This is a genomic window from Amycolatopsis sp. WAC 01376 (assembly GCF_003947415.1).
In the GTDB taxonomy this organism is placed as follows: domain Bacteria; phylum Actinomycetota; class Actinomycetes; order Mycobacteriales; family Pseudonocardiaceae; genus Amycolatopsis.
The window spans coordinates 1,528,177-1,574,570 of record NZ_QHKL01000002.1 but is presented as its reverse complement, the minus strand read 5'-3'; the positions used below and the strand labels follow the sequence as shown (position 1 = coordinate 1,574,570).

Sequence of the window (46,394 nt, the reverse complement as noted above, 5' to 3'; positions counted from 1 at the left end):
TCCAACAATGTCTTCGAATTCAATCGAGGCAAATTTTCTTGCTCTCAAAGGAACCTCAAACGAGGTTCAAATACATAAGCTCTACTGGCTTAGTTCACTAGCACACTGTTGAGTTCTCAAGCAACACACCCCGAATCGCACCACTCACGCGGCCTTATCCGAAGCAGTTATTTCTTGGCTTTTGTTCGGAGCACACCCTAACACCTGCTCGAAACTGCCGTTTCAGCGGGGGTAGAGTTACCTCTCCGGTTCGGGACCACCCACTCTACCACCATCCGGTGGGAGCTTGGTTCGTGTTCCCGGCGGCCGCTCGGTTTCCCTGGCGACGAAGAGAACATTACACGGCCCGAAACCGCCGTTTACAGGGGGGTCCCCTTTTTCGCGCCGCGGCTCTGACCTGCGTCGATCGGGCCTTCCCCCGGAACCGGCTCTCCGTGGGTGGCGACCACCGTCAGCACGACGAGGGCGGCGGCGAGCGCGGCGGTGATGTGGATGGGCGCGGGCGTGAACGAAGCGGCGAGCACGAGCACCGCGGTCACCGGGAACCCGATCGCGATCGGACGGCATTCGTTGGTCGGGCCGATGTGCATCAGCCAGACGCTGAGCAGGTAGATCGCGACGGGCACGGTCGTGGCCATGGCGGCGGGCAGCGAGGCGACGTGTCCGGTGTGGGTGTCGTAGTCGACGGCGACTTCGAGGCCGGCGCCGAGCGCGGCCGCCGAAGCGAAGATCAGGTAGTGCCCATAACCCCAGCTCGCGACGGTGAACAGGCTCTTCGCCTTCTCGAGCCGGACGTGGCCCGGCTGGTCGAAGTACAGCCACCAGAGGGAGAAGAGCAGCACGAGCCCCGCGGCGGCGAGCGAGATCAGGCTGCCGGTGTGCTCGCCTTTGTCCAGCCCCTCCTTGACCGCGGTGGTCGCGCCGAGGATGGATTCACCCAGCACGATGATCGTGAACAGGCCGTAGCGCTCGGCGATGTGGTGCGGATGCCAGCCCGTCCAGCGCTTGCGTTCGGCGATCATCGGGACCGCGAGCTCGGCCACCAGGAGCACGAAGAACGACGGCAGCGCCAGCGACTCCGGCAGGCCGAGGCGGACGATCCACAGGATCTGGACGATCGTGATGCCGATGGCGTACCGCATCGCGGCCGGTCGGCAGTGCGGATCGGTCCGCGCGGCGCGCAGCCATTGCACGACCATCGCCAGCCGCATCAGGACGTAACCGGCCACCATGATCGTGAAGTCGCCCTTGAAGGCCGACGAGACACCGGCGGCGACGGTCAGCCCGCCGGCGATCTGCACCAGCGTCACCAGCCGGTACGGGACGTCGTCGGTGTCGAACGAGGACGCGAACCAGCTGAAGTTCAGCCAGCCCCACCAGATCGCGAAGAACACCATCCCGAAGCTGAGCACCCCGTGCCCGATGTGGTTTTCGGCGATCGCGTGGTGCAGACCGGCGGCCGCCTGCGCGACGGCGACCACGAAACACAGGTCGAACAACAGCTCCAGCGGGGTCGCGACCCGGTGCCCTTCACCGGAATCGCGCATCGTCATCGGCCGGTACCAGACCCGCAGCCGACTCCGCCGTACAGAACTCTCCGCCATCACCGCTCCTCCACGCTCGATCTGCGGAAGATCTTCGCAGCCGGGAGCGGTTCACACACTCGGAAGAACGCGCGGCGAGTGGGCCCGGGCCGGGTGCACCTCCCCAGGCGACCCCGCGCGGACCCACCCGCGCGAATGCCTCACCGGGACTCGGCTCGTCAGTGGTGGTGAGCCGGCTGCCGCCGAACGGTCCCCCGCGGACGCCGACGGCCGTCCACCGGCTCGTGACCGTGGGTGTCCATTCCTGAAAACTCCGGACTCACCACGATCGCTTCGCCGATCGATCCATCCCCGATCGATCGACAGAAATACCACTGTCGGTAGCCAAGACACAGCAGTGAAGGCTCCGTTAGGTCTACCCGGTTGCTCTGAGTAGCACCAGAGGATGACGGCGTCAGTCACTCGGATGGAGCATCGGTCTTGCCGAACGTAGTCATCGGCACGCACGGATGACTCAGCCGCGTTGGCTGTCGGCCGCAGCCCGCTCGGCTTCCTCCCGCTCGGTGAGCAAACGCCGCTTCCGGCGGGCACGAAGTTCGATCACGGCGAGTAAAAGCGCCGAACTCGTCAGGACGGCGGCGCACAGCATCGCCGCGGTCAGCGCCGACGGGTAGCCGCCGTTCGCGCCCAATACCGCGTGGAAGACCGAGGCCAGCACGACGGTGCCGATCGCGGTGCCGATCCGCTGTCCGGTCTGCAACGCTCCCCCGGCCACCCCCGCCATCGACGTCGGGACGCATTCCAGGGTCAGCGTGGTGTTGGGCGAGATGACCATGCCACCACCGACGCCCGCGACGAGCAACGGCAGCGCGAACCACCAGCCCGCCGCGGCACCGGGATCCTGCCCGGCGAGGACGGCGACCGTGACCATCCCGGCGATCACCATGACCAGCCCGGTGACGGTGAGCTTGCGGCCCCATTTCGCCACCAGCCGTCCCGCGACCGCCGCCGACACGGCCGAACCGAGGGCGAAAGAGGTGACAGCGAGCCCGGATTGCAGTGGCGTGTAGCCGAGGCCCTGCTGGAAGAAGATGGCGAAGACCAGCCACATCCCGGTGAACCCGCTGAAGTACAGCGCACCGACGGCGGCACCGGTGGCGTAGCCCGGGGTGCCGGTGAACAGCCGGGTGTCGAGCAGCGGCGGACGGCCGCGCCGCACCATCGAGCGTTCCCAGCGCACGAACGCGAAACCGAAGACCACCGCGACCACGAACAGCCACCACAGGCTGCTGAGCCCGCCCTGTTCGGATTCGATCAGCGGGAGCAGGACACCGAGGACGGCGACACCCAGCAGCATGACGCCGACGAAGTCGATCTCGCCCCGCAGGCTTCTCGCCGGTGTCTCCGGTTTCGGGAGCCATCTCAAAGCGAGGACGAACGCCAGGATCCCGATGGGCACGTTCACGTAGAAGACCCAGCGCCAGCCTTCCGGATCGCCGAAGACCGCGAGGATCACGCCGCCGAGCACGGGGCCGACGGCGGTCGAGATCCCGACGGTGGCGCCGAACATGCCGAACGCGCGGCCTCGTTCCGCGCCGCGGAACAGATCCTGGATCATCCCGCTGTTCTGCGGCGTCATCATGCCCGAGGCGAAACCCTGCAGCAGCCGCGCGATGATCAGCGTCGTCTCGTTCGGCGCCGCACCGGCGAACGCGCTGGTCAGCACGAAGGCGGCGAGCGCGAACAGGAACATACGGCGGCGGCCGAGCGCGTCGCCGAGCCTGCCGCCGGACACCAGCACCAGCCCGAAGGCCAGCGCGTAGCCCGACACGACCCACTGGATCCCGCCGCTCGACGCGCCGAGATCCTGCTGGATCGACGGCAGCGCCGTGTTGACGATGCTGACGTCGAGCAGGCCCATGAACCCGGCGGCAAGGGAGACGGCGAGCGCCTTCCAGCGCCGGGGATCGGGTTCGTAGGTGCTCATCAGGTGCTGGCGGCGATCCCGGGGATCCCCTTGAGCTCACCGATCAGCATCGAGGTCACCTTGACCGGATAGTCGTAGAGCGCGAACACGGTCTGGTTCTTGCCGACCAGCTTCAGGTGCACCGGGGTCTCGCCCTTGTGCGCCAGCAACGTCTGCTTCAGTTCGCTGACCACCGACTGGTCGATCTTCTCCGCCGCGGCCAGGAGGACGAGAGGCAGGTCGTCGTCGCCGTTGCCGACCTCGGACAGGTCGAGCGGCACGAGCCCGCCGCCGAAGATGGACATCTTGTCCTCGCGCCAGTTCACCCTGCCCTTGACCAGCACCGCGTTGTCCTCGATGAGATCGGCGGAGAACATCGCGTAGGACTTCGGGAAGTACAGGACCTCGAGCGAGGCGTCCATGTCCTCGATGGTGCAGATCGCCCAGGGCTCGCCCTTCTTGTTGACCCGGCGTTCCAGCGAGGTGATCAGCCCGGAGACGATCAGCTCACCTTCCTTCGGCGGATCGGCGAGGATCGCGGCGATCGGCCGCGGCGCGTGTTTGCGCAGGATGCGTTCGGCGCCGTCCAGCGGATGCGCCGAGACGTAGAGGCCGAGCATCTCCCGTTCGTAGGCCAGGAGCTGCTTGCGCGGATACTCCTCTTCCCCGAACTTCAGATGCGCGAGCGGCGACGAGGACACGGCGTCCCCGCTGTCGTCGTCCCCGCCGAAACCGAAGAGGTCGAACTGCCCCATCGCCTCCTGGCGTTTGAGCGGGACCACGGCTTCGACCGCGTCTTCGTGCACCTGGATCATCGAGAGCCGCGTGTTGCCCAGCGAGTCGAATCCGCCGGCCTTGATCAGCGATTCGATGACGCGCTTGTTGCAGGCCACCAGTTCGGACTTGTCGAGGAAGTCGGTGAAGGAGGAGTACTTCCCCTTCTCCTCGCGGGTCTTGATGATCGACTCGACGACGTTCGCGCCGACGTTGCGGACGGCACCCATACCGAAGCGGATGTCGTCCCCGACGGCCGCGAACCTCAGCGCCGACTCGTTGACGTCCGGCGGGAGCACCTTGATCCCGAGGCGGCGGCACTCCGAGAGGTAGACCGCGGACTTGTCCTTGTTGTCACCCACCGAGGTGAGCAGCGCGGCCATGTACTCCGGCGTGAAGTTCGCCTTGAGGTACGCGGTCCAGTACGAGATCAGGCCGTATGCGGCCGCGTGGCTCTTGTTGAACGCGTAGCCGGCGAAGGGGAGGATCGTGTCCCAGAGCGCTTTGATCGCCTCGGAGGAGAAGCCTCCAGGGAGAAGTTCGCTCGACTTCATCCCCTCTTCGAAGCCGACGAACTCCTTCTCGAGGACTTCCTGCTTCTTCTTACCCATCGCGCGGCGGAGCACGTCCGCGCGGCCCATCGAGTACCCGGCCACTTTCTGGCCGATGTGCATGATCTGCTCCTGATAGACGATCAGGCCGTAGGTGTCGGCCAGGATCTCCTTCAGGGGCTCTTCGAGCTCGGGGTGGATCGGTTTGACCTTTTGCCGCGCGTTCTTGCGGTCGGCGTAGTCGTTGTGCGCGTTCATGCCCATCGGGCCGGGGCGGTACAGCGCGCCCACCGCCACGATGTCGTCGAACACCGTCGGCTGCATCCGGCGCAGCAGGTCACGCATGGGCCCGCCGTCCAGCTGGAACACGCCGAGCGTGTCACCGCGGGAGAGCAGCTTGTACGTCTCCGGGTCTTCGACGCCGAGGGTGTCGAGGTCGATGTCGATCCCGCGGTTGGTCTTGATGTTGTCGATCGCGTCACCGATGACGGTGAGGTTCCGCAGGCCGAGGAAGTCCATCTTCAACAGGCCGATGTTCTCGCACGACGGGTAATCCCAGCCGGTGATGATCGAACCGTCGTCGCGCTGCCACAGCGGGATGGCGTCGGTCAGCGGGTCGCAGGACATGATGACCGCGCAGGCGTGGACGCCGGCGTTGCGGATCAGGCCTTCGAGACCACGGGCGGTCTCGAAGATCGTCTTGCACTCTTCGTCGGTCTCGACGAGCGCGCGGACTTCGGCCGCTTCGCCGTAGCGCTCGTGCTTCGAGTCGACGATGCCCGAGAGCGGGATGTCCTTCGCCATGATCGGCGGCGGCAGCGCCTTCGAGATCCGGTCCGCGATCGCGTAGCCCGGCTGGCCGAAGTGGACCCGGGCGGAGTCCTTGATGGCCGCCTTGGTCTTAATGGTGCCGAAGGTGATGACCTGCGCGACCTTGTCCACGCCGTACTTTTCGGTGGCGTAGCGGATCATCTCGCCGCGGCGACGGTCGTCGAAGTCGATGTCGATATCGGGCATCGAGACGCGCTCGGGGTTCAGGAACCGCTCGAACAGCAGCTTCTGCGGGATCGGGTCCAGGTTGGTGATACCGAGGACGTACGCGACCAGCGAGCCGGCGGCGGAACCACGGCCGGGACCGACGCGGATGCCGACCTTACGGGCGTAGTTGATGAGGTCGGCGACGATCAGGAAGTAGGCGGGGAAGCCCTTCCCGATGATGACGTCGAGCTCGATCTCGATGCGCTCGTTGTAGTACGGGTCCGGGACGCCGTCCGGGTACCGCCACTTGAGGCCGCGCGCGACCTCTTCCCGGAGCCAGGTGCCCTGGTCGTAGCCCTCGGGGACCTCGAAGAACGGCAGCCGGTCCTTGTGCGTGTACACGTCCTTGTAGGACTCGACGCGCTCGGCGATCAGCAGCGTCGAGTCGGCGGCGCCGGGGACCTCCTTGTCCCAGTACTCCCGCATGTCGGCGGCCGACTTCAGGTAGTAGCCGTCGCCGTCGAACTTGAACCGGTTCGGGTCGTTCAGCGTCTTGCCCGCCTGCACGCACAGCAACGCGGAGTGGGTGTCGGCCTGGTCCTTGGTGACGTAGTGCGAGTCGTTGGTGGCCAGCGGCTTGAGGTCGAGCAGCTTGCCGACCTCGAGCAGGCCTTCACGGACCGACCGCTCGATCGGCAGCCCGTGGTCCATCAGCTCGAGGAAGAAGTTGTCGGCGCCGAAGATGTCCTTGTAGTCCGACGCGGCCTGGATCGCCTCGGTGCGCTGCCCCAGGCGCAGCCGCGTCTGCACCTCGCCCGAGGGACAGCCGGTGGTCGCGATGATGCCTTCGTGGTTCTCCGCGATCAGCTCGCGGTCCATCCGGGGCTTGCGGTAGTAACCCTGCATGCTCGCGAGCGAGGAGAGCTTGAACAGGTTGCGCAGGCCGGTGGAGTTCTCGGCGAGCATCGTCATGTGCGTGTACGCGCCGGCGCCGGAGACGTCGCCGCCTTCACCGAGCTCGTCGGCGCCACGCTGGTTCGACTGTCCCCAGAAGACCGGCTTCTTGTGGAAGCGGCTCTCCGGCGCGACGTAGGCCTCGATGCCGATGATCGGCTTGAGGTCGTGTTTGACCGCCTGCTGGTAGAACTCGTCCGCGCCGTACATGTTGCCGTGGTCGGTCATGCCGACCGCGGGCATGCCCAGGCGCGCCGCCTCCTTGAACAAGGGGGCGATCTTCGCCGCACCGTCGAGCATCGAGTACTCGGTGTGCACATGCAGGTGGACGAAGGAATCGTTCGACACCAGCGAAAACCTCCCCTAGGCAGACGGATCCCTGGCTGCTTGACGCGGGCCGGTCCTCCCACCTTATGCGCCGAGGTTCGACGGCGCCCGAGCGGGATGGCACCCCGGCGAGGGCCAGTCTCCCCCTCTGCCCGGCCGCCGCCAAGCACCGACGCGGCGCGGTTCGCGATGACCTCGGTTACCCCCGAACGGGGCGCCGGATCAGCCCAGCCGGGCAAGCCGCTCGTCGACCACCTCCTTGTCGAACCATTCCGGATCGAAGCCGTAGCCGCCGAGCTCTTCGAGCAGTTCCTCGTTCTCTTCGTCGTACGGATCCCGCAGTGCCTCCAGCAACATCTCGTAGCTCTGGTGGTCCTCGCACTCGGCCGGAGGCGCGGCGCGTTCGCCGTCGAGACAGCTCGGTGCTTCGGGGAGGGCGACCAGCTGCTCGATGCGAATCCAGTGCCTCCAGCCCTCCGCCTCGTAGACGAGCCGGTGGCCTGGCGATGTGATGACCTGGCCGAGTGTCACTTCGTCGTCGAAACGGTCGCCTTCACCGCTCTGCGAGTCGACGCTGAAGCCTCCGTACGCGGTCTCGAACCGGTGATACTCCCGTTCGTCACGGTCGAACGCGGCCGCGAGGATCCGGTGCAGTCCGGCGAGGGTGACGTCGGAGCGGACTTCGAGCCGTCGCCAGATCGCGTCGTCCGGCTCGGCCAGCGCGACCGCCAGCCTGAATCCGGTGACCGGCACGGGTGGGGGCAGGACGAGCGGCAACGGATCGGCCGATGACACGCGGGGCAGCGGTTCGTAGGCGGGAAGGCCGAGCCATCGGCGCAGCTGGACCGCGCGCTCGGGCAGCTCGGGCCTCGGATCGGTCCCCAGTTTCAAGAGCTCGGGGACCCTCTCCCGAAACCAGGCGTCGCGGTCCGCTTTGGCGATCAGCGCCGCTTCGACCTGGCTCCGGAACTCCTCGGGTGTCAGCGGTGCCTCGGTGACTTCGAAGCCGTTGCGGAGAACCGCCAGGGCGTCCTCGGGAACGGCGTGGAGTTCGATCACGTCGACCTCGCGATCGTTGACCACCACCTCGACACCGACCGAGCGTTTGCCCGCGGTCAGCTTGGCGGCCAGGACCACGAGGTCCTGATCCACCTGGCCTTGGACCACACAGTCCGACAGTTCGATCGGGCCGTGGAGCAGCTTCGGCCAGCGCTCCACCCTGGCCACGTCCAGAGGCGGACGTGGCCGGAGGGAGCGCCGGCTCTTCGGTCGTTTGGCGGGCTTGCGGCCGCGGCTGACGGGGGACACGGGATCAGTATCGCCACCACTACCGACAGTTTCGGAAGTCGTGAGCTGCGAGGATCGAAAAATGGTTGCCGACCTGGGCGTGGATGTGCAGACTGACCAGCCGCCAAGATCACCGAGCCGCCCGGAGAGTTGATGATCGACCTGCAGGCCATGAACGAACACGTGATCGCGGAGTTCCGCGCGAACGGCCGCCACGGCGATGGCCTCCCGACCCTGCTGCTCACCACCACCGGCGCCCGCACCGGACGGCGGCACGTGACGCCGATGCTGTTCTTGGCCGACGACGACCGCTACGTCGTCTTCGCCGCCAACGGAGGCGCACCCGCGCATCCGGACTGGTATCGCAACCTGATCTCGGAGCCGTCTGTCGACGTCGAGGCGGACGGAGAGAGCTTCACCGCTCACGCGATCGAAGTCACCGGAGCGGCTCGGGACCGTCTGTTCGCGAAGCAGGCGAAGGCGTTCCCGCGGCTGGCCGAGCATCAGGCGAAGACCAGCAGGCCGTTCCCGGTGATCGCGCTCAAGCGGGTGTGAGGCTGGGGGCCGCTCGCGATGTGCGCAGAGCCCCCGCGATGAGGTCCTGAAGGGCACCTTTAAGACGTTGAACGTCTCAAAGGTGCCCTTCAGGACATGGCGCACGGGCGATCCTGTGCCGGGTGCCCAGGGGTCGCGCGACGATGTGACGCTCAGCACCTCAGAAGGCAAGAACGCTGCCGCGCCAGAGGTTCACAGCCGTAGAAGCCTGCAGTACGGGTTGGCGATTACCCCATCGAAGCGGACCTCGCAGGCTGGATCGGTGCCCTCGGCCGATCTCTTGACAAAGCGTTGGACCGACCGCACGATCTCGTCTCATGAACCTGTCTGACAGCCAGACAGCCGGACACGGTGGTCCACGACGCGTCAGCGCGATGGAGGCCGTTCTGGCCCACCTCCGCGGCGCCATCGAGCGCGGCGAGTATCCCGTCGGGGAGAAACTGCCGTCGGAATCCGCGCTCGGCAAGGAGTTCGAGGTCAGCCGCTCGGTCGTCCGCGAAGCACTGCGGGGACTTCAGGCACTCGGGCTCACCGTGTCCAAAACGGGCAAGGGTACCTTCGTGACCGCCACCGGGCCGGTCGAGAACCCCACCTTCGGGACCTACTCGGCCCGTGACCTGTTCGAGGTCCGGCGACATGTCGAGATCCCGGTCGCCGGCTACGCGGCCGTGCGCCGCAGCACCGACGACCTGGATCTGCTCGGTCACCTCGTCGAGCGCATGGACCTCGAAACCGACAACACCGCGTGGGTGGCGCTGGATTCGCTGTTCCACATCACCATCGCCCAGGCCTCGGGCAATCCGGTGTTCGGCAAGGTCATCGAAGAGATCCGGGACGCGCTGGCGCGCCAGTCGTCATTTCTCAACCAATTGGGTGGCCGTCGGACCCGCTCGAACACCGAGCACCGTGAGATCGTCACCGCCATCGCCGCCGGCTCCGAAGCGGACGCCGTCGCGGCGATGACCGCGCATCTCGAACACGTCGAGACCGCGCTCACCACCATCGTGCGGCCGGGCCACGCCACGCACCAGAACAAGGACGACTGAACTCGTGACCGAACAGACCCTCAGCGCGGACGGCAAATCCGCGCCGGTGCCCGCCGACGCCGGAGACGCCGGCTACGACAAGGCGCTGAAACCCCGCCACGTCAACATGATCGCGATCGGCGGCGCCATCGGCACCGGCCTGTTCCTCGGCGCGGGCGGTCGGCTCGCGCAGGCAGGCCCGGCGCTCGCGATCGTGTACGCGGTCTGCGGCCTTTTCGCGTTCTTCGTGGTTCGCTCGCTCGGCGAACTCATCCTGTACCGCCCCTCCTCCGGCGCCTTCGTTTCCTACGCCCGGGAATTCATGGGTGAGAAGGGCGCTTTCGTCGCGGGCTGGATGCACTTCCTGAACTGGTCGACGACCGGTATCGCGGATATCACCGCGATCGCGCTGTACGCGCATTTCTGGTCCTTCTTCACGCCGATCCCGCAGTGGGTGCTGGCGCTCATCGCGCTCGCGGTGGTGCTGGCGCTGAACATGGTGTCGGTGAAACTGTTCGGCGAGATGGAGTTCTGGTTCGCCATCATCAAGGTCGCCGCGCTGGTGACGTTCATGGGGATCGGGATCTTCCTGCTGGTCACGCAGCAGCCGATCGACGGCACCACGCCGGGCTTCTCGCTGATCTCCGACCACGGCGGGATCTTCCCCGCGGGCCTGCTGCCGATGGTGCTGATCGTCCAGGGTGTCGTGTTCGCCTACGCGTCGGTCGAGCTGGTCGGTGTCGCCGCCGGCGAGACGGAGAACCCGCGCAAGATCATGCCCAAGGCGATCAACTCGATCATGTGGCGGATCGGGATCTTCTACGTCGGCTCGGTGGTCCTGCTGGCGATGCTGATGCCGTGGGATTCCTACTCGAAGAACGAGAGCCCGTTCGTCACCGTGCTTTCGCATATCGGGGTGCCGCAGGCAGGCAACGTGATGAACCTGGTGGTGCTGACCGCGGCGCTGTCCAGCCTCAACTCGGGCCTTTACTCCACCGGCCGCATCCTGCGTTCGATGTCGCTGGCCGGATCCGCGCCGAAGTTCACCGGCGTGATGAACAAGAACCACGTGCCCTACGGCGGGATCCTGCTCACTTCCGCGGTCTGCGTGGTCGGTGTCGGCCTGAACGCCGTCGTGCCGAGCCAGGCCTTCGAGATCGTGCTGAACTTCGCCGCCATCGGCATCCTCGGCACCTGGGCGATCATCGTGCTGTCGCATCTGATGTTCGTGCGCAAGGCGAATCGCGGCGAGGTCGAGCGGCCGTCGTACCGCCTGCCGTTCTCGCCCTACACCGAGATCGCGACGCTGATCTTCCTCGCCGCGGTCGTGGTGCTGATGGGCTTCGACGAGACCGGCCGGATCACCCTGTACTGCCTGCCGATCATCGGGCTCGCGCTGGTGGCGGGCTGGTTCGGGGTCCGCAAGCGGATCAACATGGACGTCTTCGAAAAGACGAAGCTGTGATCCCCGAGCTCCGCGTTCCCGCTCACGAACCGCTGGTGCACCTCCTCCGCGACGGAATGGTCGAGGGGGTGCACCACGGTTCGGCCGTGGTCCTCGCCCCCGACGGCCGTGTGCTGTTCGCCGCGGGCGACGTCGAGGCGGCGTTCTATCCGCGTTCGGCGGCGAAGCCCTTGCAGGCCGCGGCGATGGCGCGACTCGGGGTCAAGCTGAGCGCCGCCGGGTTCGCCGTCGGCGCGGCCAGCCACTCCGGCGAGGAGATCCACCTTGCCGAGGTGCGCAACACCCTCGACGGTGCCGGGCTCACCGCGGAAGACCTGCGGACACCGGAGGATCTGCCGTTCGATCCGGTCGAGCGCGACGCCTGGATCGCGTCGGGACGGACCGCTTCGAGGCTGGCGCACAACTGCTCCGGCAAGCACGCGGCGATGCTCGCGACCTGCCGCCTGCACGACTGGTCCACAAAGGACTATCTTGATCCCGCCCATCCGTTGCAGCGCGCGATCGCGGAATGCGTCGAGGAGCTGACGGGGCAACGGATCCCGAAGGTCGCCGTCGACGGCTGCGGCGCTCCCCTGTTCGCGGTTTCTTTGCGCGGTCTCGCCACCGCTGTCGGCAAGATCGCGGCGGCGGCCCCGGGTACGCCGGAAGGTCTTGTGGCCGAAGGGATCCGGAAGCATCCGGAACTGGTCGCCGGTACCCGTCGCGACGTCACCGCGCTCATGCGCGCGGTGCCCGGGCTGATCGCCAAGGACGGTTTCGAAGCTGTCCAGGTCGCCGCCCTGCCGGACGGCACGGCGATCGCGATCAAGATCGCCGACGGCGGCGACCGTGCGCGGCGGCCGGTGCTCGCCGCCGCGCTCGCGCTGTGCGGTGTCGATCCGGACGTGCTGGAACCGACCCCCGGCCTGCGCGTGACGGGCGCGCTGGCCGAACTCCATCTCGCCGCCTGAGGAGCTTTCGATGCACCGCGTGGAACACGATCTGCTTGGCGACAAGGAAGTCCCCGCCGACGCCTACTGGGGTGTGCACACCGCCCGCGCCAGGGAGAACTTCCCCATCACCGGGACCGCGATCTCCGCGTATCCGCATCTGATCGAGGCGCTCGCCTCGGTCAAGGAGGCCGCCGCCAACGCCAACGCCGACCTCGGCCTGCTGGAGCCGGACGTCGCCGACGCGATCCGCCGGGCCTGCCGCGAAATCCGCGAAGGCGCGCTGCACGATCAGTTCGTCGTCGACGTCATCCAGGGTGGCGCGGGCACGTCGACGAACATGAACGCCAACGAGGTGATCGCGAATCGCGCGCTCGAACTGCTCGGGCACGAGAAGGGCGACTACGCCCGCGTGCACCCGAACGAGCACGTGAACCTCGGGCAGTCGACCAACGACGCGTACCCGACCGCGGTCAACGTCGCGACGATCATCGCCGTCCATGAACTGGCCGAGGCGATGGTCGTGCTGGAGCAGGCTTTCGCGGCCAAGGCCGTCGAGTTCCACGATCTGCTGAAGATGGGCCGCACGCAGTTGCAGGACGCGGTCCCGATGACGCTGGGGCAGGAATTCGGGACGTACGCGGTGATGCTCGGCGAAGACCGGCTGCGGCTCACCGAGGCGGTGGCACTGCTGCACGAGATCAACCTCGGCGCGACCGCGATCGGCACCGGCCTCAACGCCGCGCCCGGATACGCCGAAGCCGCCGTCGCGCACCTGCGCGAGATCACCGGGCTGCCCGTCGTGACCGCGGCGGACCTCATCGAGGCGACGCAGGACTGCGGGGCGTTCGTGCACCTTTCCGGTGTGCTCAAACGGATCGCGGTGAAGCTCTCGAAGAGCTGCAACGACCTGCGGCTGCTCTCGTCCGGGCCGCGGGCCGGATTCAACGAGATCAACCTGCCGCCGGTGCAGGCAGGATCGTCGATCATGCCCGGCAAGATCAACCCGGTGATCCCCGAGGTGGTCAACCAGGTCGCGTTCGAGGTCATCGGCAACGACGTCGCCATCACGATGGCGGCCGAGGCCGGGCAGTTGCAGCTCAACGCGTTCGAACCGCTGATCCTGCACTCGCTTTCGGAGAGCATCACGCATCTGCGGTCGGCCTGCCTGGTGCTGGCGCGGCGGTGCGTCTCCGGGATCACCGCGAACGCCGACGTGATGCGAGGCTACGTCGAGAACTCGATCGGGCTGGTGACCGCGCTGAATCCGGCCATCGGGTACGCGGCGGCTACCGAGATCGCCAAGGAGGCCCTCGAGACCGGGCGCGGGGTGGCGGAACTCGTCGTCGAGAAGGGCCTTCTGCCCGCCGAGGTACTGGCGAAGCTGCTGAAGCCGGAGACGCTGGCGCGGCTTTCCTGAGACCCGCGGGGCGGTACCGGGCGGTCCGCCCCGCGCCATGAAAGCGTCCTTCATTGCCGATTTCGCAATGAAGGACGCTTTCCTTTCAGGCGGGCGCGGGGTCACGCGAGTACGGTCGTAAGCGGAAGGTGATCCTCCGCACGAAAGGCGGCACTGGCGTGCTCGACCGACTTCTCGACCGGTACCTCGGCCTCCCGCCCGCCGAAGGCACCGCCCCCTCGGCGACCAAGGGGATCCCCGTCCCGATGCCCGACGGCGTCCGCCTGCTCGCGGATCGCTACGCCGTCCCTGGCGACGAGCCGCGGCCGGTGGTGCTGATCCGCACGCCGTACGGCCGCAAGGGCCTGATGGGCAAGGTCTTCGGCGAGACGTTCGCGCGGCACGGGTTGCAGACGGTCCTCCAGAGCACCCGCGGGACCTTCGGCTCCGGCGGCGAGTTCCGGCCGTTCCATCTGGAGAAGGAGGACGGTCTCGCCACCGTCGCCTGGCTGCGCGAGCAGCCGTGGTGCGACGGCCGCGTCGCGATGGCGGGCGCGAGCTACCTCGGCCACACGCAGTGGGCTGTCGCGCCGTACCTCGACGAGCCGCTCGAAGCACTGTGTCTCGGCGTGACCACGTCGGAGTTCGTGTCGACCTTCTATCCCGGCGGCATCCTCGCTGTCGACAACATGGTCTCGTGGTCGGCGCTGATCGGCCGCCAGGAGGGCCGGTTCGCCGGCCTCCCGAACCCTTGGCAGACGAAGAAGACGCGCCGGGCCATGGGCTTTCTGCCGATCTCCGGCGCGGACGTCGCGGCCATCGGCAAACAGGTGCGGTTCCTCCAGGACGTCACCGGACACGCTGAACCGGGCGACGACTTCTGGGCGCCGTCGGACCACAGCGCCGAGGTCGCCGCGCTGAGGACCCCGGTGACCATGGTGACCGGCTGGTACGACCTGTTCATCTCCGCCCAGCTGCGCGACTTCAAGGAACTCGCCGCGGCCGGACGCGCACCGCGGATCACCATCGGCCCGTGGGCGCACGGCGAACCCGCCAGCCTCAAAACCCTGCTGACCGACCAGATCGGTTTCCTCTCGGCGCATCTCCTCGGCGACCGCGCGCCGCTGAGGCAGTCACCCGTGCGCCTGTACCTCCAGGGCTCCGGGCGGTGGCTGGACTTCGAAAGCTGGCCGCCCGAGTCCGAAGCCACGTCGTATTTCCTGCGCCCCGGCAGGATTTCCCCCGATGCGCCGGTGGAGTCGAAACCGGGCAGGTTCACCTTCGACCCGGCCGATCCGACGCCGACCGTCGGCGGTCCCCTGCTTTCGGGCGTGCAGAAACAACAGGACAACAAGGACATCGAGGCACGGCCGGACGTACTGCTCTTCACCGGTGACATGCTGAAACGCGACCTCGACGTCATCGGTGAGATCTCCGCGCTGGTGCACGTCCGGACCGACCTCGGGCACGGCGACGTCTTCGTCCGGCTGTGCGATGTGGACGGTCGCGGTGTCTCCCGCAACGTCACCGACGGCATTCTCCGCCTGCGTCCCGGTATCCCCGAGTCCGATGTGGACGGTGTGGTCGCGGCAGAGATCCACCTCGACCCGACGGCCTACCGGTTCCGCCGCGGACACCGGCTGCGGCTGCAGGTCGCGGGCGGGGCGTTCCCGCGCTTCGCCCGCAACCACGGCACCGACGAGCCCGTTTTCAGCGCGGTGGATGGGAAACCCGCGCGGTTCGAGATCTTCCACGACCCCGCGCGGCCGTCCCGGATCACACTTCCGGTGTTCGAGGGTTAAGCGGGCACGACCCGCTGGTGCGTGGTCAGCCTGCCGTCGTCGTGCAGCACGTGGAACAGCAGCGACGGCGGCAGGTCGTAATCGATCGGCCCGCCTTCACTCCACGGCCGGAGGCCGTTCTCCTCCCACGGGAACAGGATGCTGGACCCGACCGAGGGCGCCGAACGCAGCGGCACACCCGCGAAGATCGTCGAGGCCGACGCGTGGACGTGTCCGCAGAGCAAGGCCACCACTCGCGGATGACGTGCGAGCACCTCGGCCAGTTTGTCCTCCCCGTACTGGCGCATGGCGTCCACCAGAGGCAGCCCGAGCGGGACCGGCGGATGGTGGAACGCGATGAAGGCGGGGCCGTCACCGTCGGCGAGCACGTCCTCCAGCCAGGCCATGGTCGCGTCGTCGAACTGACCGTCCGGTTTCCCCGGGATGCTCGAATCGGCCATCACGAAGGTGACGTCGCCGACCGTGTGCACCGCGTTGACCGGGGCGTCGTCCGGAGCCTGGCCGAGCAGCCCCTCGCGGAACGGGCCGCGCTTGTCGTGGTTGCCGGGGCAGGTGAACAGCGGGACGTCGGTCTTGAACAGTTCGGCCGCGCGCCGGTACTCCTCGAGCGTGCCGTGGTCGGCGATGTCCCCGGTCACCAGGATCGCGTCGACCGGGGTCGCGAGGTTCTCCAGATACCGCATCACCCGTGCGGTGCGTTCGTCGGCGCGTTCCCCGCCGTCGAGATGGTTGTCACTCAGATGTGCCGTCACGAACATCGTTTCACCCCATGTCTTCCAGATATGCCAACGTTTTCACCCAGTTCCGCACGAGCAGCTCCAACGCCGTCGCCAGGTCGGAGGCGCGGATCGCACCGGCGATCCGGTGGTGCTCGTCGATACTCTCCTTGGCGCGTTCGGCGCCACCGAAATAACGCGCGTCATAGCGTTTCAGCAGCGGCTTCGTCTGCTCGAGCAGGCGCAGCAGATGCGGATTCGTGCACCGCGACACGAGCAGCGCGTGCCAGCGATCATCCAAAGTGGACAGATCGCCCTGCCGCTCGAGTTCCGCGGTCATCTCGTCGGCGATCCGGTCCAGGCCGCCGGTGAGACCGGCGAGGTCCTGCGGCGAGCTCCATCGCAACGCGAGCGACTCCAGCTCCGCGACGAGCGGGTACAGCTGCCGGGCCTCTTCCGGATCGAACGGCGGTACGAGAAAACCACGCCCCGGCGCCGATACGAGCAGCCCTCGATCGGCAAGCCCGATCAGCGCCTCACGCAACGGTGTCCGGCTGACGCCCAGCTCGCGCGCGAGGTGCACCTCGTTGATGCGGCTGTCCGCGGCGATGCGGCCGTCGAGCACGCGGGCGGTGATCTCCTCCGCGAGGTCGCGCCGGAGCAGGTTCCTCGTCATCGGTGCAGTATTGCATGCAGTTCGGCCGTACTGTATTCAGTTAGGCATGACGGACTTCGATGTGAACCGTGCTCGTGCCGAGACACCGGGCTGCGCGGAAGTGGTCCACCTCAACAACGCCGGATCGTCGCTGCCGCCCGCGCGGGTGACCGACACCGTCGTCGGCTACCTGCGAGAAGAAGCCCTGATCGGCGGATACGAGCAGGCCGCGGCGACCGTGGAACGGATGAACGGCGTGTACGACTCGGCCGCGCGCCTCGTCGGCGCCGACCCCGAAGACATCGCGCTGACCGACAACGCGACCCGGTCCTGGCAGGCGATCTTCTACGCGCTGCCGTTCGCCGCGGGTGACCGGATCCTGACGGCGAAATCCGAGTACGCGAGCAACGTCATCTCGTTCCTGCAGCTCGCGAAGCGCACCGGCGCCGTCGTCGAGGTGGTCGAGAACGACGAGTCCGGACAGCTGGACGTCGAGGACCTGAAACGCCGCGTCGACGGCGACGTCAAGCTGATCGCCGTCTCCCACGTGCCGACCCAGGGCGGGCTGGTGAACCCCGCCGAGGAGATCGGCGCGGTCGCACGCGAGGCCGGGATCCCGTTCCTGCTGGACGCTTGCCAGAGCGCCGGCCAGATCGACCTTGACGTCGCACGCCTGAACTGCGACGCGCTCAGCGTGACCGGCCGCAAGTACCTGCGCGGGCCGCGGGGCACCGGGTTCCTCTACGCACACCCGCAGCTGCGCGAGCGCGTCGAGCCCGCGATGCTCGACCTTCATTCGGCGGCGTGGACGGCGCCCGAAAGCTACGAAGTCGATCCGACGGCGAAGATGTTCGAGGTCTGGGAACGCGATCACGCCGCCCTGCACGGTCTCGGCGCGGCGATCGATTACGCCCTCGAGTGGGGCATGCCCGCCATCGAAGCCCGCGTCGCCGCGCTCGCCGCGAAACTCCGCGACGCCCTGCGCGAGGTCCCCGGCGTCCGCGTCCACGACCAAGGCACGCGGCAGTGCGGGATCGTCACGTTCAGCGTGGCGAAAACGCCGTCACAGGAAGTGAAGAAGCGCCTGACGGCGAAGAAGGTCAACGTCAGCGTCGTCGAAGCGACGTCCGCGCAGTTCGACTTCGCCGCGCGCGGGCTGCCGTCGATGGTCCGGTCTTCGGTGCACTACTTCAACACCGAAGACGACATCGCGCTCCTCGTCGGCGAAGTCGAGAAGCTGGCTTAACGGCGGGAAAGCACGGACTCGGACGGCGGGGCGTACGGCAGCCCCGTCGTCTTCGCGCGAAGGCCGATCACCAACGCCTCCCCCAGCAGGCTGACGCCGATCGACAACGTCACCGGCCGCGCGTCGGGATGCGCCCCGGCCGTCGTGGCCAGGAAGCCGATCCCGAAGTTCACCACCAGCGAAACCACCCAGACGCCGAACGTCCAACCGGTGTAGCGCAGCCACAGCACGCCGTCACGCTCGAACAGTTTCGTGGTGGCTGCGCGCACCGCGCCGAGGCCGCAACCGATCACAGAGCCCAGCACGAGCCAGGCGCCGTCCGTGAGGGTGAAACTTTCGAGCTTGACCAGGCCGTAGACGCCGAAAGCGAGCAGGACCACCGGCGCCCCGAACACCTCGCGGGCGACCAGTGGCTCCCCGCGCAGCCTGCGCACGACGATCACGATCACCACGGCGACCGCCAGCGCGATCAGCAACCAGGTCCGCATGAACTCCCCCTTTATAGCATGACTGTGCCAAATAAAATAGCAAGGTCGTGCTATAAAGGCAACATGCCGAAGATCGTCGATCCCGGAGCCCGGCGCCTGGAGATAGCCGAAGCCGTCTTCCGGGTGATCCAGCGGGACGGCCTCGCGCAGGCGTCACTCAGAAGCGTGGCCGACGAGGCCGGGCTCGCGATCGGGTCGGTGCGGCACTACTTCCGGGGGCACGACGAGCTGATCGTGTTCGCCATGCGCGCGCTCGGAGACCGGGTGGAAGCGCGGCTGTTGCGCCATCTCCCCGAACTGCTCGATCCGGAGACCCCGCGTTCACGCCGTCAGGAACTCACCGAAGCGCTGCTCGGCGAACTGCTTCCGCTCACCGAGCAGACCCGTGCCGAGACCGACGTCTGGCTGGCCTTCTCCGCCGCCGCGAAGTACCGCCCGGATCTCGCCGAGGAAGCCGCGCGGGCACACGCGGGAGTCCGCGCACTCGTCCGCCGGGTGCTCGAAGGCGCGCGTGGCGCGGGCGGCCTGCTCGACGACCTCGACCTGGATGTCGAAACCGAACGGCTGGCGGCGTTGCTGGACGGCCTCGCCATGGCGGGCGGGCGGACGCCGCCCGAGCTGATGCGCACGGTGCTCGGTCGGCATCTGGAAACCCTGCGACACCCCGGATCGGTGACGAAATGAGCACGTTCTACGAGGTCGCCGCCCAGGACCCCGGCCGCGTCGCGGTGATCGACGTCGATGGGCGCGAGACCACCTTCGGCGAGCTCTCGGCACGCGCGAATCAGCTGACCCACGCCCTGCGGGCGCTCGGCCTCGGCGAAGGCGACGGCGTGCTCGCGATCATCCACAATGGACTCACCTACTACGAGCTCCTGCTGGCGACCCTGCAGGCGGGGATGTACTTCACGCCGGTCAACCATCGGTCCTCGCCCGCCGAGATCGGCTACATCGCGGCCAACAGCGGCGCCAAGGTCGCCGTCGCGGACGCGGACATCGCGGCCACGTGCACCGCGGAATTGAATGGCCTGCACCGGTTTTCGCGGGGCGTGACACCCGGATGGGCGGACTACGCGACCTGGGGCGCGGACCTGCCGACCACCACGCCGGAGCGGCGGACCGCCGGCCAGACGATGCTCTACACGTCCGGGACCACAGGGCGTCCCAAAGGCGTGCGGCGTGCCCTGTCCGGGCGGCCACCCGCGCTGCACCCGGTCCACGCGCACGTCCTCGAGCGGCTGGATGTCCTGCCAGGGCACGGCGTACACCTCGTCGCCTGCCCGCTCTACCACGCGGCGCCGGGCATGTTCTCGACGTCGATCCTGCATCTCGGGCACACGCTCGTGCTGATGGACCGGTTCGACGCCGAGGAAACGCTGCGGCTCACGGAAAAGCACCGCGTGACGAGCACGCATCTGGTGCCGACGATGTTCCACCGCATGCTGCGGCTGCCCGAGGACGTCCGAGCGCGCTACGACCTGTCGAGCCTGAACTCGGTGATCCACGGTGCCGCGCCGTGCCCGCGCGAGGTCAAGGAGCGGATGCTCGCTTGGCTCGGACCGGTGGTCCACGAGTACTACGGCGCGTCCGAGGGCCTGATCACGGCGGTGCACGCGCACGAATGGCTCGCCGCGCCGGGCACCGTCGGCGAACCGCTGGACGGGGTGCAGGTCAAGGTTCTGGACGATGACGGCGCCGAACTCCCCGCGGGCGAGACCGGGACGCTCTACTTCAGTTCCGCGCACACGAAATTCGACTATCACGATGACCCGGGCAAGACGGCCGCCGCGCGTTCCGGGGAATTCGTCACCGTCGGGGACGTCGGCTGTCTCGACGCCGCGGGCCGGGTGTTCCTTTGCGACCGGCGGACGGATCTCATCCTTTCCGGCGGCGTGAACATCTACCCCGCCGAAATCGAGGCGCGGCTCCTGAGCCATCCCGACGTCGCCGACGTCGCGGTGATCGGGGAACCGGATCCCGAGTGGGGACAACGGGTCGTCGCCGTCGTCCAACCGGTCGACGGCGCCGTCGGTGATTCCTTGCTGGCGAAGCGGCTCGAAGAGCATTGCCGAGCCGAGCTCGCCGGGTTCAAGACGCCGCGCCGCTTCGAATTCCGGGAGCGGCTGCCGCGGACCGAAAGCGGAAAGATGCTGCGGCGGACGCTTCGGGCGAATTGAACAGCCCTTTCGGGCAGCGCCGATCGCGGTACCGTTTTCCCATGCGCCTGCGGTCTGTGACCACACTGCTCGCCACACTCGTTCTCGCGTTCGCCGTCCCCGCGACGGCCGAGGCGACCCCCGGATCCGGGGTGACCGGGACGATCTTCCACCAGAAGACCGTCGGCGACACCGATTACGTGCTGCGCGAGGTCGTCATCCAGCCCGGCGGCTACACCGGCTGGCACTACCACGACGGGAAGCTGTACGCGTACGTCAAGGCCGGCACGCTGACGCACAACTCGGCCGACTGCGGGCTCGACGGCCTGTACCGGCAGGGCGCCGTCTTCACCGAACCGAGCGACACCGTCCACACCGGACGAAACCTCGGGACGACGCCGGTGGTGCTCGAGGTGCTCTACGTGCTGCCGCACGGGAGCCCGCTTTCGCAGGACGCGCCGAACCCGGGCTGTCCCTTCTAGGGCCCGAACCAGCCCGCCACGTCGAGGCGGAAGCCCTCCGACGGAGCCATCGTGCGAAGGTCGGCTTCGAGCGCGCGAACCCTTTCGACGCCCAGCGCGCCGACCCATTCCTGGCGCAGCTCCTCGAAGATCGCCGCGGACCGGCCGAGTGAGTCGAATCCGCGAGCGGTGAGCCGGACGACCTTGCGCCGCGCGTCGGCCGGGTCGTCGGCGCGTTCGACGTAACCGAGCTGCTCCAGCTTGTCGATGGTCTTGCCCGCCGCCTGCTTGCTGACCCCGAGCCGCCGCCCGATCTCGCTCGCCGTCGCGCCGTGGCGGCCGATCGCCTGCATGGCGAAGCCGTACGCCGGGCGGACGTCGGGGTGTCCCTGCTCGGCCAGTTCGGCGTGCATCCGGTCGATGATCGAGCGGAAGCCCGCGAACAGCAGGAGGGGTAGCTCGAACCCGGGTGGGTCGGAAACCTGCTTGCGTTGTTCGACAACCTGGTTTACCTTTTCGTCAACCACGTTGACCATCTTAAGGGGCTGCCTTGTTCACCGACCACACCGTCGAAACCGCACCCGAAGCCTCGCGTCGCTCGATGGAGGCGACCATCCGGAAGTTCGGCCACCTCCCCGCCGCCGTCGCCCGCCAGGCGTCGTCACCGGAATTGCTCGACGGATTCCTGAAGCTCAGCGCGAGTTTCGAGCGGACGACGCTCGAACCCCTCGCGCGGGAGACGGTCGTGATGACCGTGGCGACCCGCAACGGCTGCGAGGTGTGCGTCGAGATCCACACCGGCAAGCTGAAGGGCCTGCACGCGGACGACGACGTCATCGCGGCGCTTCGCTCACAGGAGCCCTTGCCCGAGGAGCGGCTGGAAGCCATCCGGCAGTTCACGCTCGCGGTGCTCGAAACCGCGGGCGGCGTGGACGACGACACCCTGCGGACCTTCTTCGGGTACGGCTACACCGAGCGGAACGCCCTCGAAGTCGTCATGGGCATCGGGGCCTACACGATGTCGACCCTGGCAAATCGGCTCATCCGAGCCTAGTCGCTCTGCGTGATCGCCCCTCGTGGCCTGGATCACTCCAATGGCCGCCGATCTTGATGTATCTGGGCAGTCCCGGCCGTCTCCTGTCTTGTGCAGCCGAAAGTTCGCCACCCGCGGCGCGGCGCACCGGCGGTCTGGCCTGCCGAGGGGGCAGACCAGACCGCCGAAAAACCGAAAGACGTTCCACAGGTGTTGGGGGTACGCGAAGGCCCTCTTCCCGCGACCGAGTCACGGGAAGAGGGCCTTCGCGTGTCTTCCCCCGCAATTGGTCACCTACTTGCGACGGACCTCGAGCGCCCATCGCACGTACCGCATCGCCGGCACGAAGCCCGCTTTCTCGAAGACCCCGAACGCCCCCGCGGGATCCGCCGAGTCCACGTTCAAACTCGCACGGTCGTATCCCTGATCGGCGGCGGCCCGCAACGCGTGCCCTATCAACGCGCCGGCAACACCTCGACGCCGGTACTCCCGGAGCGTCCCGACGACCATGAAGTGCGCGTCGCGGACACCGGTGGCCTCCGTGTCAGCCTCCCACCACAAGGTCACCAGCATCCCCACCGCGGCACCCGTCGCGTCGTCGCGGAGCAAGAAGCTCGTCTCCGGCTGGAAGGTCTGGTTGGTGATCTTGTTCCGCCAGAGGTCAGCGGGCATCGGCGCCGCACCCCAGTAGTCCCGGTACGCCTCGTTCCGGACCTCGCGGAACTCTTCGTCGTTCCGCTCCGACCACGGCTCGACCGAGAGCCCGTCAGGGATCGCCGGACCGGCAACCGAGTCGAATACGTGCTCCATCCGCTGGAAGTAGCGCACGGGAAGGAATCCCCGGGACCGGACAAGCTCAGCCAGGCCAGCGATACGCTCGGGACGGTTGACGTCCACCAGGAGCTTCGAGTTCGGGTGATGCGACGCGTGCACAGCCTTGGCCGCCGCCACTCCCGCGTCGACGAGCGCACCGCCGATGCCCCGGCGGCGATACCCGGGATGAACCCCACCATCGAGGAAGACACGATGGCTCTCGTCCGCGGACGGCTTGAAACGGATCTTCATGTACCCGACCATCACGTCGCCGTCGAAGGCCGCAAGACTCGCTCGCTCCAGATCCGCGTACGGATCGATCAACTCCTGGAGAGTGTCCTCCGCCGTGTAGTTCTCGCCGATCTCGTCGGCGGTCTCCATGGCATTGAGGAGATCGGCCGACGCCTTGGCATCCTCGCGGGCGAGGGGCCGCCACGTCAGGTCTTGCATGCGGCTGAAGGTAGCCGCGCGCGGGCTCGGCTGTCGCCTTGTTTCTACGAAGGGGCGCCAGGCGAAGGTTTCGTGGCCGGGAAGAAGATCGTGCCCAGCAGGTACGCACGACGCCCTTCCTCCAGCCAACCGAGCGCGGCAGCCTCGACGCACCCCATGACCGCGAGTCACCCCCGCCGAGCCGGACGACAGCATCCTCGACCTCACGTCGTCTTGCTTCCGGGACTCGGAGGCGAAACCGGGGGCTGGTCGCCAGTGTCAGGCGCCGTGGTCGGAGCTGCCTGTTCGACCGGCGTCGTGACCGCGAAAGCTTGGGGATTGGCCTGCCTGGCCAATCCCAGCAGGCCAGGTTCCGAAGAACTGTCGAGGACGCCGGCGAGTTGTTGGCGTGCCACGGCCGCCTCGGTGCGAGCCGCACTGGCAGCGTCCTGAGCTTCGTGCCTGCCGGCGGAGCCGAACCAGTACCCGAGCGCAGTGGTCAGCAACGGCGTGACCACCAACAGGACATCCTTGGAACGCTCGAACACGTCGAGTACCGATCCATCGGCGGCCTTGGTTATGGGAATGTCGAGCGTGAAGCCGACCACGACCAGCCATCCCGTCATGATGGTCAACAGGATGGCTGTGAACCACGCGCGTACCTTGGTGCCGACGTCAGTCATGGCCGTTCTCCGTCCTTGCAGGCTCCCGTTACTCCGGACTCTCGACCACGATGGTCTACAGGTCGCATGGTTGTTGCACAGCGTTACGTCCGCAGGAGCGGCGTAGCCGGACCGTCACCGAGATTGGGCTGTACGGGTGGCATCAGCGGCCGATACCCCTCCCAATCGGCCCCCAAGCCACTGTTCAGGCTGCCTCAAGCCGCATCGACTTTGACAGAACTTCAGCTGATTTCCGGATTCCGCGGATGGGTATTCCGCCGCACCGTTTTCGGTTTCCTGTAACGCGACGGCGGTACACGTCGACAACGTGTCCGGACATAGCTGTCGAGCTATGACCTCTGGACACGGTCGACAAAGATGGAGTCTTGCGATGGCGGCAAGCAGCGGTGCCGGGCGAATGATCGATATCGACACGTTCTGCTCCGGAGACATGCTTTCCTTCACCGACCAGCCTTATCTTGCCGAACTTTTCGCAAGTGTCAGCGATGCTTCAGACGAAGACCTGACCGTCGTGGTCGGCGCCGGCGTGTCCATGGATGCCGGATTTATCTCATGGCCCGAGTTGATCGACCTGATGACCAAGCAGATAAAGAACGAGAAACTTGCCCAACTGGTCCGCGACGACAAGATCGACTTGCCACGCAAGGGCGAGCTGGTACTACAGTTGATCAAGAATGAGAAAAAGTACGCAAAAGACGCGCAAATCATTCGCGCCGCGTTGTACCTGAACGGCGGATCCACACACAGGAACACCGGCCAGCTCGCGCGTTCCATTGCCCGGTTCATCTGCGCACACAAAGGCAAAGCACGCCTTATCACGACAAACTTCGACACATTGCTGGAGAACGCACTCTGCGAATACTTCGATCCAGCCGAGATAAAACCTTTCGGACTCAGAGGTCTGGATCCGTGGACAAAGTGGCTCAAGCAGTCCAAAATTGGAGTCCTCCACGTACACGGCCTCGTCCCACCCCCATACTCCGGCCGGAGAAGACTCGACCACATCGTCCTTGCCGAATCGCAATTTCTTCGACATGGCGCCAAGGTACGCGAGGTCATTTTCGAGAACCTCAAGGATCGCGTCTCCATATTTGCGGGCCTTAGCATGTCCGACCCGAACCTGATCGGCCCTTTGTACGAACTGAAGCAGCTTATCGAAAACCAGAAGAAGGCAGGCGAACCGATCGAAGGCGGGCAACGTTTCGCACTGATGGTCCCTGGTGGCGCACCGAACACCGACGACAACAGGTACCGAGCGAGATACTCGATCGAAGCCGCCGGGTTCCTGGATCGCGAACTGGGACTCAAGACCATATTCTTGCGCTCGTACTCTCAACTGAACCAGGTGCTGGCAGATTTAACGCTCGCTTCAGTAGCGCCGAAGAAATATCAGCCGGGTGCTCCGGGGATCAAGTCATCACTCGTATACGAGAACCGTTTGAAGTCAGCACTGGGTGAGGTGTACACGAACATCGGATGCACCGCCCCGAAGCAAGAGGTACCCATCGCCGAAAAAGCACGAGAACTCCACGACGCCCTGTACGACGCAATGCAGCGAGGCCCCGTATCAAAGCTGATAGAGTTCGCCGACGCGATGTCGGCCGACCATGACATCAACAAGCCGGATGGTGAAAACTTCGGGATGTTTCTCTGGCTTCGATGCCAGGAGGCAGCGGACCAGGAAGTCAACTACGCCATTCAAATGGTCGGCTCTTCAACCTACACACATCGCGAGCAATGGTCTTTACCGAAACGACAAGATATCGTCAAAGACTCTCAGATGACGGCCGTTCGCGCGGTCTTCTACGGAAAGCCGATCGTCACCAACCTCGACCCCGCCCCCAGCGGCCTGCAAACCTGGCGAGGAATCATCGCCTGCCCTCTGATACTTCCGGCGACAAAAATTCGGCATCGAGTCAAGGGGTTCCCCGCGGACATCCTGACGGTCGGTGCGGTTACTTTCAACTCGACCTATTACGTGGACAAGAAGGACGAGAGCACCATGAAAGATTCCGCTGATCCGAAGCCGTTATCCATAATCGCCAGCCTGGACGTCACGCAGACAAGTCAAATCTCCGCGACTCTGGTCGAAATCGCTTCGGCGATAATCACCAGAGAAGCATAACTCGATCAGGTCTCGGATTCGGGCTCGTCATCGTAGCCGTGGAGTGGGGCCATCAGCGGCGCGTCAAAGGGAAGAAGAATGAAATCCCGCCCGGATGCGGGCGAATAGATGCGCCGGATCTGAGGCTGGCTGAGGATAGGCTTTCCCTGCTTGTGCTTCGCAGGTGCCGACGCGGCTTCTTGGGCCGCAGTCTCAGGACTCGACATACCTGCTCACCACCCGTCGCGGCCCGTGCCGCACTCTCGCCGATGGCCTCCGACGAACCATCGAACGCCGCCCGCTCGCTCACATACACGCTTCGAATACATACTATTCCTCTCCGTGTCAACCTTGACGTCACCATCGCCGCCGTGCCGAAATCTAACCGAGCCCGTGCCTGACTGGCTTCCTGCGCCGTGCGGAGAGTGCACCGTTAGCTGTCCATGAAAAGACTACGGACAGTACTCAAGGCATAACCAGACTCTAAACGTTGCCTCCTCTCTCACACACGGTGACCACGCTTACGGCATTCGCATGAAAGTCGCGTCAATCACCGTCGACGTTACGCCGGCATTGAGCGGGACCAGGCCGGACGACCCTATCGGCAGGGAGGTCTTCACCACGGCAGGACGGCCAGAGACGCCTCCGACCAATGCCGGGGCACTTCATGGTCTTCCGAGCGGTATGCCCGGCGCCAGAGGCGGTTTCAGCGGCGCACAAGAAACCCCGACCGGTGAGGAATTCACCGATCGGGGTTTGAACAAGCGTGTCTTGGTGGGCGCAGTAGGGATCGAACCTACGACCGCTCGGGTGTAAACCGAGTGCTCTCCCGCTGAGCTATGCGCCCGGAAGGTGGCACCCGCGCACGGGTGCCACCGGTGAAGACTCAGGCCAGCGAGGCCACGGCCTTCTTCCACGCCTGCTGGTCACGCGCCTCGCCGGGCTGGTTGACCTCGGCGAACCGCACGATGCCGTCCTTGTCGATCAGGAAGGTGCCGCGGGTGGCCAGACCGGCCGTCTCGTTGAAGACGCCGTAAGCCTTCGCGACCTCACCGTGCGGCCAGAAGTCCGAAAGCAGGGGGAACTGGTAGCCCTCCTGCTCGGCCCACGCCTTGAGCGAGAACGGGGTGTCCACGGACACGCCGATGACCTGGACGCCCTGGCCGTCGTAATCCGCGAACTCGTCGCGGAGCTGGCACAGCTCGCCGGTGCAGATGCCGCTGAACGCGAACGGGTAGAACACGAGCAGGACCGGCTTCTCGCCCTGGAAGGACGACAGCTTCACGGCCTGCTTGTTGTAGTCGTTGAGCGTGAAGTCCGGGGCTTGCGTTCCGACCTCGACGGCCATACCGGCGGTTTCCTCTCAAGAGCGAACAGGGGCCTGCGACGACAACCCTATCGTGTCGCTCGCGCGGCTCCTGAGGTCACCGCTTGGTCTTCGACGACTTCGGCGACACCAGCCGGGTTCCCGCCCACTTGGGGCCGGCGCTGATGTTGGCCGTCTGCGCCAATCCCACCTGCGGCACCGCTTCGGCGATCTCGCTCGGCTGGACGTGTCCTGGCTGCCCCGTCTTCGGGGTCAGCACCCAGATCACGCCGTTCTCGTTCAAGGGGGTCCGGACCTCGATCAGCGTGTCGCCGAGATCACCGTCGTCTTCGCGCCACCACAGCAGCACCACGTCGATGACCTCGTCGGCGTCCTCGTCGAGGATGTCGCCGCCGATCTGCTCCTCGATCGCCGCACGAAGATCGTCATCGACGTCCTCGTCCCAGCCGATCTCCTGGACCACCATGTCCGGCTTGATCCCAAGCCTTTCGGCGACGCTGTTCTGATCAGCGTCTCCCGCGGCGACCACTGCTGTCACTCCTCCAACTACGACGGAGCGTGGTGTCGCCACGGCCGGATCGACCGGGCGGGCACCACACTCGGGTACACGATGCCCGTTAGCGAACACTGGTGAGGCGCTGCGCGCAACCGTCCACACCGGATCTTGAACAACTCGTGTCGCAGCGTACGGGCATTCGGACCAGTCGGGCGAGGTCAATTCAGGCGTGCCTGGGCGCCTCCGAACGCCCTGCTCTAGGGTGGGAGAGAAAACGCGCGCGCGAATACAGGCGCGTGCGAGGCGTGTCGCAATCGGGTCCGCGAACGTTACCGATCAGTAGCGGTGACGAGAACGGAACCGGAGGACGACGATGGAAGGCGAACACGCCCGCGTACGAGCACAACCAGCTACCACCTTTTGCAAGGAGACCCCTTGGCCCCGCAGAACGACGGCGCCTCCGGCAAGGAGACCCCGGCACGCGTCCGCGTCATCCGTGACGGCTTGGCGGCGCACCTGCCCGACATCGACCCGGAGGAGACCGCCGAATGGCTGGACTCCTTCGACGAGGCGCTGGCCAGGGGTGGTCAGCAGCGCGCCAGGTACCTGATGCTGCGCATCCTCGAGCGGGCCAGGGAACGCCACGTCGGCGTTCCGGCGCTGACGTCGACGGACTACGTCAACACCATCCCCACCGAGAACGAACCCTGGTTCCCCGGTGACGAGGAGATCGAGCGCCGCTACCGCGCCTACATCCGGTGGAACGCCGCGATCATGGTGCACCGCGCGCAGCGTCCTGGCGTGGGTGTCGGCGGGCACATCTCGACCTACGGCTCGTCCGCGGCGCTGTACGAAGTGGGCTTCAACCACTTCTTCCGCGGCAAGGACCACTCGGGCGGCGGCGACCAGATCTTCATCCAGGGACACGCCTCCCCCGGCATCTACGCCCGCGCGTTCCTCGAGGGCAGGCTGAGCGAGAACCAGCTGGACGGGTTCCGCCAGGAGTACTCGCACGCCGGCGAGGGCGGCGGCCTGCCGTCGTACCCGCACCCGCGGCTGATGCCGGAGTTCTGGGAGAACCCGACCGTGTCCATGGGCCTCGGCCCGATGAACGCGATCTACCAGGCGCGGTTCAACCGCTACCTGCGCGATCGCGGCATCAAGGACACCAGCGACCAGCACGTCTGGGCGTTCCTCGGCGACGGCGAGATGGACGAGCCGGAATCGCGCGGCCTCATCCACGTGGCCGCCGGCGAAGGCCTCGACAACCTGACCTTCGTGATCAACTGCAACCTGCAGCGGCTCGACGGTCCGGTGCGCGGCAACGGCAAGATCATCCAGGAGCTGGAGTCGTACTTCCGCGGCGCCGGCTGGAACGTCATCAAGGTCATCTGGGGCCGCGAGTGGGACTCGCTGCTGCACGCCGACCGTGACGGCGCGCTGGTCAACCTGATGAACACCACGCCGGACGGCGACTTCCAGACCTACAAGGCCAACGACGGCGCCTTCGTCCGCGAGCACTTCTTCGGCCGCGACCCGCGGACCAAGGAGCTCGTCAAGGACCTCACCGACGCCGACGTCTGGAACCTCAAGCGTGGCGGCCACGACTACCGCAAGGTCTACGCGGCCTACAAGTCGTCGCTGGAGCACCACGGCCAGCCGACGGTGATCCTGGCCCACACCATCAAGGGTTACGGCCTCGGGCCGTCCTTCGAGGGCCGCAACGCCACGCACCAGATGAAGAAGCTCACCCTCGACGACCTCAAGCTGTTCCGGGACGCCCAGCGCATCCCGATCAGCGACGAGGAACTCGAGCGCGACCCGAAGCTCCCGCCGTACTACCACCCCGGCAAGGAATCGCCGGAGATCGAGTACATGGTCGGCCGCCGCAAGGCGCTCGGCGGGTTCCTGCCGGAGCGTCGCCCGAAGGCCTCGAAGGCTCTCGTGCTGCCCGGCGACAAGGTCTACGAAGGCATCCGCAAGGGCTCGGGCAAGCAGGAGGTCGCCACCACGATGGCGTTCGTCCGGCTCGTCCGCGAGCTGGCGAAGGACTCCGAGATCGGCAAGCGGATCGTGCCGATCATCCCGGACGAGGCACGCACCTTCGGCCTCGACTCGATGTTCCCGACGGCCAAGATCTACAACCCGCACGGCCAGACCTACACGTCGGTCGACGCGAGCCTGATGCTGGCCTACAAGGAGTCCGAAAAGGGCGTCATCCTGCACGAGGGCATCAACGAGGCGGGGTCCACCGCGTCGTTCACCGCCGTCGGCACCTCGTACGCCACGCACGGCGAGCCGATGATCCCGATCTACATCTTCTACTCGATGTTCGGGTTCCAGCGGACCGGTGACGGCCTCTACGCGGCGGCGGACCAGATGGCCCGCGGGTTCGTGCTCGGCGCCACCGCCGGCCGCACCACGCTGACCGGTGAGGGCCTGCAGCACGCCGACGGGCATTCGCTGCTGCTGGCGGCGACCAACCCGGCCGTCGTGGCCTACGACGCGGCTTGGTCGTTCGAGATCGCCCACATCGTGCGGGACGGTCTGCGCCGGATGTACGGCGAGACCGGGCCGGACGGCAACGGCGAGAACATCTTCTACTACATGACGATCTACAACGAGCCCTACCAGCAGCCCGCCGAGCCCGAGAACCTCGACGTCGACGGCCTGCTGAAGGGTCTGTACCGCTACGCCGACGCCCCGTCGGGCGACGGTCCGGAGGCACAGATCCTGGTGTCCGGCGTCACCATGCCGGACGCTCTTCGCGCGCAGAAGATGCTCGCCGAGGAGTGGGGCGTACGCGCGGCCGTGTGGTCGGCGACGTCGTGGACCGAGCTGCGGCGTGAAGCCGTCGAGGTCGACCACGACAACCTGCTCCACCCGGGCGACTCCCCGCGTGTGCCGTACATCACGCAGAAGCTGTCCGGCGCGAACGGGCCGGTCGTCGCGGTTTCGGACTGGATGCGCGCCGTACCGGACCTCATCCGCCCGTGGGTGCCGAACGACATGCTGACGCTGGGCACCGACGGGTTCGGGTTCTCCGACACCCGCCCGGCCGCCCGGCGGAAGTTCCTGGTCGACGCCCAGTCGATCGTGGTCGGCACGCTGAGCGCGCTCGCCAAGCGCGGCGAGTTCGACCGGGCGAAGGTGGCCGAGGCGGCGCGGAAGTACCGCCTCGACGACGTGGCCGCCGCGGGTCCGCAGTTGTCGGACTCCGGCAGCGCCTAGCAACGCCATGAACGGTCCGTTCCTTGCGAAATTTGCAAGGAACGGACCGTTCATTGCGTCCGGGACCGGACGAGCTAGGCTGAGACATCGGATGTTTGTGGAGAGGTGAGTGAGTGTGACCAAGCGTCGACTGCCGAAGCCGAGTGAGCTGAAGCAGATCCTGCGGCCGAAGCCGATCGTGCTCAACCCCACCGAACGGCGACTGGCGGGCGCGCACACGATCGCCGACCTGCGGATGCTCGCCCGCAAGCGGACGCCGCGGGCGGCGTTCGACTACACCGACGGCGCCGCGGAGCTGGAGGACAGCCTCCGCCGTGCCCGGCAAGCCTTCCGCAGCGTCGAATTCCACCCCAACGTCCTGCGCGGGGTGTCCGATGTGGACACCGGCAAAGAGATCCTCGGCAAGCGTTCGGAGCTGCCGTTCGCCTTCGCGCCGACCGGGTTCACGCGCATGATGAACCATGAGGGCGAGTCCGCGGTGGCCCGCGTCGCCCAGCGCAACGGTATCCCGATGGGCCTGTCGACGATGGCGACGACGTCGATCGAAGACCTCGCGGCGGCCGCCCCGGAGGCCCGCAAGTGGTTCCAGCTCTATGTCTGGCGCGACCACAAAGCAGGCGAAGATCTGATGAATCGCGCCTGGGCCGCCGGATTCGACACGCTCATGCTGACGGTGGACACCCCGGTCGCGGGCGCGCGGCTGCGCGACGTCCGCAACGGGCTGACCATCCCGCCCGCGCTCACCCTCAAGACGTTCGTCGACGGCGCGATGCATCCGGCGTGGTGGTTCAACCTGCTGACCACCGAGCCGCTGACCTTCGCGTCGCTGAGCCAGTTCGACGGCACGGTCGCCGAACTGCTCAACCAGCTCTTCGACCCGACCCTGAACTTCGACGACCTCGACTGGGTCCGCCAGACCTGGCCGGGCAAGCTCGTGGTCAAGGGGATCCAGAACGTCGACGACGCGCGTGACGTGGTCAAGCACGGCGCGGACGCGGTGCTGCTGTCCAACCATGGCGGCCGTCAGCTCGACCGCGCGCCGACCCCGATCGAACTGCTGCCCGCCGTGCTCGGCGAGATCCAGGGCGACGCGGAGGTGTGGGTCGACACCGGCATCCTCTCCGGTGGCGACATCGTGGCCGCGATCGCGCGTGGCGCCGACGCGGTGCTCATCGGGCGCGCGTTCCTCTACGGCCTGATGGCCGGGGGCGAGCGCGGTGTTCAGCGGTGCGTGGACATCCTGCGTGCCGAGATGGTCCGGACGATGCAGCTGCTGGGCGTGCGCACCCTCGCCGACCTCAAGCCGTCGCACGCCACCATGCGCTGACCCGCACGCGTTTCGTCCTCTGGATGCGGTGGTTCGCGTCGCCAACTACCGCATTCAGAGGACGAAACGCGGGGTCAGGCGGCCGTGGAGACCCCGGCCGGCGCCGTACGGACCTGCTTCGCCGTGCGGTTCCAGCTCCACCAGCCGTGCACGACCAAGCCGGCGAACACGATGTAGACCGCGGCTGAGAAGTACAGGCCCGAGGAGAGCTGCAGCGGTACGCCGATCGCGTCGACGACCAGCCACACCAGCCAGAACTCGACGAGACCCGCGCCCTGCGCGGCGAAGGCGACCAGCGTGCCGACGAAGATCGCGGCGTCCGGCCATGGCGCCCACGAGGCGTTCAGCGCGTCGAGGACCAGCGCCATCGCGGTGGTGCCGATCGCGAACGCGCCGATCATCGCCAGCCGCTCGCCGAGACGGCCCTTGCGGACGACGACGCCGTAGACCGGGTCGCTGCGGCGGGACCAGGCCCACCAGCCGTAGATCGAGATGACGAGGATCGCGATCTGCCTGGTGGCGAGCCCGCCGAGATGCGCGGAGAGGTAGACCGAAAAGAGCAGCACGGTGGCGCCGACCTGGACCGGCCACGTCCACAGCGTGCGGCGTTGCGCCAGGAAGACCACGGCCAGCGCGAAGATCTGCCCCGCCAGTTCGGCGAAGGAGATCCACTGTCCGAGCACCGTGACACCGTTGTGCAGCAGGAACTCCACGTCCGCACCCCTCTCCGTCTCCCGCTCCAACATGCTCCGTCGCGACGCCATTCCCCAGCGAGTGTGAGGTGCGGAACAGGGAGACGGCTCGAGAGACGCTGAGGCGGAGTAGCCGGGGACCCGCGGGACACGAAAAGGGCCCTTCACCGCGTGCTCCGCGGCGACGGGCCCTCATCGACTCCACGCGGGCCCGGTGCCTTCCTCGATCACCGGGCCCGCGGGATGCTCAGGAATCTACGCGACCGATGCCCACAGGCGAAGTCGGCGGCTCCGAACGGACCTCTTGCTTGCCGGCGCCCGGCTCCAACTGGCCCTGCAGATTGGCCAGCCAGCCCTGCCAGCGCTCCTGCGCGGGCTTGATCAGGCCGCCGCCGAAGCCGACGACGATGACGCCGCCGATGGTGGCGAGAACGGCCACCAGGATCGGCCCGGTGATCGCCGTCGCGATGTTCACCTGGCCGAGCGCGGCGATGATGCCGAACGCCATGATCATCCAGTAAGCGATCGTGCCGAGCAGCCGTCCCGCCGGCCGGGTGGAGAGCGCTCCGGTCACCAGGTCGCGGACGACCTTCGCGACGGCGGCCGCGACGATCACCAGCACCAGCGCCACCAGGATCCGCGGCAGGAACGCGATGATGTCGTTGAGCAGCGCGCTGACCGGATTGCTCTCACCGAATACGCCGAACGCGAGTTGCAGCGCGATCAGGAGAATGAAGTAGTACACGAGTTTGACGAGGATTCCGCCCGCGTCGACATTCGCCTGTTTGAGCGTTCCGGTGAGTCCGGTCTTCTCGATGAGCTTGCCGAATCCGATCTTCGACAGAACCAGTCCCAATGCCTTCGACAAGGCTTTCGCGATCAACCAGCCGATGAACAGGATGACCAGGAAACCGACCAACTTCGGCACGAAGGTGGCGACAAGGTTCCATGCTTGTCCCAGACCGTCTTTCAGCTGCTCGCCCACGGCGAACTCCCTCCTCTGCGCATCCGCGACCTACCCGGTGCGGCTTGCGAGGGATCGTTGATCACCGGCACCGCACCGGCAACTCGGCGACCCACGATCGAGTGAGTGAGCTAGCGGGAAAAGATCCACAAGTCGCATACTTGTCCTACCGGTGGGGACCGGGGAGACGAGGCCGTCCGGCGCAGCGAAAAACGCTAGCGCCGGGCGGCCTCGAGTATTTTACGAACTCTTTTCGCAATTCATCGCCGTCTGTCCACTTAGGACCAGAGCGGCGAAGGACCGCAGGATGAAGGCCACCTTTGCCCGGCGGACTAGGATCGGCTGACCATGGCTGATGCGACCTCCGGACGGCAAGTGCCCAAGCACCACGGGCTGTCCGTCAAGACCCTCCGGCGGCTCGAGCACGCCTCCGGCCGGCTCGCGAGCGCGAGCGTGGCGGTGATGGAAGAGCGGCTGAGCTGGTTCAACCGTCTTCCCGCCGACCAGCGCGCGAGTGTCCTGCTGATCACCCAGGCGGGTGCCGCCGGTTTCGTCGATTGGCTCCGCGACGCGAAGGAGGCGCTCTCCCTCACTACCGAGGCGTTCCGCGAAGCACCCGCCGAACTTTCCCGCTGGGTGAGCCTGCGGCAGGCGGTCGGCATGGTGCGCCTGGCGATCGAGGTGTTCGAGGAGCAGCTGCCGGAGTTCGCCGCGAACGAGGCGGAACGCGCCGCGCTGATCGAGGGGATCCTGCGCTACGGCAGGGAGATCGCGTTCGCCGCCGCCAACTCCTACGCGGCAGCCGCCGAGGCCCGCGGCGCCTGGGACGCGCGGCTGGAGGCCTTGGTCGTCGACGGCATCGTCCGCGGCGACGCCGAGGAAGCGGTGCTCTCCCGCGCCGCGGCGCTCGGCTGGGATCCCGCCGCGCCCGCCACCGCGCTGGTCGGCACCCCGACGTCGGACGACCCGCCCGCCGTCGTGTTCGAGGTCCGCAGCCGCGCCGCCAGGGTCGGGCGTCCGGTGCTGCTTTCGGTGCAGGGGTCCCGGCTGGTCGTGGTCGTCGCCGGTCCCACCGACGGCAGCGTCAAGGACCGCGAAATCCTCACGAAGCTCTCGGTCGCGTTCGCCGAAGGCCCGGTCGTCGCCGGGCCGACCGTGCCCACCCTCGCCGAAGCACACCACAGTGCGACCGAGGCGCTCTCGGGCCTGCGAGCGGTCGTCGGCTGGCCAGGCGCGCCACGGCCCGCGAGATCGATCGACCTGCTGCCGGAACGCGCGTTGTCCGGCGATCCCGAAGCCGAACGCCTGCTCGTCGAGCAGATCGCCCGGCCGCTGGAGGAAGCAGGCCCGGCACTGCTGCGGACGGTGGAGACGTACCTCGACAGCGGCGGCGTCCTGGAGACCTGCGCGCGGACGCTGTTCGTCCACCCGAACACCGTCCGGTACCGGCTGCGGAAGGCCGCCGAACTCACCGGCCGCCACGCCGCCGAATCGCGCGACGCCTGGGTGCTGAAGGTGGCATTGACCGTCGGGCGGCTGGCTCGCGCTCGTGGGCTCTGGTAGCCAGGGGCCGTGGTCGCGGCCCCGCCCGCCGACGCCATGACCCACCCGGCAACGCCATGAAAGGTCCTTTCCTTGCAAAATTTGCAAGGAAAGGACCTTTCATGGCGTCGGGAAGGTGTGAAGGTCGAGTTTCCTTCACGCGCCGCCTGCGTGAACGCTGGTGCAGCTGAAGCTCATACGGTCAGGCCGTGGCCGACTCGGCAGCCTTGGCCGCCCGCTCGATTTCCGCCCGCCGGTTCTCCCAGAAGGCCGCGTCCTGCCGGGTCGTCTCGACCTCGCCGTCCACTTGCTCGCGCAGGATGTCTGCGTGCCCGGCGTGCCTGCTGGTCTCCGTGAGCATGTGGACCAGGACGTTGAACAGCAGCACGTCAGGACGTGGCCACCAGGGCACGTGGCCGGGCGAGTCGACGGCGAGAGCGGCGATGGTCGCGTCGGAGTGTTCCCAGACGCGCCGGTAGCGGCCGGCGATCTCCTCGCGAGTTTCGTGTTCGGTCGCCCACAGGTCGGTACCGCGTTGCTCGAGATCGTCCCATCGGGGGACGGGCTCGGGGAACGGCCGATCGAAGACCTCGCCGAAGTACCGGGCCTCCCAGACCGACAAGTGCTTGACGAGACCGAGCAGGTTGGTCCCCGTCGTGGTCAGCGGACGACGGATGTCGTACTCGGACAACCCGTCGAGCTTCCGGAGCAGCACCTCACGGATCTCCCGCAGTTCGCCGTGCAGGTACTCCTTCGCGAAATCGTCGATCATGAGCACGAGCATGCACCAACCGGCCGGTGACTCTGCGCAGTGACGGACTTCATAGGGAAAGCTGGTTGAACCCGACAAGGCTTTTGGGTTAAGCGCAGAGATCAGGATGGCACTTTTGGAGGGTTCCCACAATTACGTCGGCCGGACTTGGTGAGCGTCGGCATCACGACCATGGTGGCCGAGAGTGTTCTCTAGTGGGGTGACAGTCGCAGTCCTCGCCCCCGGTCAGGGTTCCCAAGCCCCAGGCATGCTCTCCCCTTGGCTCGAGCTCGACGGTGCCCGCGCGCGCGTCGAAGCCTGGTCCGAGCGGGCCGGTCTCGACCTGGTCCGTCTCGGCACCGAAGCCGACGCCGAGGAGATCCAGGACACCGCGATCACGCAGCCGCTGATCGTGGCGCTGTCGCTGCTGGCGTTCGAGCACCTTCAGCGTGAGGCCCCGGTCGCCGCGGACTCGCCGATCGCCGGTCACTCCGTCGGCGAGCTGGCGGCCGCCGCCATCGCCGGGGTGCTGACCCCCGAAGACGCCGTCGCACTGGCCGCCGTCCGCGGCGCGGAAATGGCGAAGGCGTGCGCGCTGGAGCCCACGAGCATGGCCGCGGTCATGCTCGGCGACCCGGAGCAGGTCGTCGCGTGGCTCGACGGGCACGGCCTCGCCGCGGCGAACCGCAACGGCGCCGGCCAGATCGTCGCCTCCGGCGCCGCCGACGCGATCGAGAAGATCGTGGCCGAGCCGATGGAGGGCACCAAGGTCCGGGCGCTCAAGGTCGCGGGCGCGTTCCACACCTCCTACATGGCACCCGCGCGTGAAGCGCTGGCCGCCCACGCTGCGAAGATCACCCCGGCGGACCCGACGCGTCCGCTGCTGTCGAACGCCGACGGCCAGGTCGTCACCAGCGGGGCCGAGTACCTCGACCGGCTGGTCAAGCAGGTCACGAACCCGGTGCGCTGGGATCTGACCATGGACGGTCTGGTCTCCGCGGGTGTCACCTCGACGCTCGAACTTCCGCCGGCGGGCACGCTGACCGGGCTGGTCAAGCGGCAGCTCAAGGGAACCGTGACCACCACGATCGCTCTGAAGACACCCGCCGAGCTGGCGAAGCTTCAGGGGCAGGAGGACGCTTCGTGACCGACCGATCCACCTTGCGGCAGGCGCCGGGCGCCGCCGGGACCCGCATCCTCGGTGTCGGGAGCTTCCAGCCCGAGAAGATCGTGACCAACGACGATCTCTCGAAGATCATGGACACCAACGACCAGTGGATCCGCGATCGGGTCGGCATCGTCGAGCGCCGGTTCGCCGAAAAGGACGAGTCGCTGGTCGACATGGCGGTCAAGGCAGGCACCGCCGCGCTGGCGGACGCCGGGGTGGATCCGTCCGAAGTGGACACGGTCATCCTGCCGAACTGCACGATGCCGACGCAGATCCCGAACGCCGCCGCGCAGGTGGCCGACCGGATCGGCATCACGCATCCGGCCGCGTTCGATCTCAACGCCGCCTGCGCCGGGTTCTGTTACGGCATCGGCGTCGCCTCGGACCTCATCCGGGCGGGCACCGCGAAGAAAGCGCTCGTCATCGGCGCCGAGAAGCTCACCGACCACGTCGACCCGGTCGACCGCGCGAACGCGATCATCTTCGCCGACGGAGCGGGCGCGGCGGTGGTCGGCGCGGCCGACACCCCGCAGATCGGCCCGGTCGCCTGGGGCAGCGCCGGCGAGCACGTCGACCTCATCTACATGCGCGACGACAAGTGGATCTACCAGGAGGGCCAGTCGGTCTTCCGCTGGGCGACCACGCAGATCGCGCCGATCGCCTTGCACGCGCTGGAACTGGCCGGGCTCGAACCGTCCGATGTGGACGTGCTCATCCCGCATCAGGCCAACCTGCGTATCGTCGAAGCCATCGCCAAGAAGCTGCGTGCCAAGGGCGCCCGCGAGGACATGGTCGTGGCCGACGACATCAAGTACTCGGGCAACACCTCGTCCGCGTCGATTCCACTGGCGCTGGACCACATGCGCAAGGCAGGCACCGTGAAACAGGGCGACGTCGTACTCGCCGTGGGCTTCGGTGCCGGACTCTCCTACGCGGGCCAGGCCTTCATCTGCCCGTGATGAATACTTCCCTTGTGGACACCGTGTCCGCAGGGCAGCCGAAAGCATCACCGAGAAGGGAACAACCAGTGGCAGACAACGCAGAGATCCTCGCCGGCCTCGCCGAGATCGTCGAAGAGGTCGCCGGTGTGGCGCAGGACGACGTGACCGCCGAGAAGTCCTTCGTGGACGACCTCGACATCGACTCGCTGTCCATGGTGGAGATCGCTGTTCAGGCCGAGGACAAGTTCGGCGTCAAGATCCCGGACGACGAGCTCGCGAACCTGAAGACCGTTGGCGACGCGGTGAACTACGTGTCGGCCAACTCCAAGTAAGTCCGACTTCTTGATTGGCGCCGACCTTGGGGAGACTCCAATGAGCAACATCGACGTCGTGATCACCGGGATGGGCGCGACCACGCCGCTCGGCGGGGACGTCGCGTCCACGTGGGACGGCCTGCTCGCCGGGGCGAGCGGGATCCGCCGCATCGAAGCCGACTGGGTCGACGAACTCGAACTGCCGGTCAAGATCGGCGCCATGCTCGCCGTCGACCCGTCCGAAGTCCTGCCGCGGGTCCAGGCCCGGCGGCTGGACCGCTGTGAGCAGGTGGCGCTCATCGCCGCCCGGCAGGCTTGGGCGGACGCGGGCTTCGAGCAGCCGACCGACGAGCATCAGGATGTGGAACCCGAGCGCCTCGGGGTGACCATCGGTACCGGTGTCGGCGGTCCGGTCACCCTGATCTCCCAGAACGACCTTCTGCACAAGCAGGGACTCCGCAAGGTCTCCCCGCTGACCGTGCCGATGCTGATGCCGAACGGCCCCGCCGCGCACGTCGGGATCGACCTGAAGGCGCGTGCCGGTGTGCACTCGCCCGCTTCGGCCTGCGCGTCGGGCGCGGAAGGCATCGCCGCCGGCTACGAGATGATCCGCTCGGGCCGGGCCGACGTCGTGGTCGCCGGTGGTGCCGAATCGTGCATCCACCCGATCACCCTCGCCGGTTTCGCGCAGGCGCGGACGGTGTCCACCCGCAACGACGACCCGACCAAGGCGTCCAGGCCGTTCGACGTGAACCGTGACGGTTTCGTCCTCGGCGAGGGCTCCGGCGTCGTCATCCTGGAGCGGGCGGACCGCGCCAAGGCCCGCAACGCGCGGATCTACGCGCAGCTCAGCGGGTACGGGATCACCTCGGACGCCTACCACATCACGGGCAACCACCCGGAGGGCGTCGGCCAGATCGCCGCCATGCGGCAGGCGATGACGATGGCCGGGGTCTCCCCGACCGACGTCGGCCACGTCAACGCGCACGCGACCTCCACGGTCGTCGGCGACGTCGGCGAGGCCGCGGCGATCCGCAACGCCGTCGGCGACCACGTCGTGGTGACCGCTCCCAAGGGCGCGCTCGGCCACCTGGTCGGCGGTGCGGGCGCGGTCGAGGGCATCGCCACGATCCTGGCGATCTACCACGGGCTCATCCCGGCGACACTGAACCTCGAGGACCTGGACCCGAAGGTGCAGCTCGACGTCGTCTCCGGCGAGGCACGCAAGGTCGAGCTGGGCGCGGCGATCAGCAACTCGTTCGGCTTCGGCGGGCACAACACGGCTCTGCTGTTCACTCCGGCGGCCTGACGGTCGCTCGCAAGTACGTGAAGGCCCCCTTCACTGCGTCTAGCGCAGTGAAGGGGGCCTTCACGTACTTCGGGCGTGGCTGAGCGGTGGGCGAGGGTCAAAGCTGCAATGAAGGGGCCTTTCATAGCAAATTTTGCTATGAAAGGCCCCTTCATTGCAGAGCCAGGCCGGGTCGCGCGGTCGCGGGGTCGCCGCCTCCGGTTGCTATGAACGGTCCGTTACTTGCAAATTTTGCAAGTAACGGACCGTTCATAGCATTCGCCGGGTGTGTCACAGGGACCCTCAGGCCTCTGAGCGCTTGACCAGATGCCTCCCGATCCACCAGGCCGCTTCCACCAGCACGATCCCCACCCCGGCACAGGCGAACGCCGACAGCGTGTACGCGCTCACGCTCGGGTCCAGCGCGAAGAACTTCTGCGTGAACGGGATCAGGAACAACGCGAGCGTCAGCACGACCATCCCGCCGATCAGCAGGATCTTCCACCACCGGTACGGCCGGGCGACGATCCCGAGCACCCACAGCGCGATCGTGATGAGGGTGATCAGCGCGGTCGTCCCCGCCTGGATCTTGTCCAGTTCGGACTGTCCGGATCCCTTGTACACCAGCAGGTAGCTCACGAAGGTCGCGGTGGCGATGACCAGCCCGGCCGGGACGGCCATCCGCATCACCCTGCCGACGAAGCCGCTGCGGGCGCGTTCGTTGTTCGGCGCCAGCGAAAGCACGAAGGCGGGCAGGCCGATCGTGAACCACGCGGTGATGGTGATGTGCCGCGGCAGGAACGGGAACGGCACCTGCGCGATGCCGACCATCAGCGCCAGCAGCACCGAGTACACCGTCTTGGTGAGGAACAGGTTCGAGACGCGCTCGATGTTGCCGATCACGCGCCGCCCCTCGGCGACGACGTGCGGCAGGGTGGCGAACTTGTCGTCCAGGAGCACGATCTGCGCGACCGCGCGGGTGGCGGGGCTGCCTGCACCCATCGCGACACCGATGTCCGCGTCCTTCAGCGCGAGGACGTCGTTGACGCCGTCGCCGGTCATCGCGACGGTGTGGCCCTTCGACTGCAGGGCACCGACCATCGCGCGTTTCTGCAACGGGGTCACACGGCCGAAGACGGCGCGTTCCTCCAGGGTGTCGGCCAGCTTTTCGGCGTCGTCCGGGAGCTTTCGCGCGTCGACGGGTTTGTCCGCCCCCGGCAGGTCCAGGGTGCCCGCGACGGCGCCCACCGAAATGGCGTTGTCGCCGGAGATGACCTTGACCGCGACGTCCTGGTGCGCGAAGAAGTCCAGAGTGTCCTTGGCGTCCGGGCGGACCTTCTGCTCCAGCACCACGAGCGCGACCGGTTCGATGTCTCCGGGTCCCTCAGCAGCGTCGACGGCGCGCTCCGCACGGCCCAGCAACAGGACACGCAGGCCGCGAGAACCGATCTTCTCGGCCTCCGCCCGGTGCTCCCCCTCCGGCAGCAGGACGTCGGCCGCGCCGAGCACCCAGTCGCCGTCGCCGTTGAACGACGCGCCGCTCCACTTGCGCGCGGAGGAGAACGGCATTGTCGTGGAAACCCGCCAGCCCGGATCGGTCCGGTGCGCCTCCGCGATCGCCTGCAGGCTCGCGTTCGGCCGGGGATCGGCGGCGGCGAGCGCGGCCAGCGCGGCGTCCACCGGATGGCCCGGCGTGATCTCCCGGACCTCGGAAAGCCGCATCGCGTTCTCGGTGAGCGTGCCGGTCTTGTCCGCGCACACCACGTCGACCCTGGCGAGGCCCTCGATCGCCGGGAGTTCCTGCACCAGGCACTGGCGCTTGCCGAGCCGGATGACGCCGACCGCCAGCGCGACGCTGGTCATCAGCACCAGTCCTTCGGGCACCATCGGCACGAGCGCCGCGACCATGCCGCGCAGCGCGTCCGGCCACGCCTGGTCGCCCGCGAGCTGGTTGTAGATGGTCAGCGCGCCCGCCGGGACGAGCAGGTACGTGATGAACTTGAGGATCTTGTCGATGCCCTGCCGCAGTTCCGACTTCACCAGGGTGAACTTGCTGGCCTCCGCGGCCAGTTTCGCCGCGTAGGACTCGTCGCCGATGACGTCCGCGCGGTAGGTGCCGCTGCCCGCGACGACGAAGCTGCCGGACAGCACCTTGTCGCCGGGCTGTTTGACCACCGGATCGGATTCACCGGTCAGCAGCGACTCGTCGACCTCCAGCGCGTCGGCCGTCAGCGTCGGGCCGTCGACGACGATCTTGTCGCCGGGTCCCAGTTCGACGAGGTCGCCGAGCACGACGTCTTCCGGGGCGATCTCGGCGCTCTGCCCGTCACGGCGGACCGTCGGCTTCGCCTGCCCGACGATGGCGAGCCGCTCCAAGGTCCGTTTCGCCCGGAGTTCCTGGATGATGCCGACCGCGCTGTTGACGATGATCAACCCGCCGAACAACCCGTCGATGAAGTACCCCGTCGACAGGATGAGCACGAACAGCACGCCGTAGATCGCGTTGATCCGGGTGAAGACGTTCGCGCGGATGATCTCGCCGGTGGTCCGGCTGGTCTTCGTCGAGACGACGTTGGTCTGGCCCGCGGCCACCCGCCGGGCGACCTCTTCGCTGGTGAGCCCCCTCGAGGCGTCGGTCAGCAGGGCCGGCTGATCTATTGCCATGCCCGCGACTCTATTCCGCCCGGTCCCCGCCCGCGTCAGCCTGCGGGACCATGTCACCCCTTACTTCAGCATCTTTCGTGTTCGGGGTTGGTTCCGCCTTCGGTGGTGTCGACGCGCCACGACCCGCTCTCCAGCCGCAGCGGCAGCACCAGCCGCCAGCGGATGCACGCCTCCGGCAGGTACACCGGAGCGTCCTCGACGTCCTGCGTACTGGTGAAGGCGACGAGTACCCGGAGCGTGTTCGGCGCGCCCGGCTCGATGCGGTAAACGAGGATGCTGCCGTCCCGAGTGGACTGATAGTCCTTCTTCCACTCCGCCGCGGTCTTGGTCTTCGCCCGTTCGCGGGTGACCACCGAAGTCCACTTCGGATAGTCGCGTTCGTTGATGGAGTCGAAATATCCCTGCAGCACCTGCCGGACGCTTTGGTACTGCGGATGCGCGAAAACGTCGGGAGTCACCTCGACGGCCGGCGAGCCAGGCTGCTCCTCCGGGGCGACCGACGTCGGCGAGTCGCTGACGACCGGTTCGGTGGGCGCGGCTTCCGGGCGCAGGTAGAGATCGCGTGCCAGCAGCCCGATGCCAACGGTCAGGGAGACCACGACCACGATGACGGGGATCAGCCACCGCTGGCGAGAGAAGGGGCGAGGCTGGGCGGTCACCCTGAAAGGTTAGCCGCCCGCCTCTTCCGTCTTCACCGGCGTCTACCCGACTTGGTGCAGCCAGGTGACCGGGGCACCGTCGCCGGCGTGCCGGTACGGTTCGAGCGCTTCGTCCCAGTTGGCGGCGAGGAGCTCGTCGAGCTTGTGCGCCAACGATTCGCCGGTGCGGACCTTGCTCACGAGAGCGCGCAACTGGTCCTCACCCACGACGATGTCGCCGTTGGCACTGGTCCTGCCGTGCCACAGGCCGAGACCCGGGGCGAAACAGAACCTCTCGCCGTCGACCCCCGCACTGGGCTCTTCGGTGACTTCGAACCTGATCATCGGCCACGCCTTGAGCGCGGACGCCAGCTTTCCGCCGGTGCCCGAAGGCGCACGCCAACCACATTCGGCGCGGAGCTGTCCTGGACTGGCGGGCTGCGCCGTCCACTTCAACTCGACTCGGGCACCCAGGGTGCCCGAAATAGCCCACTCGACGTGCGGACACACCGCAGACGGCGACGAGTGGACGTACACCACGCCACGGGTGTTGCCACGGGTGCTCACTGCTGACCTCCGCTACTCGACGAGGGGCGTCTTCCCCTACGACCTCGCGAGCTGCGCTGGTCAGGTGGCTCGTGCCGCCTCCCGGTACGCGTGAGCACATTGTGCACCCCAACTGTGCTGTTTGGCCACATGAACACCATAAGTCGCACCTGATTGGGACGCGTGACTCACGTGAAGGCCCCCTTCACTGGGCTCAGCCGCGTGAAGGGGACCTTCACGCGGGTTAACCCTGGGCGCCCAGGGACTTCGCCGCGGCGAAGGTGTCCACCAGGCCGGTGCCCTTGTCGAAGCTCGACGTGTACGGCCCGGCCGCCACGTACGGCGAGCCGTTGGCGAACTTGTACGCCGTGCCCTTGATCGCGGCCTCGATGTCACCCGGGGTCGCGGACGGCGCGACCTGGAACAGCTGCGCGACGATGCCGGCGATCTGCGGCGCCGCCATCGAAGTCCCGCTGATCACGTTGTAGGTGGCGAGGTCCAGGAGTCCAGGGCCGTTCTTGGGTTGCAGGCCCTGCGTGCAGATCGGCTGCGTGGGACGGCAGGACGAGAGGATGTTCTCCCCCGGCGCGGAGACGTCGGGCCAGCTCGCCTGGGCGGTCTTGAGACCGCGCGAGGAGAAGTCGGACACCGTGCCGTCGCGGGTGCCGGTCCCCTGGTCGTTGAACGACGCCGCGGAAAGCACGCCCGGCGTCTGGTCCTGCCCCGGCGGATTGGAGAGGTTCGCCGAACCGTCACCGCCGTCGTTCCCGTTCGCCCACACCGTGACGACGCCTTCCGCGGCGAGCGCGCGTTGCAGCTTCACGGTCGCCGAGTTCGGGTCGAAGGTGCCGCCGCCGCTGGGACCGTAGGAGTTGTTGGTCACCTTGATCGGCGGGCAGACCGACGCCGCGACACCCGCACCGCAGGGTGCCTTGTGGTTCTCCAGCACCCAGTTCAGCGCCGCGTCCGTGCCGAGCACGAGCAACGCCGCCCCGGTCGAGACCGAGACGATCTTCGAACCCGGCGCCGAGCCGCCGACCTTGGTGCCGTCGGTCAGCGTCAGCTGGTTCCCGGCGGCGATGCCGGTGACGTGCGTGCCGTGCCCGCCAAGGGCGAGGGTGTCGGTGTCGACGGAGGTCGGGACGTCGACGATGCAGTTCGTCGCCGTGCCGTCGAGACAGAGACTCTTGAGGTTGCGCACCACCCGTGTCTTGCCGTCGGCGCCCTTGAACGCCGGATGGGTCGGGTCGACGCCGGTGTCGATGATCGCGACGGAGACGCCCCTGCCGTCCACGGGAGCACCGCCGGCGTCCTTGAGCTGCGCCTGCGTCTGGAGGCTCCGCGTCGCCGTGGTGCCGGGGCTGCCGTGCGCCTTGAGCTTCTCGTTGCCTTCGACGTAGGTGACCCCGGCGGCTTTGCGCACCGCGCGCACCTGGTCGGCGGTGCCCCGGACGGCGACGACGCCGATCTTCCCGAACGAGGTGATCTTCGTGAGTCCGGCCGAGCGGGTCGCGCGTTCGGCGGTGGCGACGTCGCCGGCGTGCACGAGCGCGGTCACCCCCGTGGCGCCGGTGACGGCGGAGAGCAGGCGGGACAGTCCGGGGGCGACGGGGGCGAGCGGTCCCGCGGCCTGCGCGGGGACCATCCCCGCGGCCGGGACCGCTAGCAGGGCGACCACGAGCGCTGCGCGTCGACGCCAAGGACGAGATACGGCCATTGCGTTTCTCCTGGTGACAGGGGGCAAGGAACTGTCACCTACCAACGAGTACCACCCGGACGGGTGACGGTGCTCACGCGCATTACAACTTTTCGGAGCAACATCACCGCGCCCACCTGCGACGTGTCTTCCCGTTGCTCCGGATGGAGGCGCTAGTTTGTGCAGCGAGACCGACGAGATGGGGAGGGGTTCGGTGCGACTCGTTCGCCTCGCTCAACAGCCGTCCCGGGTGGCCGAGGACGTCCGCGCCGCGCTGGCTTCACTCGGCCGGGGCAGCAACGTCGTCGGCGGGGTCGCCCTCGTCGGCGCCAGCCCGGTCGACGGGCGGCCCGTGGAGGCCGTCGTCGTCATGCCGAAGGGCATCCTCATCGTCATCGGCGTCGACCTGCCGGACCCGGCGTTGAAACTCGAAGCCCCGCTCGGCGGACCGTGGAAGGCCGACGGCTGG

General features: G+C 67.3%; 39 protein-coding genes and 1 tRNA gene (1 of these 40 running past the window's edge). 20 read left to right on the top strand and 20 right to left on the bottom strand.

Annotated features, from left to right (window positions below; genetic code table 11):
- Nucleotides 1-359: 359 nt before the first annotated feature.
- The 4 genes from DMH03_RS16700 to DMH03_RS16685 form a co-directional block, all read right to left on the bottom strand.
- Nucleotides 360-1,604, bottom strand: coding sequence for a low temperature requirement protein A (locus DMH03_RS16700; RefSeq protein WP_125792841.1), 1,245 nt, complete (start codon nt 1,602-1,604; stop codon nt 360-362).
- Between the two features lie 454 nt (nt 1,605-2,058).
- The gene (locus tag DMH03_RS16695) at nt 2,059-3,531 is read right to left on the bottom strand and encodes an MFS transporter (protein WP_125792840.1); all 1,473 of its coding nucleotides are present in this window, start codon (nt 3,529-3,531) and stop codon (nt 2,059-2,061) included.
- Nucleotides 3,531-7,115, bottom strand: coding sequence for a DNA polymerase III subunit alpha (dnaE, locus tag DMH03_RS16690; RefSeq protein WP_125792839.1), 3,585 nt, complete (start codon nt 7,113-7,115; stop codon nt 3,531-3,533). Before dnaE ends, DMH03_RS16695 begins: the two co-directional genes overlap by 1 nt.
- A gap of 201 nt (nt 7,116-7,316) precedes the next feature.
- Nucleotides 7,317-8,402: a plasmid pRiA4b ORF-3 family protein gene (locus tag DMH03_RS16685; protein ID WP_233611525.1), complete on the bottom strand. Its 1,086-nt coding sequence runs from the start codon at nt 8,400-8,402 to the stop codon at nt 7,317-7,319.
- Nucleotides 8,403-8,534: 132 nt separating this feature from the next.
- Here DMH03_RS16685 and DMH03_RS16680 point away from each other — a divergent pair, with 132 nt between their 5' ends.
- The 6 genes from DMH03_RS16680 to DMH03_RS16655 all read left to right on the top strand — a co-directional run bounded on the left by DMH03_RS16680 (nt 8,535) and on the right by DMH03_RS16655 (nt 15,556).
- The gene (locus DMH03_RS16680; RefSeq protein ID WP_125792838.1) at nt 8,535-8,936 is read left to right on the top strand and encodes a nitroreductase/quinone reductase family protein; all 402 of its coding nucleotides are present in this window, start codon (nt 8,535-8,537) and stop codon (nt 8,934-8,936) included.
- A 374-nt stretch (nt 8,937-9,310) separates the two neighbouring features.
- Nucleotides 9,311-9,982, top strand: a complete 672-nt coding sequence (locus tag DMH03_RS16675; protein WP_125792974.1) for a FadR/GntR family transcriptional regulator — start codon at nt 9,311-9,313, stop codon at nt 9,980-9,982.
- Between the two features lie 4 nt (nt 9,983-9,986).
- Nucleotides 9,987-11,426: an amino acid permease gene (locus DMH03_RS16670; RefSeq protein ID WP_125786395.1), complete on the top strand. Its 1,440-nt coding sequence runs from the start codon at nt 9,987-9,989 to the stop codon at nt 11,424-11,426.
- Complete coding sequence (locus DMH03_RS16665; RefSeq protein WP_125792837.1) at nt 11,423-12,376, top strand: asparaginase; 954 nt, start codon at nt 11,423-11,425, stop codon at nt 12,374-12,376. The genes DMH03_RS16670 and DMH03_RS16665 overlap by 4 nt, the downstream gene beginning before the upstream one ends.
- A gap of 10 nt (nt 12,377-12,386) precedes the next feature.
- On the top strand, nt 12,387-13,775 hold the full coding sequence (aspA, locus tag DMH03_RS16660) for an aspartate ammonia-lyase (protein WP_125792836.1): 1,389 nt from the start codon (nt 12,387-12,389) through the stop codon (nt 13,773-13,775).
- Nucleotides 13,776-13,933: 158 nt separating this feature from the next.
- A complete protein-coding gene (locus DMH03_RS16655; protein ID WP_125792835.1) occupies nt 13,934-15,556 on the top strand; it encodes a CocE/NonD family hydrolase in 1,623 nt (540 codons plus the stop codon).
- Here the strand turns inward: DMH03_RS16655 and DMH03_RS16650 are convergent.
- Entirely contained in the window at nt 15,553-16,314 is a 762-nt protein-coding gene (locus DMH03_RS16650; RefSeq protein ID WP_125792834.1) for a metallophosphoesterase, read from the bottom strand. The genes DMH03_RS16655 and DMH03_RS16650 overlap by 4 nt on opposite strands.
- Before the next feature lie 4 nt (nt 16,315-16,318).
- Nucleotides 16,319-16,948 carry a GntR family transcriptional regulator gene (locus tag DMH03_RS16645; protein WP_125792833.1) on the bottom strand — a complete coding sequence of 210 codons (630 nt, stop codon included), beginning with the start codon at nt 16,946-16,948 and terminating at the stop codon, nt 16,319-16,321.
- A gap of 46 nt (nt 16,949-16,994) precedes the next feature.
- Here DMH03_RS16645 and DMH03_RS16640 point away from each other — a divergent pair, with 46 nt between their 5' ends.
- On the top strand, nt 16,995-18,173 hold the full coding sequence (locus DMH03_RS16640) for an aminotransferase class V-fold PLP-dependent enzyme (protein ID WP_125792832.1): 1,179 nt from the start codon (nt 16,995-16,997) through the stop codon (nt 18,171-18,173).
- Here DMH03_RS16640 and DMH03_RS16635 read toward each other — a convergent pair.
- The gene (locus tag DMH03_RS16635) at nt 18,170-18,661 is read right to left on the bottom strand and encodes a DUF1453 domain-containing protein (protein ID WP_125792831.1); all 492 of its coding nucleotides are present in this window, start codon (nt 18,659-18,661) and stop codon (nt 18,170-18,172) included. The two genes, DMH03_RS16640 and DMH03_RS16635, sit on opposite strands and share 4 nt — an antisense overlap.
- Before the next feature lie 63 nt (nt 18,662-18,724).
- Here DMH03_RS16635 and DMH03_RS16630 point away from each other — a divergent pair, with 63 nt between their 5' ends.
- From DMH03_RS16630 to DMH03_RS16620, 3 genes are read left to right on the top strand one after another with little or no spacing between them, the layout of a single operon-like run.
- On the top strand, nt 18,725-19,345 hold the full coding sequence (locus tag DMH03_RS16630; protein WP_125792830.1) for a TetR/AcrR family transcriptional regulator: 621 nt from the start codon (nt 18,725-18,727) through the stop codon (nt 19,343-19,345).
- The gene (locus DMH03_RS16625) at nt 19,342-20,838 is read left to right on the top strand and encodes an AMP-binding protein (protein ID WP_125792829.1); all 1,497 of its coding nucleotides are present in this window, start codon (nt 19,342-19,344) and stop codon (nt 20,836-20,838) included. Before DMH03_RS16630 ends, DMH03_RS16625 begins: the two co-directional genes overlap by 4 nt.
- A 41-nt stretch (nt 20,839-20,879) precedes the next feature.
- On the top strand, nt 20,880-21,299 hold the full coding sequence (locus DMH03_RS16620; protein ID WP_125792828.1) for a cupin domain-containing protein: 420 nt from the start codon (nt 20,880-20,882) through the stop codon (nt 21,297-21,299).
- Here the strand turns inward: DMH03_RS16620 and DMH03_RS16615 are convergent.
- Nucleotides 21,296-21,814, bottom strand: coding sequence for a MarR family winged helix-turn-helix transcriptional regulator (locus tag DMH03_RS16615; protein ID WP_125792827.1), 519 nt, complete (start codon nt 21,812-21,814; stop codon nt 21,296-21,298). The genes DMH03_RS16620 and DMH03_RS16615 overlap by 4 nt on opposite strands.
- A gap of 14 nt (nt 21,815-21,828) precedes the next feature.
- Here DMH03_RS16615 and DMH03_RS16610 point away from each other — a divergent pair, with 14 nt between their 5' ends.
- A complete protein-coding gene (locus tag DMH03_RS16610) occupies nt 21,829-22,332 on the top strand; it encodes a carboxymuconolactone decarboxylase family protein (protein ID WP_125792826.1) in 504 nt (167 codons plus the stop codon).
- Between the two features lie 273 nt (nt 22,333-22,605).
- Here the strand turns inward: DMH03_RS16610 and DMH03_RS16605 are convergent, their stop codons facing one another.
- The gene (locus tag DMH03_RS16605) at nt 22,606-23,574 is read right to left on the bottom strand and encodes a GNAT family N-acetyltransferase (protein ID WP_125792825.1); all 969 of its coding nucleotides are present in this window, start codon (nt 23,572-23,574) and stop codon (nt 22,606-22,608) included.
- Nucleotides 23,575-23,777: 203 nt separating this feature from the next.
- Complete coding sequence (locus DMH03_RS16600; RefSeq protein WP_125792824.1) at nt 23,778-24,236, bottom strand: hypothetical protein; 459 nt, start codon at nt 24,234-24,236, stop codon at nt 23,778-23,780.
- A 370-nt stretch (nt 24,237-24,606) separates the two neighbouring features.
- Here DMH03_RS16600 and DMH03_RS16595 point away from each other — a divergent pair, with 370 nt between their 5' ends.
- On the top strand, nt 24,607-26,361 hold the full coding sequence (locus tag DMH03_RS16595) for an SIR2 family protein (protein ID WP_158633090.1): 1,755 nt from the start codon (nt 24,607-24,609) through the stop codon (nt 26,359-26,361).
- Between the two features lie 751 nt (nt 26,362-27,112).
- Here DMH03_RS16595 and DMH03_RS16590 read toward each other — a convergent pair.
- The 3 genes from DMH03_RS16590 to DMH03_RS16580 all read right to left on the bottom strand — a co-directional run bounded on the left by DMH03_RS16590 (nt 27,113) and on the right by DMH03_RS16580 (nt 28,196).
- A tRNA-Val gene (locus DMH03_RS16590) sits at nt 27,113-27,187 on the bottom strand.
- 39 nt (nt 27,188-27,226) lie between these two features.
- Nucleotides 27,227-27,688: a peroxiredoxin gene (locus DMH03_RS16585; RefSeq protein ID WP_125792822.1), complete on the bottom strand. Its 462-nt coding sequence runs from the start codon at nt 27,686-27,688 to the stop codon at nt 27,227-27,229.
- Between the two features lie 76 nt (nt 27,689-27,764).
- Complete coding sequence (locus DMH03_RS16580) at nt 27,765-28,196, bottom strand: DUF3052 domain-containing protein (protein WP_125786920.1); 432 nt, start codon at nt 28,194-28,196, stop codon at nt 27,765-27,767.
- A 402-nt stretch (nt 28,197-28,598) separates the two neighbouring features.
- On the opposite strand from DMH03_RS16580, the gene aceE reads away from it, so the two are divergent.
- Together aceE and DMH03_RS16570 are read left to right on the top strand one after the other, a co-directional pair.
- Nucleotides 28,599-31,394: a pyruvate dehydrogenase (acetyl-transferring), homodimeric type gene (gene aceE, locus DMH03_RS16575; RefSeq protein ID WP_125792821.1), complete on the top strand. Its 2,796-nt coding sequence runs from the start codon at nt 28,599-28,601 to the stop codon at nt 31,392-31,394.
- Between the two features lie 115 nt (nt 31,395-31,509).
- Entirely contained in the window at nt 31,510-32,721 is a 1,212-nt protein-coding gene (locus DMH03_RS16570) for an alpha-hydroxy acid oxidase (RefSeq protein ID WP_125792820.1), read from the top strand.
- Nucleotides 32,722-32,795: 74 nt separating this feature from the next.
- Here the strand turns inward: DMH03_RS16570 and DMH03_RS16565 are convergent, their stop codons facing one another.
- Complete coding sequence (locus DMH03_RS16565) at nt 32,796-33,434, bottom strand: nicotinamide mononucleotide transporter family protein (protein WP_125792819.1); 639 nt, start codon at nt 33,432-33,434, stop codon at nt 32,796-32,798.
- Between the two features lie 226 nt (nt 33,435-33,660).
- The gene (locus tag DMH03_RS16560; protein WP_125792818.1) at nt 33,661-34,398 is read right to left on the bottom strand and encodes a hypothetical protein; all 738 of its coding nucleotides are present in this window, start codon (nt 34,396-34,398) and stop codon (nt 33,661-33,663) included.
- A 327-nt stretch (nt 34,399-34,725) separates the two neighbouring features.
- Here DMH03_RS16560 and DMH03_RS16555 point away from each other — a divergent pair, with 327 nt between their 5' ends.
- Complete coding sequence (locus tag DMH03_RS16555) at nt 34,726-35,940, top strand: CdaR family transcriptional regulator (RefSeq protein ID WP_125786411.1); 1,215 nt, start codon at nt 34,726-34,728, stop codon at nt 35,938-35,940.
- A gap of 181 nt (nt 35,941-36,121) precedes the next feature.
- On the opposite strand, the gene DMH03_RS16550 is transcribed toward DMH03_RS16555, so the two are convergent.
- Nucleotides 36,122-36,691 (bottom strand): DinB family protein, encoded by a 570-nt coding sequence (locus DMH03_RS16550; protein ID WP_125792817.1) that lies wholly within the window; start codon nt 36,689-36,691, stop codon nt 36,122-36,124.
- Nucleotides 36,692-36,890: 199 nt separating this feature from the next.
- On the opposite strand from DMH03_RS16550, the gene DMH03_RS16545 reads away from it, so the two are divergent.
- The 4 genes from DMH03_RS16545 (at nt 36,891) to DMH03_RS16530 (ending at nt 40,402) form a co-directional block, all read left to right on the top strand.
- Nucleotides 36,891-37,817 carry an ACP S-malonyltransferase gene (locus tag DMH03_RS16545; protein ID WP_255431242.1) on the top strand — a complete coding sequence of 309 codons (927 nt, stop codon included), beginning with the start codon at nt 36,891-36,893 and terminating at the stop codon, nt 37,815-37,817.
- On the top strand, nt 37,814-38,797 hold the full coding sequence (locus DMH03_RS16540; RefSeq protein WP_125792815.1) for a beta-ketoacyl-ACP synthase III: 984 nt from the start codon (nt 37,814-37,816) through the stop codon (nt 38,795-38,797). Before DMH03_RS16545 ends, DMH03_RS16540 begins: the two co-directional genes overlap by 4 nt.
- Nucleotides 38,798-38,865: 68 nt before the next feature.
- Complete coding sequence (locus tag DMH03_RS16535; protein ID WP_004559006.1) at nt 38,866-39,111, top strand: acyl carrier protein; 246 nt, start codon at nt 38,866-38,868, stop codon at nt 39,109-39,111.
- A gap of 40 nt (nt 39,112-39,151) precedes the next feature.
- Complete coding sequence (locus DMH03_RS16530) at nt 39,152-40,402, top strand: beta-ketoacyl synthase (protein ID WP_125792814.1); 1,251 nt, start codon at nt 39,152-39,154, stop codon at nt 40,400-40,402.
- A gap of 282 nt (nt 40,403-40,684) precedes the next feature.
- Here DMH03_RS16530 and DMH03_RS16525 read toward each other — a convergent pair whose 3' ends face one another.
- The 4 genes from DMH03_RS16525 to DMH03_RS16510 form a co-directional block, all read right to left on the bottom strand.
- Nucleotides 40,685-43,045 (bottom strand): cation-translocating P-type ATPase, encoded by a 2,361-nt coding sequence (locus tag DMH03_RS16525; RefSeq protein WP_199748888.1) that lies wholly within the window; start codon nt 43,043-43,045, stop codon nt 40,685-40,687.
- Nucleotides 43,046-43,110: 65 nt separating this feature from the next.
- Nucleotides 43,111-43,704, bottom strand: coding sequence for a hypothetical protein (locus DMH03_RS16520; RefSeq protein WP_125792813.1), 594 nt, complete (start codon nt 43,702-43,704; stop codon nt 43,111-43,113).
- Between the two features lie 42 nt (nt 43,705-43,746).
- A complete protein-coding gene (locus DMH03_RS16515; protein WP_091599164.1) occupies nt 43,747-44,250 on the bottom strand; it encodes a DUF3145 domain-containing protein in 504 nt (167 codons plus the stop codon).
- Between the two features lie 223 nt (nt 44,251-44,473).
- Complete coding sequence (locus DMH03_RS16510; protein ID WP_125792812.1) at nt 44,474-45,946, bottom strand: S8 family peptidase; 1,473 nt, start codon at nt 45,944-45,946, stop codon at nt 44,474-44,476.
- 193 nt (nt 45,947-46,139) lie between these two features.
- Between DMH03_RS16510 and DMH03_RS16505 the strand changes: the two genes are divergently transcribed.
- A protein-coding gene (locus DMH03_RS16505) for a hypothetical protein (RefSeq protein WP_233611524.1) crosses the window boundary here: on the top strand, nt 46,140-46,394 show its start. It continues 1,197 nt past the right edge of the window; the window shows 255 of its 1,452 coding nt (coding positions 1-255); it begins with the start codon at nt 46,140-46,142; its stop codon lies beyond the right edge, outside the window.

Coding starts and splice junctions, on each gene's coding strand:
- DMH03_RS16700 (WP_125792841.1), bottom strand. CDS start 1,604: ATGGCGGAGAGTTCTGTACGGCGGAGTCGGCTGCGGGTCTGGTACCGG.
- DMH03_RS16695 (WP_125792840.1), bottom strand. CDS start 3,531: ATGAGCACCTACGAACCCGATCCCCGGCGCTGGAAGGCGCTCGCCGTC.
- DMH03_RS16680 (WP_125792838.1), top strand. CDS start 8,535: ATGATCGACCTGCAGGCCATGAACGAACACGTGATCGCGGAGTTCCGC.
- DMH03_RS16675 (WP_125792974.1), top strand. CDS start 9,311: ATGGAGGCCGTTCTGGCCCACCTCCGCGGCGCCATCGAGCGCGGCGAG.
- aspA (WP_125792836.1), top strand. CDS start 12,387: ATGCACCGCGTGGAACACGATCTGCTTGGCGACAAGGAAGTCCCCGCC.
- DMH03_RS16650 (WP_125792834.1), bottom strand. CDS start 16,314: ATGTTCGTGACGGCACATCTGAGTGACAACCATCTCGACGGCGGGGAA.
- DMH03_RS16645 (WP_125792833.1), bottom strand. CDS start 16,948: ATGACGAGGAACCTGCTCCGGCGCGACCTCGCGGAGGAGATCACCGCC.
- DMH03_RS16640 (WP_125792832.1), top strand. CDS start 16,995: ATGACGGACTTCGATGTGAACCGTGCTCGTGCCGAGACACCGGGCTGC.
- DMH03_RS16635 (WP_125792831.1), bottom strand. CDS start 18,661: ATGCGGACCTGGTTGCTGATCGCGCTGGCGGTCGCCGTGGTGATCGTG.
- DMH03_RS16630 (WP_125792830.1), top strand. CDS start 18,725: ATGCCGAAGATCGTCGATCCCGGAGCCCGGCGCCTGGAGATAGCCGAA.
- DMH03_RS16625 (WP_125792829.1), top strand. CDS start 19,342: ATGAGCACGTTCTACGAGGTCGCCGCCCAGGACCCCGGCCGCGTCGCG.
- DMH03_RS16620 (WP_125792828.1), top strand. CDS start 20,880: ATGCGCCTGCGGTCTGTGACCACACTGCTCGCCACACTCGTTCTCGCG.
- DMH03_RS16615 (WP_125792827.1), bottom strand. CDS start 21,814: ATGGTCAACGTGGTTGACGAAAAGGTAAACCAGGTTGTCGAACAACGC.
- DMH03_RS16605 (WP_125792825.1), bottom strand. CDS start 23,574: ATGCAAGACCTGACGTGGCGGCCCCTCGCCCGCGAGGATGCCAAGGCG.
- DMH03_RS16600 (WP_125792824.1), bottom strand. CDS start 24,236: ATGACTGACGTCGGCACCAAGGTACGCGCGTGGTTCACAGCCATCCTG.
- DMH03_RS16595 (WP_158633090.1), top strand. CDS start 24,607: ATGGCGGCAAGCAGCGGTGCCGGGCGAATGATCGATATCGACACGTTC.
- DMH03_RS16585 (WP_125792822.1), bottom strand. CDS start 27,688: ATGGCCGTCGAGGTCGGAACGCAAGCCCCGGACTTCACGCTCAACGAC.
- DMH03_RS16555 (WP_125786411.1), top strand. CDS start 34,726: ATGGCTGATGCGACCTCCGGACGGCAAGTGCCCAAGCACCACGGGCTG.
- DMH03_RS16550 (WP_125792817.1), bottom strand. CDS start 36,691: ATGATCGACGATTTCGCGAAGGAGTACCTGCACGGCGAACTGCGGGAG.
- DMH03_RS16530 (WP_125792814.1), top strand. CDS start 39,152: ATGAGCAACATCGACGTCGTGATCACCGGGATGGGCGCGACCACGCCG.
- DMH03_RS16525 (WP_199748888.1), bottom strand. CDS start 43,045: ATGGCAATAGATCAGCCGGCCCTGCTGACCGACGCCTCGAGGGGGCTC.
- DMH03_RS16510 (WP_125792812.1), bottom strand. CDS start 45,946: ATGGCCGTATCTCGTCCTTGGCGTCGACGCGCAGCGCTCGTGGTCGCC.